Annotated in this window: 52 protein-coding genes and 1 tRNA gene (2 of these 53 cut by a window edge); 20 read left to right on the top strand and 33 right to left on the bottom strand. The window is 69.2% G+C overall.

All coding sequences use genetic code 11. The annotated features are described in order from the left end of the window. Positions 1-27, bottom strand: the start of a protein-coding gene (locus ELQ92_RS16265) for a hypothetical protein (RefSeq protein ID WP_166426739.1). It extends 150 nt beyond the left edge of the window; only the first 27 of its 177 coding nucleotides appear in the window; it begins with the start codon at positions 25-27; its stop codon lies off the left edge, out of view. Then, positions 24-653 (bottom strand): class I SAM-dependent methyltransferase, encoded by a 630-nt coding sequence (locus tag ELQ92_RS08010; RefSeq protein ID WP_128498451.1) that lies wholly within the window; start codon positions 651-653, stop codon positions 24-26. Before ELQ92_RS08010 ends, ELQ92_RS16265 begins: the two co-directional genes overlap by 4 nt. 94 nt (positions 654-747) lie before the next feature. Between ELQ92_RS08010 and ELQ92_RS08005 the strand changes: the two genes are divergently transcribed. Further along, complete coding sequence (locus ELQ92_RS08005; RefSeq protein ID WP_128498450.1) at positions 748-2,034, top strand: DNA recombination protein RmuC; 1,287 nt, start codon at positions 748-750, stop codon at positions 2,032-2,034. Between the two features lie 60 nt (positions 2,035-2,094). Here ELQ92_RS08005 and glpX read toward each other — a convergent pair whose 3' ends face one another. Then, complete coding sequence (gene glpX, locus ELQ92_RS08000; RefSeq protein WP_128498449.1) at positions 2,095-3,087, bottom strand: class II fructose-bisphosphatase; 993 nt, start codon at positions 3,085-3,087, stop codon at positions 2,095-2,097. Positions 3,088-3,215: 128 nt separating this feature from the next. On the opposite strand from glpX, the gene fbaA reads away from it, so the two are divergent. Then, positions 3,216-4,241 carry a class II fructose-bisphosphate aldolase gene (gene fbaA / locus ELQ92_RS07995; protein ID WP_128498448.1) on the top strand — a complete coding sequence of 342 codons (1,026 nt, stop codon included), beginning with the start codon at positions 3,216-3,218 and terminating at the stop codon, positions 4,239-4,241. Between the two features lie 123 nt (positions 4,242-4,364). Here fbaA and ELQ92_RS07990 read toward each other — a convergent pair whose 3' ends face one another. Both ELQ92_RS07990 and ELQ92_RS07985 read right to left on the bottom strand, forming a co-directional pair. Further along, positions 4,365-5,024 carry a DUF6264 family protein gene (locus ELQ92_RS07990; RefSeq protein ID WP_128498447.1) on the bottom strand — a complete coding sequence of 220 codons (660 nt, stop codon included), beginning with the start codon at positions 5,022-5,024 and terminating at the stop codon, positions 4,365-4,367. Then, positions 5,021-6,010, bottom strand: a complete 990-nt coding sequence (locus ELQ92_RS07985; protein WP_128498446.1) for a 4-hydroxy-3-methylbut-2-enyl diphosphate reductase — start codon at positions 6,008-6,010, stop codon at positions 5,021-5,023. The genes ELQ92_RS07990 and ELQ92_RS07985 overlap by 4 nt, the downstream gene beginning before the upstream one ends. Positions 6,011-6,135: 125 nt before the next feature. Between ELQ92_RS07985 and xseA the strand changes: the two genes are divergently transcribed. From xseA to ELQ92_RS07960, 5 genes are all read left to right on the top strand, one after another. Next, positions 6,136-7,407: an exodeoxyribonuclease VII large subunit gene (gene xseA, locus ELQ92_RS07980; RefSeq protein WP_128498445.1), complete on the top strand. Its 1,272-nt coding sequence runs from the start codon at positions 6,136-6,138 to the stop codon at positions 7,405-7,407. 1 nt (position 7,408) lies between these two features. Continuing rightward, the gene (locus tag ELQ92_RS07975) at positions 7,409-7,639 is read left to right on the top strand and encodes an exodeoxyribonuclease VII small subunit (RefSeq protein WP_128498444.1); all 231 of its coding nucleotides are present in this window, start codon (positions 7,409-7,411) and stop codon (positions 7,637-7,639) included. Then, positions 7,636-8,370 (top strand): DUF4245 domain-containing protein, encoded by a 735-nt coding sequence (locus tag ELQ92_RS07970; protein ID WP_128498443.1) that lies wholly within the window; start codon positions 7,636-7,638, stop codon positions 8,368-8,370. Before ELQ92_RS07975 ends, ELQ92_RS07970 begins: the two co-directional genes overlap by 4 nt. Then, positions 8,370-9,020 carry a carbonic anhydrase gene (locus ELQ92_RS07965; RefSeq protein ID WP_128498442.1) on the top strand — a complete coding sequence of 217 codons (651 nt, stop codon included), beginning with the start codon at positions 8,370-8,372 and terminating at the stop codon, positions 9,018-9,020. The genes ELQ92_RS07970 and ELQ92_RS07965 overlap by 1 nt, the downstream gene beginning before the upstream one ends. 74 nt (positions 9,021-9,094) lie before the next feature. Then, a complete protein-coding gene (locus ELQ92_RS07960; RefSeq protein ID WP_279432162.1) occupies positions 9,095-10,510 on the top strand; it encodes a class II fumarate hydratase in 1,416 nt (471 codons plus the stop codon). A gap of 70 nt (positions 10,511-10,580) precedes the next feature. Here ELQ92_RS07960 and ELQ92_RS07955 read toward each other — a convergent pair whose 3' ends face one another. From ELQ92_RS07955 to ELQ92_RS07935, 5 genes are all read right to left on the bottom strand, one after another. Further along, positions 10,581-11,321: an aminoglycoside 3'-phosphotransferase gene (locus ELQ92_RS07955; protein ID WP_128498441.1), complete on the bottom strand. Its 741-nt coding sequence runs from the start codon at positions 11,319-11,321 to the stop codon at positions 10,581-10,583. Positions 11,322-11,403: 82 nt separating this feature from the next. Next, the gene (locus ELQ92_RS07950; RefSeq protein WP_128498440.1) at positions 11,404-12,036 is read right to left on the bottom strand and encodes a prepilin peptidase; all 633 of its coding nucleotides are present in this window, start codon (positions 12,034-12,036) and stop codon (positions 11,404-11,406) included. Between the two features lie 173 nt (positions 12,037-12,209). Then, complete coding sequence (locus tag ELQ92_RS07945; RefSeq protein ID WP_128498562.1) at positions 12,210-13,589, bottom strand: RNA 5'-3' helicase PhoH2; 1,380 nt, start codon at positions 13,587-13,589, stop codon at positions 12,210-12,212. A gap of 228 nt (positions 13,590-13,817) precedes the next feature. Continuing rightward, positions 13,818-14,978 (bottom strand): aminotransferase class V-fold PLP-dependent enzyme, encoded by a 1,161-nt coding sequence (locus ELQ92_RS07940; RefSeq protein WP_243694924.1) that lies wholly within the window; start codon positions 14,976-14,978, stop codon positions 13,818-13,820. A 34-nt stretch (positions 14,979-15,012) separates the two neighbouring features. Beyond that, positions 15,013-15,798, bottom strand: a complete 786-nt coding sequence (locus ELQ92_RS07935; RefSeq protein ID WP_128498439.1) for an isoprenyl transferase — start codon at positions 15,796-15,798, stop codon at positions 15,013-15,015. A gap of 95 nt (positions 15,799-15,893) precedes the next feature. Here ELQ92_RS07935 and trhA point away from each other — a divergent pair, with 95 nt between their 5' ends. After that, positions 15,894-16,691, top strand: a complete 798-nt coding sequence (trhA, locus tag ELQ92_RS07930; protein ID WP_128498438.1) for a PAQR family membrane homeostasis protein TrhA — start codon at positions 15,894-15,896, stop codon at positions 16,689-16,691. A 71-nt stretch (positions 16,692-16,762) separates the two neighbouring features. Here the strand turns inward: trhA and ELQ92_RS07925 are convergent, their stop codons facing one another. Continuing rightward, on the bottom strand, positions 16,763-17,107 hold the full coding sequence (locus ELQ92_RS07925) for a hypothetical protein (protein WP_243694923.1): 345 nt from the start codon (positions 17,105-17,107) through the stop codon (positions 16,763-16,765). Further along, complete coding sequence (mca, locus tag ELQ92_RS07920; protein WP_128498437.1) at positions 17,104-17,970, bottom strand: mycothiol conjugate amidase Mca; 867 nt, start codon at positions 17,968-17,970, stop codon at positions 17,104-17,106. The genes ELQ92_RS07925 and mca overlap by 4 nt, the downstream gene beginning before the upstream one ends. 282 nt (positions 17,971-18,252) lie before the next feature. Between mca and ELQ92_RS07915 the strand changes: the two genes are divergently transcribed. Together ELQ92_RS07915 and greA are read left to right on the top strand one after the other, a co-directional pair. Further along, positions 18,253-18,675 carry a DUF4307 domain-containing protein gene (locus tag ELQ92_RS07915; RefSeq protein ID WP_128498436.1) on the top strand — a complete coding sequence of 141 codons (423 nt, stop codon included), beginning with the start codon at positions 18,253-18,255 and terminating at the stop codon, positions 18,673-18,675. 114 nt (positions 18,676-18,789) lie between these two features. Next, on the top strand, positions 18,790-19,281 hold the full coding sequence (greA, locus tag ELQ92_RS07910) for a transcription elongation factor GreA (RefSeq protein ID WP_128498435.1): 492 nt from the start codon (positions 18,790-18,792) through the stop codon (positions 19,279-19,281). A gap of 75 nt (positions 19,282-19,356) precedes the next feature. On the opposite strand, the gene ilvA is transcribed toward greA, so the two are convergent. Together ilvA and ELQ92_RS07900 are read right to left on the bottom strand one after the other, a co-directional pair. After that, positions 19,357-20,634, bottom strand: a complete 1,278-nt coding sequence (ilvA, locus tag ELQ92_RS07905; protein ID WP_128498434.1) for a threonine ammonia-lyase — start codon at positions 20,632-20,634, stop codon at positions 19,357-19,359. Next, complete coding sequence (locus ELQ92_RS07900) at positions 20,631-22,010, bottom strand: AI-2E family transporter (protein WP_341811106.1); 1,380 nt, start codon at positions 22,008-22,010, stop codon at positions 20,631-20,633. Before ELQ92_RS07900 ends, ilvA begins: the two co-directional genes overlap by 4 nt. Before the next feature lie 138 nt (positions 22,011-22,148). On the opposite strand from ELQ92_RS07900, the gene ELQ92_RS07895 reads away from it, so the two are divergent. Together ELQ92_RS07895 and ELQ92_RS07890 are read left to right on the top strand one after the other, a co-directional pair. Then, a complete protein-coding gene (locus ELQ92_RS07895; protein ID WP_128498432.1) occupies positions 22,149-23,411 on the top strand; it encodes a winged helix-turn-helix domain-containing protein in 1,263 nt (420 codons plus the stop codon). Positions 23,412-23,559: 148 nt separating this feature from the next. After that, the gene (locus tag ELQ92_RS07890) at positions 23,560-24,996 is read left to right on the top strand and encodes a zinc ribbon domain-containing protein (protein WP_128498431.1); all 1,437 of its coding nucleotides are present in this window, start codon (positions 23,560-23,562) and stop codon (positions 24,994-24,996) included. Between the two features lie 130 nt (positions 24,997-25,126). On the opposite strand, the gene ELQ92_RS07885 is transcribed toward ELQ92_RS07890, so the two are convergent. The 4 genes from ELQ92_RS07885 to ELQ92_RS07870 all read right to left on the bottom strand — a co-directional run bounded on the left by ELQ92_RS07885 (position 25,127) and on the right by ELQ92_RS07870 (position 29,401). After that, positions 25,127-26,011: a M48 family metalloprotease gene (locus ELQ92_RS07885; RefSeq protein WP_128498430.1), complete on the bottom strand. Its 885-nt coding sequence runs from the start codon at positions 26,009-26,011 to the stop codon at positions 25,127-25,129. 38 nt (positions 26,012-26,049) lie between these two features. After that, the gene (locus tag ELQ92_RS07880) at positions 26,050-26,616 is read right to left on the bottom strand and encodes a LemA family protein (protein WP_128498429.1); all 567 of its coding nucleotides are present in this window, start codon (positions 26,614-26,616) and stop codon (positions 26,050-26,052) included. A gap of 153 nt (positions 26,617-26,769) precedes the next feature. Further along, entirely contained in the window at positions 26,770-28,083 is a 1,314-nt protein-coding gene (locus ELQ92_RS07875) for a D-arabinono-1,4-lactone oxidase (RefSeq protein ID WP_128498428.1), read from the bottom strand. A gap of 55 nt (positions 28,084-28,138) precedes the next feature. Beyond that, positions 28,139-29,401 carry an alanine racemase gene (locus tag ELQ92_RS07870; protein ID WP_128498427.1) on the bottom strand — a complete coding sequence of 421 codons (1,263 nt, stop codon included), beginning with the start codon at positions 29,399-29,401 and terminating at the stop codon, positions 28,139-28,141. A gap of 104 nt (positions 29,402-29,505) precedes the next feature. Between ELQ92_RS07870 and ELQ92_RS07865 the strand changes: the two genes are divergently transcribed. Next, positions 29,506-31,758: a hypothetical protein gene (locus ELQ92_RS07865; RefSeq protein WP_128498426.1), complete on the top strand. Its 2,253-nt coding sequence runs from the start codon at positions 29,506-29,508 to the stop codon at positions 31,756-31,758. Positions 31,759-31,800: 42 nt separating this feature from the next. Here ELQ92_RS07865 and ELQ92_RS07860 read toward each other — a convergent pair. The 6 genes from ELQ92_RS07860 to hisS all read right to left on the bottom strand — a co-directional run bounded on the left by ELQ92_RS07860 (position 31,801) and on the right by hisS (position 37,823). Beyond that, positions 31,801-31,874, bottom strand: a tRNA-Leu gene (locus tag ELQ92_RS07860). 164 nt (positions 31,875-32,038) lie between these two features. Then, positions 32,039-33,598 (bottom strand): NAD(P)/FAD-dependent oxidoreductase, encoded by a 1,560-nt coding sequence (locus tag ELQ92_RS07855; RefSeq protein WP_128498425.1) that lies wholly within the window; start codon positions 33,596-33,598, stop codon positions 32,039-32,041. 168 nt (positions 33,599-33,766) lie between these two features. Continuing rightward, the gene (locus ELQ92_RS07850) at positions 33,767-34,306 is read right to left on the bottom strand and encodes a DUF501 domain-containing protein (protein ID WP_128498424.1); all 540 of its coding nucleotides are present in this window, start codon (positions 34,304-34,306) and stop codon (positions 33,767-33,769) included. 40 nt (positions 34,307-34,346) lie between these two features. Continuing rightward, positions 34,347-34,817, bottom strand: a complete 471-nt coding sequence (locus ELQ92_RS07845) for a septum formation initiator family protein (protein WP_128498423.1) — start codon at positions 34,815-34,817, stop codon at positions 34,347-34,349. Positions 34,818-35,016: 199 nt separating this feature from the next. Then, entirely contained in the window at positions 35,017-36,297 is a 1,281-nt protein-coding gene (gene eno, locus ELQ92_RS07840; RefSeq protein ID WP_128498422.1) for a phosphopyruvate hydratase, read from the bottom strand. A 176-nt stretch (positions 36,298-36,473) separates the two neighbouring features. Then, entirely contained in the window at positions 36,474-37,823 is a 1,350-nt protein-coding gene (gene hisS, locus ELQ92_RS07835) for a histidine--tRNA ligase (protein ID WP_128498421.1), read from the bottom strand. 165 nt (positions 37,824-37,988) lie between these two features. On the opposite strand from hisS, the gene ELQ92_RS07830 reads away from it, so the two are divergent. Next, positions 37,989-39,014, top strand: coding sequence for an ABC transporter ATP-binding protein (locus tag ELQ92_RS07830; protein WP_128498420.1), 1,026 nt, complete (start codon positions 37,989-37,991; stop codon positions 39,012-39,014). Continuing rightward, positions 39,011-40,084: an ABC transporter permease gene (locus ELQ92_RS07825; RefSeq protein ID WP_128498419.1), complete on the top strand. Its 1,074-nt coding sequence runs from the start codon at positions 39,011-39,013 to the stop codon at positions 40,082-40,084. The genes ELQ92_RS07830 and ELQ92_RS07825 overlap by 4 nt, the downstream gene beginning before the upstream one ends. 31 nt (positions 40,085-40,115) lie before the next feature. Here ELQ92_RS07825 and ELQ92_RS07820 read toward each other — a convergent pair whose 3' ends face one another. After that, a complete protein-coding gene (locus ELQ92_RS07820; protein WP_243694922.1) occupies positions 40,116-40,832 on the bottom strand; it encodes a MazG nucleotide pyrophosphohydrolase domain-containing protein in 717 nt (238 codons plus the stop codon). A 261-nt stretch (positions 40,833-41,093) separates the two neighbouring features. On the opposite strand from ELQ92_RS07820, the gene nhaA reads away from it, so the two are divergent. Then, entirely contained in the window at positions 41,094-42,458 is a 1,365-nt protein-coding gene (gene nhaA, locus ELQ92_RS07815; RefSeq protein WP_128498418.1) for a Na+/H+ antiporter NhaA, read from the top strand. A gap of 383 nt (positions 42,459-42,841) precedes the next feature. Next, positions 42,842-43,294, top strand: a complete 453-nt coding sequence (locus ELQ92_RS07810) for a bleomycin resistance protein (protein WP_128498417.1) — start codon at positions 42,842-42,844, stop codon at positions 43,292-43,294. Here the strand turns inward: ELQ92_RS07810 and mfd are convergent. From mfd to ELQ92_RS07795, 3 genes are all read right to left on the bottom strand, one after another. Continuing rightward, positions 43,291-46,923: a transcription-repair coupling factor gene (gene mfd, locus ELQ92_RS07805; protein ID WP_128498416.1), complete on the bottom strand. Its 3,633-nt coding sequence runs from the start codon at positions 46,921-46,923 to the stop codon at positions 43,291-43,293. The genes ELQ92_RS07810 and mfd overlap by 4 nt on opposite strands. Positions 46,924-47,015: 92 nt before the next feature. Continuing rightward, the gene (gene pth, locus ELQ92_RS07800; RefSeq protein WP_128498415.1) at positions 47,016-47,600 is read right to left on the bottom strand and encodes an aminoacyl-tRNA hydrolase; all 585 of its coding nucleotides are present in this window, start codon (positions 47,598-47,600) and stop codon (positions 47,016-47,018) included. Positions 47,601-47,624: 24 nt separating this feature from the next. After that, positions 47,625-48,233, bottom strand: coding sequence for a 50S ribosomal protein L25/general stress protein Ctc (locus tag ELQ92_RS07795; protein WP_128498414.1), 609 nt, complete (start codon positions 48,231-48,233; stop codon positions 47,625-47,627). A 260-nt stretch (positions 48,234-48,493) separates the two neighbouring features. Between ELQ92_RS07795 and ELQ92_RS07790 the strand changes: the two genes are divergently transcribed. After that, a complete protein-coding gene (locus tag ELQ92_RS07790) occupies positions 48,494-49,216 on the top strand; it encodes a FadR/GntR family transcriptional regulator (RefSeq protein WP_128498413.1) in 723 nt (240 codons plus the stop codon). Positions 49,217-49,329: 113 nt separating this feature from the next. On the opposite strand, the gene ELQ92_RS07785 is transcribed toward ELQ92_RS07790, so the two are convergent. From ELQ92_RS07785 to ELQ92_RS07770, 4 genes are read right to left on the bottom strand one after another with little or no spacing between them, the layout of a single operon-like run. Then, the gene (locus tag ELQ92_RS07785) at positions 49,330-50,379 is read right to left on the bottom strand and encodes a zinc-binding dehydrogenase (RefSeq protein ID WP_128498412.1); all 1,050 of its coding nucleotides are present in this window, start codon (positions 50,377-50,379) and stop codon (positions 49,330-49,332) included. Positions 50,380-50,425: 46 nt separating this feature from the next. Further along, on the bottom strand, positions 50,426-51,196 hold the full coding sequence (locus ELQ92_RS07780) for an SDR family oxidoreductase (protein ID WP_128498559.1): 771 nt from the start codon (positions 51,194-51,196) through the stop codon (positions 50,426-50,428). Positions 51,197-51,213: 17 nt separating this feature from the next. Continuing rightward, positions 51,214-52,653, bottom strand: a complete 1,440-nt coding sequence (locus ELQ92_RS07775) for a GntP family permease (protein WP_128498411.1) — start codon at positions 52,651-52,653, stop codon at positions 51,214-51,216. Positions 52,654-52,684: 31 nt separating this feature from the next. Next, entirely contained in the window at positions 52,685-53,209 is a 525-nt protein-coding gene (locus tag ELQ92_RS07770; protein WP_243694921.1) for a gluconokinase, read from the bottom strand. Positions 53,210-53,456: 247 nt separating this feature from the next. Here ELQ92_RS07770 and gndA point away from each other — a divergent pair, with 247 nt between their 5' ends. Next, entirely contained in the window at positions 53,457-54,914 is a 1,458-nt protein-coding gene (gndA, locus tag ELQ92_RS07765) for an NADP-dependent phosphogluconate dehydrogenase (RefSeq protein WP_128498410.1), read from the top strand. 55 nt (positions 54,915-54,969) lie between these two features. After that, positions 54,970-55,800: a CPBP family glutamic-type intramembrane protease gene (locus ELQ92_RS07760; protein ID WP_128498409.1), complete on the top strand. Its 831-nt coding sequence runs from the start codon at positions 54,970-54,972 to the stop codon at positions 55,798-55,800. A 73-nt stretch (positions 55,801-55,873) separates the two neighbouring features. Here the strand turns inward: ELQ92_RS07760 and ELQ92_RS07755 are convergent, their stop codons facing one another. Beyond that, positions 55,874-56,711 carry the 3' portion of an APC family permease gene (locus ELQ92_RS07755; RefSeq protein ID WP_128498557.1) on the bottom strand. Its footprint extends 485 nt past the window's final position, so 838 of the gene's 1,323 nt are visible here — the last part of the coding sequence; its start codon lies off the right edge, out of view; the stop codon is at positions 55,874-55,876.

Genomic DNA, 56,711 nt, shown 5'->3' with positions numbered 1-56,711 from the left:
GAGGTCCAGCACCTCCTCGAGCGTCATGAGCCGCGACCACTCGAAGCGGGCGCCCTCGAACGGCTCGAACAGCGGGCCGACGACGGGTTGCTCCCCGAGATCCGGTAGGAGCGCTCGGACCCGGCGATCTCCCCCAGTCGGCGGAGCCAGTCCACACGTTCGTCCCGGATGTTCCACACGAGCGCGAGCCGCCCGCCGGGAACCAGAACCCGGGCGGCCTCCGCTCCCGCACGTTCGGGGTCCACCCAATGCCACGCCTGGGCCGCCGTCACGGCATCGACGGACGCGTCCGCCACGGGGATCGCCTCCGCTTCACCGACGAGCGTCCGCGCCTCCGGCACCACGCGGTCGAGTACGGCGAGCATCTCCGCCGACGGGTCGACCGCCAGTACGTCGAGGCCCCGCGCCACGAGGGCGCTCGTGAGCTTGCCGGTCCCCGCCCCGAGGTCGAGGACGCGACGAGCGCTCGTCGGAACCATCCAGTCGACGGCTCCCTCCGGATAGCCGGGGCGCACCGAGTCGTAGAACTCGGCCGCCGCGGAGAACGAGCGCCCGGCGGCTCGGTGCGTGGAGGGCGCTGCCGCTCCGCCCGCATCGGACAGGCCCGCGCTCCCTCGAGAATCCGGCTGTTCGCGTGGCGGATCGGTGGCCATCGTGCATCCTCCTCCGTCGTCGGGCTCCGGCGCAGTCGCCGTCCTCCCGCGGGTCCGGCACGGCGGTGTCGGAGGTGTGCCGCACACTCGTCGTATGGACCCCATCCTCCTCCTCGTCGCGCTCCTCGCGCTCGTCGCCGGAGCGGCCTCGGGCTTCGGCATCGGCGCGGCGGTCGCGCGCCGCCGCGCGGCATCGATGCCGCCCTCCGCCGACGCCGCTGTCGCCGCGGCACGCGCCGACGCGGTCGTCGCGTCCGTCCGGGCGGAGGAGACCTCGCGCCGCTCGGTCCTCGAGGCGGAGCTCGCCGCCATGTCGGCGGCCCTCGACGGCGTTCGGGAGCAGCTCGACGCGGAACGTGCCGAGCGCGCGGCGCGCGACGAGCGCGAGCGCGACGAGCGGCGCGTGCTCGAGGCGCTCGCGCCCGTCCGCGAGACGCTCCAGACGATGCAGCGCACCGTCTCCGAACTCGAGCAGCAGCGCAGCGAGCAGTTCGGCTCCCTCGCCGAGCAGCTCGCCGCTTCCCGCCAGTCCGACGAGCACCTCCGAGCGACCACCGAATCACTCGCGAGCGCACTCCATTCCAACAGCACGCGCGGCGTCTGGGGCGAGACGCAGCTCAAGAGGGTCGTCGAAGTCGCGGGTCTCACGCAGTACGTCGACTTCGACCTGCAGCACTCCATCACGACCGATGGCGGATCCTTCCGTCCCGACATGGTGGTGCGCCTTCCCGGCGGCACCTCGGTGGCCGTCGACGCGAAGGTGCCGCTCGAGCACTTCCTCGAGGCCTCCGCGATCGCCACGACCGCCACCGGGGAGAACCGCGCCCGGCGAGCGGCCCTCGTCGATCGACATGTGAAGGCGGTCCGCGGGCACGTCGATGCGCTCGCGAAGAAGGCCTACTGGCAGGGCTTCACGTCGAGCCCCGAGTTCGTCATCGCCTTCGTGCCGAGCGAATCACTGCTGTCGTCGGCGCTCGAAGCCGATCCGAGCCTGCTCGACTACGCGTTCGGCAAGAGGGTCGCGCTCGCTTCGCCCGTCACCCTCTGGTCAGTCCTCAAGACCATCGCGTCGGCGTGGCAGCAGCAGACGGTGACCGACGAGGCCCGGAAGCTCTTCGAGCTGGGCTCCGGACTCTACGACCGGCTCGGTACGCTCGCCGGTCACGCCGACTCGCTCCGTCGCGCCCTCGAGCGCACCGTCGACAGCTACAACAGCTTCGCGAACTCGCTCGAATCCCGCGTTCTCGTCACGGCCCGGCAGTTCCCGGGCATCGACGAGACACGCCTCATCGAGGTGCAGAAGCCCATCACCGCCGCCCCACGCAAGCTCACGGCCGTCGAGTTCGAGCAGTCACCCGACGCCGCGGACCGGGCGAGCTAGGCTCGGAGCCGGCGCCGCGATTTCGGCCCCCGTCAGCGACGCTCCGAAGCCCCGCCCCTCTCAGCTCCAGCGCTCGCGCACGTGGTCCGCCTGGATGCGGCGCACCGTTCCCGAGTGGCTCCGGAAGATGATGCTCGAAGTGCTCACGATCGGGCCGTCCGTCGACACGCCCGCGACGAGTTCACCATCGGTGACGCCGGTCGCGACGAACAGCGTGTTGTCGCCCGCGACGAGTTCGTCCGCCGAGTACACGTGGTCGAACCGGAGACCAGCGGCGAGACCGCGCTCGCGCTCCCCGTCCGTCTGAGGGACGAGCCGACCCTGAATCAACCCGCCGAGCGCCTTGATGGCGCACGCTGTCGCCACACCCTCGGGACTCCCGCCTGTGCCGATGCACATGTCGACACGGTGGTCGTGCCGGGCCGCGTTGATGCCGCCGGCGACGTCGCCGTCGAGCATGAGCCGCGTGTGGGCGCCGGCCGCCCGGATCTCCTCGATGAGTCCCTCGTGCCGTGGCCGGTCGAGGACGGCGACACGGATGTCCGCGACGGGCTTGCCCTTGGCCCTCGCCAGTTCGCGGATGTTCTCTGCGACCGTCTGATCGAGGTGCACCACCCCGTGCCCTTCGGGGCCGGTCACGATCTTCTCCATGTAGAAGACGCTCGACGCGTCGAGCATCGTTCCCCGATCTGAGACCGCAATCATCGAGATGGCGTTGGGCCGCCCCGTCGCGGTGAGCGAGGTCCCGTCGATCGGGTCGACGGCGATGTCGCACCGGGGCCCGGAGCCGTTGCCGACGTGTTCCCCGTTGAAGAGCATGGGCGCCTCGTCCTTCTCGCCCTCGCCGATCACGACGACGCCGTCGAAGTTCACCGTCCCGAGGAACGTGCGCATCGCGTCGACGGCGGCTCCATCGGCGCCGAGCTTGTCGCCTCGACCGATGTACGGCACAGCGCGGATCGCCGCGGCCTCGGTCGCCCGGACGATCTCGAGAGCCAGGTTCCTGTCCGGGTTCGAGGCGTAGGACGGGGTGTCGTTGTGGACGGTGGTCATGGGTCCTCCCGGGGGCGCGAGTCGTCATCGATTAGTCGTAGCGGGCGGCGGGTACCCGCCATCGAGTTTAGTGCCGCCCCCTCGATAGACTCGACCCACAGCACCCGTTCGACCGCTAAGGAGCAGTCATGCCCATCGCCACCCCGGAGCAGTACGCCGAGATGCTCGACCGAGCGAAGTCCACGGGCTTCGCCTACCCGGCATTCAACGTGTCGAGCTCCCAGACGATCAACGCGGTGCTCCAGGGCCTCACGGAGGCCGGGTCCGACGGCATCATCCAGGTCACCACCGGCGGCGCCGACTACTTCGCCGGGCACACCGTGAAGAACCGGGCGGCGGGGGCCCTCGCGTTCGCCGCGTTCGCGCACGAGGTGGCGAAGAACTACCCCATCACGGTCGCCCTCCACACGGACCACTGCCCGAAGGACGCCCTCGACGGCTTCGTCATGCCGCTGCTCGCCGCCTCCGAGGAGCGCGTGAAGGACGGCGGCAACCCCATCTTCCAGTCGCACATGTGGGACGGCTCGGCCGTGCCTCTCGACGAGAACCTCGAGATCGCGAAGCAGATCCTCCCTCGAATGAAGGCCATCAACGCGATCCTCGAGGTCGAGATCGGCGTCGTCGGCGGCGAAGAGGACGGCGTGAGCCACGACATCAACGAGCACCTCTACACGACACTCGACGACGCCATCGCGACGGTCGAGGCGCTGGGTCTCGGTGACGAGGGCCGCTACATGGCCGCCCTGACGTTCGGGAACGTGCACGGCGTCTACAAGCCGGGCAACGTGAAGCTCAAGCCGGAACTCCTCGGCGAGATCCAGGCCGGTCTCGCCGCGAAGTACGGCACCTCGGACAAGCCGCTCGACCTCGTCTTCCACGGCGGCTCCGGTTCCACGGACGAGGAGATCTCGACGGCCGTCGCGAACGGCGTCGTCAAGATGAACATCGACACGGACACGCAGTACGCCTTCACGCGTGCCGTCGCCGGCCACATGTTCTCGAACTGGGACGGCGTACTCAAGATCGACGGGGAGGTCGGCAACAAGAAGACCTACGACCCGCGCGCTTGGGGCAAGGTCGCCGAGTCGGCGATGGCGGCCCGCGTCGTCGAGGCGACCCGTCAGCTCGGTTCGTTCGGCCACTCCCAGAGCTGAGCCTCGGGCGCATCGGCGCTGGAGAGACGACGAATGCCCGGCCTCGGCCGGGCATTCGTCGTCTCTCCAGCCCTCAGCGGCTTCTCTCCAGTGTTCCGCGGCTTCGCTCCAGCGCTCCGTGACTCATTGACTCGGGGGCGTGCCCGCCATCTCCTGAATGTACGTAGCGATCGACGGGTCGATCATCATCGCCGCCCCGACGCACACGAGGACGACGATGTTCCCGACCGCCCCGGCGATGAGCGGAATCCACCAGCTCGACCGACCGCGGGCGACCCGCCGCTGCACGAGCACGAGAGCGAGCACCCAGAGGCCCGCGTACACGACGAGCGCGACGAGTCCCAGGACGCGACCGGCACCCACGGGGCCGTACGAGTCGAGGTCCTCTGCGGCGAAGAAGTCGCCGATGGCCGCCGGGAGGTCGATGAGCGCCGCGGTCGACTGGAGGACGCTGAAGAGCCCCAACCCGAGCAGCCCCCAACTGATGAACCGGTCGATGGGAGCACGAGCGGTGTCACCGGCGGCGTTCGCGGTGCGGTCCTTCTGGGCGGATTCCCGCTCGCGCGCCGACGACGGCCTCTGCGACGAGGACGGCCTCTGCGACGACGGCCGGTCAGCCTCCACGGGCACCGGCTCGGGTGAGGAGACGGCGTCGGGAACAGCGATCGCGGCGCGCTGTTCCTCGGGCGTCGCGAGTTCGCCGAATTGCGGTCGCGGCCGACGGGGCTCGTCCGTCGCGGGCGGAACCGAGGCGCGGGGCGCTGGGGGCTGCTGTTCGCTCACGAGCTGCGCCGCCCGCCCATGGCGCGGGAGTCGCGCGCGCCGTGTCGATCCGTCCGCAATTCCTTGGGCAGCGAGAACACGAGATCCTCCTCCGCCGTCGTCACCTCTTCGACGTCGACGTACCCCGCCTCGGCGAGTTCGGTGAGCAGTTCCCGCACGAGCACCTCGGGAACCGACGCCCCACTTGTGACGCCCACAGTCCGGACCCCGCGGAACCACTCCGGCTGCACCTCGTGCGCGAAGTCGACCCGGTAGGCAGCCTTCGCTCCGTACTCGAGGGCGACTTCGACGAGCCGCACCGAGTTCGAGGAGTTCGCCGAGCCGACGACGATGACGAGGTCGGAAGCGGGGGCGATCTTCTTGACCGCGACCTGGCGGTTCTGGGTCGCGTAGCAGATGTCGTCGGACGGCGGGTCGGCGAGCGCTGGAAAACGCTCACGCAACCGCCGCACGGTATCCATCGTCTCGTCGACGCTCAACGTCGTCTGCGACAGCCACACGACACGCTCGGGATCGGAGACGACGACCGTGTCGGCGTGCTCCGGCGACGTCACGAGGGTGACGTGGTCGGGCGCCTCGCCCGCAGTGCCCTCGACCTCCTCGTGTCCCTCGTGACCGATGAGGAGGATCTGGTAGTCGTCGCGGGCGAACCGCGTCGCCTCCCGGTGCACCTTGGTGACGAGCGGGCAGGTCGCGTCGATCGCGTGCAGCCCCCGGTCGGCGGCGGCCGAGACGACGGCGGGTGAGACGCCGTGGGCGCTGAAGACGACGTGCGCACCCGTCGGGACGGTGTCGACCTCGTCGACGAAGACCGCGCCCTTCGACTCGAGCTCCTGCACGACGTGCACGTTGTGCACGATCTGCTTCCGCACGTAGACGGGGGCTCCGTAGCGCTCGAGCGCCTTCTCGACCGCGATCACCGCTCTGTCCACACCCGCGCAGTATCCCCGAGGAGCGGCGAGCAGCACCCGACCCGTGCCGGTCATCGCGGTATCCTTGAGCCGGCCCCGAGGGCCCGGCACACGGGGTGTCGGCAATCCGATAGTCGTCGCGGTCACCATTCGATTCTACGTGGGCGCGGTCGCGCGCCGGCTGAGAGAGGCGGTGCGCGATGAGCGATGCCCGGACACCGCGGTTCCCGGAACCGGAACGCGGACCGGCCACCGCGGAGTCGCCGTGGCCCGTCGCCCTCCTCGGTGCGAAGATCCGCGACTACATCGATCGCCTCGGCACCATCTGGGTCGAGGGCCAGATCACGCAGTGGGGCGTGTCGGGCGGGAACGTCTACGGCAAGCTCAAAGACCTCGAGGCCGACGCGACCGTGAGCTTCACGGTGTGGTCGTCGGTCCGCGCCAAGATCCCGGCCGACCTCAAGCAGGGCGACCACGTGGTCGTCCTCATGAAGGCGAATTACTGGGTCAAGGGTGGAAGCCTCACGATGCAGGTCATCGCCATGAAGCACGTGGGCCTCGGCGATCTCCTCGAGCGGCTCGAGAAACTCCGGGCATCCCTTGCAGCCGAGGGCCTCTTCGACGCCGCCCGCAAGAAGTCGTTGCCGTTCCTTCCTCATCGCATCGGCCTCATCACGGGCAAGGACTCCGACGCGGAGAAGGACGTGCTCCGCAACGCCCAGTTGCGGTGGCCGCACGTGGAGTTCCGGATCGTGCACGCCGCGGTTCAAGGCGATCGCACGGTCCCCGAGGTCGTCCGGGCCATCGAGCGTCTCGACGAAGACCCCGACGTCGATGTCATCATCGTCGCCCGCGGCGGCGGTGACTTCCAGAACCTCCTCGGATTCAGTGACGAGCGCGTCGTGCGCGCAGCCGCCGCCGCCGTGACCCCGATCGTCTCGGCCATCGGACATGAGGCCGACCGCCCCCTGCTCGACGACGTCGCCGACTTGCGTGCGTCGACGCCGACGGACGCTGCGAAGCGCGTGGTCCCGGACGTGAGTGAACAGTTCGCCATCGTCTCGCAACTGCGCAGCCGCATCACGGTGAGGCTGAGCTCGATCCTCGCGACCGAGATGCACCGGATGGAGGCGCTGCGCTCGCGGCCGGTACTCGCCAACGCGCACTGGATCGTCGATCAACGCGCCGAAGACCTGACGCGCTTCGTCGCCCGCGGCGTGGAGCTGACCGAGCGTGTGGTCCAGCACGAGGAACGTCTCGTTGCCGAGTCGACGGCGCGGTTGCGCGCCCTGTCGCCCCAGCGCACGCTCGCTCGCGGCTACGCGATCGCGCAGAAGGCCGACGGCTCGATCGTGCGCGCAGCGACCGAGGCGGCCGCCGGTGCCCGACTCGTCGTCACCACCGCCGACGGGGCCTTCGGAGCCGTCTCAAGCGGCCCTGAGGACGGATCCGACCGCGACAGCACTCGATAGAATGGACACCATGACACCGCCGAACGACGTCGCGACGCTGAGCTACGAAGAGGCGCGCGACGAACTCGTCCGTGTCGTGTCCGAACTCGAGCAAGGCGCCCCGACGCTCGAGCAGTCGCTCGCCCTGTGGGAGCACGGCGAAGCCCTTGCACGTCGCTGCGAAGAGTGGCTGATCGGAGCCAAGAAGCGCCTCGATGCCGCTCGCGCCGCGTCGTCGTCGGACACCGAATGAGCGCCCCGAGGGCCGGAGCGAGGCGGTCGGCGCGGCCGGGTCGAGTGGTCGCTGAGCTGGGCCGCCCGGAGACTCCCGAGGAGACGGCCGCCCGCAAGGCCGAGAACTCCCGCAACCACCGCGCCCGCCAGACCGTCAACAACCTCGTCTTCTCGCTCCTCGCCACCGTCGGCGTCGTCATCCTCATCGTGCTCGTCGTCCCCCGCTCGGATCAGCCCATGGACCGAGCGGTCGATTGGCGCAGCATCACGACAGAGGCCCAGCAGTCCCGGTCCGAGGCGCTCGTGAGCCCGGACCTCCCCGACTCCTGGACGAGCAACTACGCCGAGATCCGCTCCACCGGCACCGGCGGCGTCACGTCGTGGAACATCGGTTTCGTCACCCCGAGCAGGGAGTTCGTCGGCGTCATCCAGGGCTTCGACGCCGACCCCACCTGGCTCGCGGCACAGCTCAACCGGTCGATCGCGTCGTCCGTCACCACCATCGGCGGCCTCGAGTGGACGGTGTACGACAACCGCGAATCCACGGACGATGTCGGCAACGTGCACTACGCTCTCGCAACCGAGGCCGGGACGAGCACGATCGCGGTCTTCGGCACGGGGACGGTCGACGAGATCGAGACGGTGGCCGAGGCCATCGCACCGCAAGCGGCACACAACGTGACGAACGACGACGACGCCTCCGACGACGGCGCCCTTGACGAGAACACCGCATCGAACGGAGACGAGTGATGCCCACCAAGAGACCTGGAACCGCCTGGCGCGAGATGCAGCGCGGCAACGCCCGCTTCGTCGCGGGTGAACCCCGCCATCCGCGCCAGGACGTCGAGCGGCGGCACGAGCTCGCGCACCACCAGCTTCCCGACGCCGCGCTCTTCGGGTGCGCCGATTCGCGGCTGGCTGCCGAGATCATCTTCGACAAGGGACTCGGCGACCTCTTCGTCGTGCGGAACGCTGGCCAGGTCATCTCCGACTCGGTCGTCGGATCGCTCGAATACGCCGTGGGTGTCCTCAACGTCCCGCTCATCGTCGTGCTCGGACACGACGAGTGCGGCGCCGTGCGGGCCGCCATCGACTCACGAGCGGACGACGCGACGCCGCTCCCGCCGCACATCGACGGTCTGATCCAGCAGATCGTCCCCGCGGTCACACGCGTCGCCGGCACCGCGGTGGTCGACCCCTCGACCGTCGACGCGTCCCTCGTGGGCAAGGAGCACCTCCGCGACACCGTCTCGGAGCTCCTCGAGCGTTCTGTCATGATTGGTGAGGCGATCGCGGCGGGAACGCTTGCGATCGTCGGAGCCAACTACAAGCTCTTGGAGGGCACCGTCGTCCCCGACGTGATCGTGGGGAACGTCGGCGAACCCGAGCCGACGCCGTAGCCATCCGGGAGGGCTCGACTCCCCCGGTCACCACTCGACGCAGAGCAGCGTCACCCGCGCAACAAGGAGATCCCGTGTCAGTTTCGTCCCCCTCGCCCGCAGCCGGAGGATTCCGTATCGAGCACGACACGATGGGAGAGGTGAGGGTTCCCGCCGACGCGCTCTACGCGGCGCAGACGCAGCGTGCCGTCGAGAACTTCCCGATCTCGGGCACCGTCCTCGAATCCGCACAGATCGCCGCTCTCGCGCGCATCAAGAAGGCCGCGGCCGCCGCGAACGCCGAACTGGGTGTGCTGTCCCACGAGATCGCCGCGGCGATCGGCGCGGCCGCCGACGACGTCATCTCGGGCGCCCACGACGCGGAGTTCCCGATCGACGTCTACCAGACGGGGTCCGGGACCTCCTCGAATATGAACATGAACGAGGTGCTCGCGACGCTCGCGACGCGCCACCTCGGATCCCCCGTGCACCCGAATGACCATGTGAACTGCTCGCAGTCCTCGAACGACGTCTTCCCGACGTCCGTCCACATCGCGGTGACGAGCGCTCTCATCGACGACCTCATCCCGTCGCTCGACCACCTCGCCGTCTCCCTCGAGGCGAAGGCCGGCGAGTGGAAGGACGCCGTCAAGCCGGGTCGGACCCACCTCATGGACGCGACGCCCGTGACGCTCGGGCAGGAGTTCGGCGGCTACGCCCGCCAGATCCGGCTCGGCATCGAGCGCATCCGCACCGCCCTGCCCCGTGTCGCCGAGGTCCCCCTCGGAGGAACGGCCGTCGGCACGGGGATCAACACGCCCGCGGGCTTCCCCCAGCGTGTGATCGCGCTCCTGCAGGAGGACACGGAACTCCCCATCACCGAGGCGGCGGACCACTTCGAGGCTCAGGCCAACCGGGACGGCCTCGTCGAGGCGTCGGGAGCACTGCGCACGATCGCCGTGAGCCTCACCAAGATCTGCAACGACCTGCGCTGGATGGGATCGGGACCGAACACGGGTCTCGGCGAGCTCCACATCCCGGACTTGCAGCCGGGTTCGTCGATCATGCCCGGCAAGGTCAACCCGGTCATCCCGGAAGCCGTACTCCAGGTGTGCTCGCGCGTGATCGGCAACGACGCCGCCGTCGCGTGGGGCGGCGCGTCGGGGATGTTCGAGCTCAACGTGCAGATCCCCCTCATGGGGACCGCTCTGCTCGAGTCGATCCGCCTGCTCTCCAACGCGACGCGTGTGCTCGCCGACAAGACGATCGACGGACTCCGGGCCAACGTCGAACGTGCGGCCGCCCTCGCCGGCATGTCGCCGTCGATCGTGACGCCGCTCAACAAGGTCATCGGGTACGAGCAGGCGGCGAAGATCGCGAAGCACTCCGTCGCGAAGGGCATCACCGTCCGTGAAGCCGTCATCGACCTCGGGTACGTGGAGCGCGGCGAGGTCACCGAGGAGCAGCTCGACGCCGCCCTCGATCTCCTGTCGATGACGCACCCGGGCTGACCGCTCAGCGCAACAGGATCCGCTCGTGGTACCCGTCCGGCTTCGTCCCGGCGGGGACCATATGTTGCCGCTATGTGGAGTTCCAGAGTCGTCGGTAGTAGTCGACCAGCGCGTGGTCCGGCGTGATCCCGTAACCCTCGAAGAACAGATGCTCGACGCCGGGCCCGTAGTTCCACTCGATACTCATCGATCCGACCGCGATGTCGGCCCACCGATCGGCAAGGCCAAGCATGCCGAGGTCGACGTGAGCGACCGGAGCGCCGTCGGCGTCGAGAAGGGTGTTCGGCACGCACGGGTCGCCGTGGCACACGACGAGACGGTCGATCGGCGGGGGGTCGAGCACGTCGTCCGGAACACGGACGCCCCGGCCGATGGCCTCGTCGATGCGCGACGCCACGCTCCAGTCGAAAGGGCAGTCCCCAGCCGGGAGAGAATCGTGCAGCCGACGTAGTCCCGCTCCGCAGGCTCTCACCGCGATCTCAGGGCGAGCGATCCAGGACGGATCGACCGCCGACAGGGCCTCGATCGTCTCCGTGACGAGCACGACGCCGTCAGCGGGCTCTGACACGTCGAGCTCGAGAACCCGCGGGACGCGGATCCATTCCGACGCCCACTCCAGACGTCGGGCCTCCCGCTCGAAGAGGTCGCGGTAGTCGGGCGGGCCCCACTTGACGTGGCGGCCGCCGTGAGGCCCGTCGAGCCGGTAGGTCAGGCCGCCGTCGGCGTTCTCCCAGACCGGGGTGACCCGGGCGTCCCCGATATGGCGGAGGACCGCGTGCGGGACGGCGCCGCCGAGACGAGGGATGGTCACCGAATCAGTATGGTCGCTCGTCAGGCGGATCACGGGAGGTCGCGCGTCCCGCGTGCGTCATCGGATTTCCGCCGTACATCCGTCATGCGGCCAGTACGACGGCGACCCAGAAGCCGACGAGCAGGAAGGGCCCGAACGGGATGCTGCGTGCGCGGGTTCTCAGGAGCACCACGAGCCCGCCGACGCCTCCCGAACCGAAGGCGACGATCGCGGCGAGCGCCGCCGCATCCACCCGCACGAGGGCGAGTACCGTCGCGAGCACGACGGCGAGCTTCACGTCGCCCATCCCCATGCCACCGCCGGCGGACAGCAGTGCGAAGAAGACGCCCGCCAGCACCGAGGTCACGAGCACGGCCACGAGCCCCTCTCCCCCGTCGGCCACCGCGAGGGCGACGACGCAGAGCGCCAGAAGCGCGCACGGTGCGACGAGGATGTTGGGCAGTCGGCGGTGTATGATGTCCGCACGCCAGAGCACAGGCGTCACGACGGCGATGCCGAGAGTGGGAACGAGGGCGGGGACCGGCCCGAGAGCGACGGCCGCCAGCAGTGCGAGGAGGGTACCGACGATCGTGTCCTCGGGGTCGCGCCGCCAGTTCACCCATGCGCGCCATCCGCGGGGTTCGGAATCGGCCCCGTCGCCGCCGATTACGCGTGTCGCTGCCGAGCCCGTGGGGAGGAGACGGGGCGAGGAGGGAGGGACGGGCGGAGACGACATGCGCTGAGGCTAGCGACGCGAGAGCCGGCCGGCATCGACTCTCCACATGACGGCGCCCCTGAACCCGGTCCGCCCGGTCCGCCCGCGCCGTGCACACGCCGCACCCTGCATTCAGGCACGGAAGCGGCCCCACCCTGGAGCGGGACCGCTTCCGTGTGCTCCGGTTCAGTGGATCAGGCGAGTTCGTTCGACTCGAGGAGCTCCGCGACGAGACCGGCGATCGCGCTCCGCTCCGACCGCGTGAGCGTGATGTGACCGAACAGCCGGTGACCCTTGAGCGTCTCGATGACCGAGGCGACCCCGTCGTGGCGCCCCACTCGCAGATTGTCGCGCTGCGCCACGTCATGGGTCAGCACGACGCGTGAGTTCTGCCCGATCCGCGAGAGCACCGTCAAGAGGACGTTCCTCTCGAGGGACTGCGCCTCGTCGACGATCACGAACGCGTCGTGCAGGGAGCGGCCGCGGATGTGGGTCAGCGGCAGGACCTCGATGATCCCGCGCTCCACGACCTCGTCGAGCACGTTCTGCGACACGACCGAGCCGAGCGTGTCGAAGACCGCCTGCCCCCACGGGTTCATCTTCTCGCCCTGGTCGCCCGGAAGGTAGCCGAGCTCCTGGCCGCCCACCGCGTACAGCGGGCGGAACACCATGATCTTCCGGTGCTGGCGCCGTTCGAGAACCGCTTCGAGGCCCGCGCACAAGGCGAGTGCGGACTTCCCTGTCCCTGCTCGCCCCCCGAGGGACACGATCCCGATCTCGGGGTCGAGCAGCATGTCGATCGCGAGACGCTGTTCCGCCGAACGACCGTGGAGGCCGAAGACGTCACGGTCCCCGCGGATGATCGAGAACTCGCGCTTGCCGGTGACCCGTCCGAGCGCCGACCCGCGCTCGGAGTGAATGACGAGCCCCGTGTTGAGGGGCAGGCCCTCGACGTTCGACGACAGTCCCACCTCACTCTCGTAGAGGTCGGCCATCTCGTTCGCCGACACGTGGAGATCCGCCATGCCGGTCCATCCCGATTCGACGGCCTGCTCCGCCCGATACTCCTCGGCCGCGAGTCCGATCGACGCCGCCTTCACCCGCAGCGGCATGTCTTTCGAGACGACCGTGACGGCGAGGCCGTCGTTCGCGAGGTTGAGGGCGACCGCGAGGATGCGTGAGTCGTTGTCGCCCGACTGCAGGCCGCTCGGCAGCACGGACATGTTCGAGTGGTTCAGTTCCACGCGCACCGTGCCGCCCTCCGAGCCGGTCGGGACCGGGAAGTCGAGTCGCTCGTGCTCGATCCGCAAGTCGTCGAGAAGCCGCAGCGCCTGTCGCGCGAAGTAGCCGATCTCCGGGTCGTTCCGCTTGCCCTCGAGTTCGCCGATGACGACCACGGGGATCACCACCGAATGCTCGGCGAAGCGGAACAGCGCGCGCGGATCGGACAGGAGGACGGACGTGTCGAGGACGTACGTGCGCTCGGCCTGGTCGGGTGAGCGACCAGCCCCCGATCGCCCGCTCGTCCTGATCTCCGGAGTCCGTCCACCGGCTGTCGCGCTGAAGGTTTTCATCGTGGTCACGAGCACTCCCACCCCGAGCATCACTCGGAATCTCTCGACGAGCGGCCACGTAGTGGTAACGAGTCGAACTTATGTGGCCGGCTCGATCAGGCGCCATACCTGATATTCGGAAGGCTACGACCCACCGGAGACGGCCCGCGCCCGACACGCTGTCCCGGAGGTTTCGAGGACGTTAACAATCGGGACGCGTCGATGACCGGCGAGCAGCCGCGTGAGCCCTCAGACCGGGAGAGTCGAGTACGAGATGAGGGCGTCCCGCAGCATCCCGAGCGTCTCTGCGGTCGTTCCCGCGTGCACGCTCACGCGAACGCGGCCCTGACGGGTCGTCGTGGTGACGCCGTGGTTGTGCAGCGAGGCGGTCAGCACGCCGAGACGATCGGCATCGGGCTCGAGGACGACGAGGCCCGCTCGCTCGTGCTCCGCTCGCGGCGAGTGCACCGTGATCGCGAACTCGTCGGCCATGTCGATGACCGAGGCGGCGCGCTCCGCGATCGCCGAGGCGATCACCGGGACCCCCGTTGCGACGACCTCCTCGAGCGACGCGGACAGCCGGGCGAGTGCGACGAGGTCGGGGTTCGAGACCGAGAACGCCGAGACGTCATCCGCGGGCTCGGGCACGTCGTCCCACGGTTCCCGGGCCCCCGTACCCGTGAATCCCGAGAGCACCGGAGTGATGAGCTCGCGAGCGCGGTCGCCCAGCGCGAGATAACCCGTGCCCCATCCGGCGCGCAACCACTTCTGACCGCCGCCGGCGATCACATCGGCGACGTCGAACGGGGCGTCGACGACGCCGAAGCCCTGGATGCAATCGACGATGAGCAGCCGATCGCCGATGACGGATCGGATCCCCTCGAGGTCGGCGACATAACCGGTTCGTGGATCGACGAGACTCACGGCGACCGCGGAGACGTCGTCGTCGAGGTGAGCAGCCACGACATCGGGCGTCACCCGCCCGTCTGCCGTGTGGAGCCATCGGGGCGTCATCGTGGCCATCGCATCGGCGGCGCGACGCGCGGCCACCGGAAGACTCGGGAACTCCGCCGGCGACACGAGCAACGTCCCGCTCAACCCGAACATCACCTGCAGGAGTCCGTGGCTCGTCGCCGGCTGCGCGACGAACTGGTCGGGCCGGAATCCACTCACCGCACTGAGGCCTGCCCGCGCACGCTCACCGGCACCGGCGAGCGAATCGAACGCACCGAACCGGAAGCGGGAGAGCACGTCGAGTGCGGCGTTCGCCTCGGCGCGGACCGTCGCCGAGAGCGGCCCGACCTTCGCGTAGTCGAGATAGCCCGGATCCTCGGTGAACCCGGCGATGAACGCCTCCGAAGCGCCGCCGGCACCCGTCGATCCGGACGCCGCTGATGGGATCATGCTCATGCTGTCGTGCCTTTCGAGTCGGACGCGATCGCGCTCAACCGCCGAACCGACGGTTCCGGCGGGCGTAGTCGCGAAGGGCACGGAGAAAGTCGACCTCGCGCATGTCGGGGCCGAGCGCCTCCATGAAGTAGAACTCGCTGTGAGCGCTCTGCCAGAGCATGAAGTCGCTCAGACGCTGCTCCCCCGACGTCCGGATCACGAGGTCCGGGTCCGGTTGTCCCCCCGTGTAGAGGTGCTCGCCGATGAGGTCGGGCGTGAGCAGCTCAGCGAGTTCGTCGAGGCTGCCGCCGTCGAGGTGGTGATTCCGCACGATCGTCCGCATCGCGTCGACGATCTCGTGGCGCCCCCCGTAGCCCACGGCGAGATTCACGTGGAGGCCCGTCCGGTCGGACGTCCGTGCCTGCGCCGACGAGAGGGCCGCGGTGAGGGGGACCGGCAGGCGCGCGGCATCACCGACGTGCTGTACCCGCCAGTTCCGGAAGTGCGACACGTCCTCCGCGAGGTCGGCGATGATCTCGATGAGTTGACCGAGCTCGTCCGCCGGCCGGTTCGTCAGGTTGTCGCTCGAGAGCAGGTAGAGGGTCACGACGCCGATGCCCAGGTCGTCGCACCACGTCAGAAACTCCCTCATCTTCGCGGCCCCCGCGCGATGCCCGTGCGCGACGGTCTCGTAACCGGACTGGCGGGCCCACCGGCGGTTCCCGTCGATGATCATCGCGACGTGGTGCGGGAGGGCCTCCGGCGCCAGAGTCCGGCGGAGGCGCTTCTCGTAGAGTCGGTAGAGCACCCCGCGGCCCAACGGCTCCGTCCACCCAGTCACAGGGCTACGGTAGTCCACTTCGCGCCGAGGGACGGACAGACGCCGGACCGACGCGTCCGGTGTCGACGCTCAGCCCGAGCCGTTATTCTGACGGCATGGCCACGCATCAGCATGACGACGGATCCGGCGCGCTGAGGTCCGAGAGCGAGCGCGCCGCGCAGCGATCCGAGCAGGTCGTCGCCTCCGACGAGCTTCGCGGTCCGGAGCTCCCTTACATCCCGGTGATCGACGCTTCGGATGCGCACCCCGGCGACGTCCGCCCCACCTGGCGCGGCTGGATCCACGCCGGGACCTTCCCGGTCGCCGTCATCGCGGGCATCGTCCTCGTCACGCTCGCCGAGGGGCCGGTGGCCAAGTGGGCCTCGGCCGTCTTCGCGATGTCGTCGCTCCTGCTCTTCGGCATGTCGGCGCTCTACCACCGGTTCGACTGGTCACCGCGGGCGAAGGTCCTGCTCAAGCGCTTCGACCACTCCAACATCTTCCTGCTCATCGCCGGAAGCTATACACCGATCGCCCTACTCGCCCTCCCCCCGTCGAAGGGCGTCATCCTGCTGGTCTCGGTGTGGGCGGGTGCCCTCGTCGGCATCGGCTTCCGCGTCTTCTGGATCGGGGCGCCCCGCTGGCTCTACGTGGCCCTGTACATCGGACTCGGGTGGATCGCGATGATGTACATCGTCGACATCCTGAACGCGAACGCGCTCACCATGACGCTCGTGATCGTCGGCGGGCTCCTCTACACGGGGGGCGCGGTCATGTACGCGATGAAGCGGCCGAACCCGTGGCCGGGCCACTTCGGTTTCCACGAACTGTTCCACGTCTGCACCGTCATCGCCTTCCTCTGCCACTGGACGGCGATCTTCCTCCTCGCGACCGACCCCGTCTACAACGGCTGAAGGGCGCGGAGTCTCGGACGGCGGAGCCTCGGCCGCGGAGTCTCGGCCGCGGAGTCTCGCCCGCGCCCCGTTCAGCGCCGGTCGGGGTCGTCGAGGGGCGACGCCGGCGGTGCGAGCGGGGCGCGGCCGGCCGGCCCGGCATCCGCCTCCGCCTCGGCCTCCGCGAGCGCGCGCTCCTCCGCATCGAGCTCCTCGGCGATCTGGGCACGGTAGTTCACGCGGCGCACACGGCGCACCATATCCAGTACGAGCAGGATGACGAGGATCGCGAGCGCGAACGTCACCACGAACCCCACGACGCCGGGCGTCACCTGGTCGGTGTCGTACGACGCCGGGCTCGGTGTTGGCGTGACCTCGGCGAGGAGCGCGAGCCCCGATCCGATGACCGTGGAGGTGACGGTGGCGAGCGGAGTCATTCGGTGTCCTCGATCCCTTCGAACAAATCGTCTTCACGCTCACGCACGGGCACGACGCTGCGGGCGAGCTCGAAGTCCTCGAACGGCCAGGCGCGGCGCTGCAGGTCGTTCGACCAGAAGAAGAAGCGCGAGTCCGGGGCGACCTGGCACTCGTGCGCGCGCAATGCATCGTCGCGCTTCTCCAGGAAGTCGCCGACGGGCACGTGAGCCGTCGCACGGTCGGGGCGCCCCTCGACCCACGTCAACATCTCCGCGAGCTGCTCAGCGAGCGGCGAGTCCGGCGACTCCGCGAGCAGCATGTCGGCGTTCGCCTTGGTACGCGGGTAGTTGAAGATCTGGTCGTAGTAGACCTTCGAGACCTGCCACGGCTCCCCCGCGTCGGGGTAGGCGTCTCTCGACGCCGCCGCCTCGAACGCGAACATCGAGATGACATGGCATCGGATGTGGTCCGGGTGCGGATACCCGCCGTTCTCGTCGTACGTGGTCATGACGTGGGGCCGGAACTCGCGGATGACCCGCACCAGTGCTTCCGCCGAGATCTCAACGGGGATCGACGCGAACGAGTTCACGGGGAGGGAGCCGTCCTCCGACGGCATCCCGGAGTCGTAGTACCCGAGCCATCGGTGCTGCACGTCGAGCGCGGCTGCGGCGTCGGCCATCTCGAGGCGACGAAGACCCGGAAGGTCGCGCTCCGCCATCGCCATGCGGGTGAGGCCGGGGTTGAGGACCTCTCCGCGTTCACCGCCGGTGAGGCTCACGACCATGACCTCGACGCCGCGCGCGCGATACGCAGCGGTCGTCGCCGCCCCCTTCGACGATTCGTCGTCGGGGTGAGCGTGCACGGCGAGCAGTCTCAGCGTCATAACCGTCTCAGGATCACGGGGAATCACTGTCCTTCGAAGTGCGGGCGGGAGAAGGCGCGCTGCTGCTTTCAGGGCGTTGCGTGCGTTCAGGGTTGCATGCGTTCAGCGCGTTGCGTTGGTTTCAGGGCGTTGCGTTGGTTTCAGGGCGTTGCGTTGGTTTCAGGGCGTTGCGTTGGTTTCAGAGCATTGCGTGCGCTCAGGTCGGGCGACGGGCGAGCGACTACCCTGGTAATAAGAGTAAACGCTCCCGCCGACACGGACGGGACGACGGACGAGGACGAGATGACGGACACCGGGCAGCGCTCGACGAGCACTCGCGACCTCGACGCCCGCTACGGACGCGGTCAGAGATCCCGGCGCGTCGAGAAACGCATCCTGTGGGTGCTCGGCGGCGTCATCGTCGTCGTCTTCGCCGCGTGGGTGGTGCTCGTCGCCTTCGACGGTGACAACGCCTCGCTCGAGACGCGCGACGTCGCGCACACGATCGTCGACGAGCACGCCGTCGAGGTGTCCTTCTCGATCAACGTCGCCCCGGGAACTCCGACCGTGTGCGCGGTCCAGGCCCTCAACGAGGCACACGCCATCGTCGGCTGGAAGATCATCGAGGTTCCGGCATCGACCGAACGCAATCGCGTGATCACCGAGGTGGTCCGCACGAGCGAACAAAGCAACACGGGTTTGATTTCCCGTTGCTGGCTGCCTTAAGATTCTCTGAACACACGATCCCGCTGATCGTCCACCACGCTCTCATCCCGGTGATCGTCCATCACGCCCTGGCCCCGCGGTCAGGGCGTCTGTTTTCGTTCAGGAGCATTTCCCATGGTTGATTCGACGAACGTGTCCTTCCTCACCCAGGAGGCTTACGACCGTTTGGCCGCCGAGCTCGAGCACCTGTCGACGACGGGACGCGAGGAGATCGCCAAGCGCATCGAGATCGCTCGCGAGGAGGGCGACCTCAAGGAGAACGGCGGTTACCACGCTGCGAAGGACGAGCAAGGCAAGCAGGAGGCGCGCATCCGGACCTTGCAGAACATCCTCAAGGAGGCCAAGGTCGGCGAGGCCCCCGAGTCGAACGGCGTCGTCGTGCCTGGAACGGTCATCACGGCCGACGTCGCGGGCGGCGAAGAGGTCTTCCTCCTCGGCAGCCGCGAGATCGCGAGCGGCTCGGAGCTCGACGTCTACAGCGAGCAGAGCCCGCTCGGCGAGGCCATCCAGGGCCTCAAGGTGGGTGAGTCCACCTCCTACACCGCGCCGAACGGCAAGGAGATCACCGTGTCGATCAAGAACGTCGAGACCTACAACGGCCAGTGATCGGAACGCCGCATCGAACGGATGCGAACGCGGGCGGGCTCGGAGCATTCCGGGCCCGCCCGCGTGTATGCGCGGTTAGTCGATGACGCGCGGCTCGTAGCCTGCGCCCCGGAGGGTCTCGACGACGAGTTCGCGGTGCTCGGGGCCCCGGGTCTCGACACTGAACTCGAGAACGACGTCGTTGATCTGCATCCCGGGGGCCCGGCGGGTGTGGAGGACCTCGACGACGTTCGCGTTGACGCTCGCGACGAGCTCGGCGATGCGGGCGAGCTGTCCCGGACGGTCGGGCAGCGGGACGCGGATCGTCAAGTAGCGTGCCGCCGCGGCGAGACCGTGACTCACGACCCGCTGCATCAGCAGCGGATCGATGTTGCCGCCCGAGAGCACCGCGACGGTCGGGCCCGAGCTCGCGACGCGTCCCTCGAGGATCGCCGCGACCGCGACCGCGCCGGCGGGCTCGACGACGAGTTTCGCCCTCTCGAGCAGCACGACGAGCGCCTTCGCCGTCTCGTCGTCGGAGACGGTCACGACCTCGTCGACGAGTCGTTCGATGATCGCGAAGTTGCGCGTGCCCGGGCGGCTCACCGCGATGCCGTCGGCGATCGTCGGCTGGATCGGGACGTTGAGGGGTTCACCGGCGGTGAGTGACGGCGGGTACGCCGCCGCATTCGCGGCCTGCACGCCGATGACGCGGACGGTCCTGCCGTCCTCCGCCGCTCGTTGCTTGATGGCTGCGGCGATGCCGGAGATGAGTCCGCCGCCGCCGATGGGGACGACGACCGTCTCCACGTCGGGTCGCTCTCGGTAGATCTCGAGCCCGAGGGTTCCCTGCCCCACGATCACGTCGTGGTGGTCGAACGGTGGGATGAGGACGGCGCCGGTCTCCTCGGCGAACTGCGCGGCGGCCTCGAGCGGCTCGCTCACGGTGTGTCCGCGCAGGATCACGCGCGCCCCGTAGTCGCGCGTGGCCTGCAGCTTCGGCAGGGGGACCCCGACCGGCATGAAGATGGTCGACTGGATCCCGAGCTCGCGTGCCGCGAAGGCCACGCCCTGCGCATGGTTGCCGGCCGACGCCGCGACGACGCCCCGCGCCTTCTCCTCGTCCGTCAACTGCACGAGGCGGTTGTACGCTCCCCGGATCTTGTACGACCCGGTCCTCTGGAGGTTCTCGCACTTGAGGTAGACGGGCGCCCCCAGCAGATCGCCGAGGAATCGCGAGCTCTCGATCGGCGTCGGCTGGACGACGGCGGACACGGTGACGAGAGCCTGTTCGAACTCGGCCAGCGTCGGGACGACGTCCTCGCCGGTCGGCGAGCGGTGCGCTGCGGTGTCGGTGGTGGAAAGTTCGGTCACGTGCGGTCTCCCTGTCGGGGTCGAGGGGGGTCGGGGTCGAGAGGAGTCGCGCCGGCGGCGGAGCCCTCCACCGGGTCGATGCGCTGCGAACGGCGGGACCTCGGGGGCTGCCGGGGCACGGTTTGCCACAGCACGTCGCCGTGATAGCGGATCGGGTCGTCGGCGCTCCGCCAGGCTCCGCTCGCGACGTAGCCGATCATGACGTTCACGACGGCCGCGATCGGGACGGCGAAGAGCGCACCCGGGATACCCGCGAGCATGGAGCCCGCGGCGACGACGAGGACCACGGCGAGCGGATGGACTTTCACAGCGGCACCCATCAGGAGCGGCTGTAGGACGTGTCCCTCGAGCTGCTGGACACCGAGCACGACCGCGAGCATGGCGAGAGCGATCCCGGGGCCGTTGTAGACGAGGGCGATGAACACGGCGACGCTCCCCGTGACGACGGCGCCGACGATGGGGACGAAGGACCCCAGGAAGACGAGAACGGCGATCGGGATCGCGAGCGGCAGACCCAGCAGGAACGCACCCGCACCGATGCCGACGGCGTCGATCGTGGCCACGAGGATCTGCGTCCGTGCGTAGTTGACGAGCGTGTGCCAACCCGCCCGACCGGCGCCGTCGAACGCGGGACGGGCCCGACCGGGGAGGATGCGCACGACCCAGGACCAGATGCCCCGACCGTCGATCAGGATGAACAGGAGGCTGAACAGTGCGAGCAGCAGTCCCGTGACAACGTGTCCGAGCGTCGAGCCCACCGAGAGGGCACCGCTCCACAACGCCTGCCCATCCTCCTGCAGCGACGTCATGACCGAGCCGATGAAGTCGTTGAGCTGGTCGCTCGTGATGTGCAGAGGCGAGTCGAGGAGGAACGCGGTGAAGGTGCGGTACGAACCGATCGTCCGTTCCCGCACCGTCGGGAACTCCGAGGTGATCTGCTGCACGGCGAGCCAGAGGAGACCGGACACGACCCCGATGGCGACGATCATCGCGACCGCGATCGCGATGCCCTTCGGCCACCTCCGCCGGACGAGGAACGAGACGAAGGGGACGAGGAGAGCGGAGACGAGCACCGCGATGAGGACGGGGATGACAATCAGCCGGAGCTGGACGACGAGCACGACGGCGAGTCCCAGGGCCGCCGCGATCACGAGGAGCCGCCAGGACCACGCCGCGGCGATCCTCACACCGGGAGTGACGTCGGCCGACTCGGCGCCCGGCGCGATCTGGGCGGCGGTCTGTGCCGCTTCCGGAGCGGTCTGTGCGGCGGTGGCGACGGCTTCCGCGCGCGGAACGGGCGACCGTGTCGTCGTATCCACGCGCGCGTCACGGCGAGGACCCCGGGGCCAGAGGCGCGACCTCCGCTTCTCGTTCACCGGGCAAGTCTACGACCGGGGCCATCCGGTGTCCGGCATGCCGAAGCGGGCGGCCGAATGCAAGCAAGCGAGGGAGCCTGACACCGTCGGCGCGGAGCCGCCGTTCCCGTGTCGGGGGGCCTTGCTAGGGTGCTCAGGATGACCCAGACGATCTCGCTCGACGCCGCCCGGCGCATCGCCCTGGCGGCGCAAGGGTTCCACTCGGCGCGGGGACTCCCCGTCTCGGACGACGGCCCACCGACGGGAGCGGGCATCCGCTCGATCCGCGCCCTCATCGAGAAACTCGGTGTGCTGCAGATCGACTCCGTCAACGTGCTCGAACGCAGCCACTATCTGCCCGTGTTCGCCCGGCTCGGTCCATACCGCACGGCGGATCTCGATCGACTCACCCACCGGGCGTCGTCCGGTCTCATCGAGTACTGGGGGCACGAGGCCACCTTCATGCCCACCGATTCCTGGCCCCTCTGGCGCTGGAAGATGGTCGCTCGCCGAGAGAAGGCCGCGGCGGATCCCGAACACTGGTCGCACGGCAATCGTCCCCTGCTCGACTGGCTGCTCGACGACCTCGCCGCGAACGGGCCGCAGCCCGCGAGCGCGGTCGAGCACGAGGCCTCGGCCCGGCGCGGCCCGTGGTGGGGGTGGTCAGATGTCAAGCGAGGCCTCGAGGTCCTCTTCGCCTGGGGACTCGTCGTGTCCGCCGGTCGGACGAGCGGGTTCGAGCGCATCTACGCCCTGCCGGAGCAGGTCGTGCCCGCCGCGATCCTCGATGTCGAGGTGAGCCGGTCCGATGCCGTACGAGCGCTCGTGTCGCACGCCCTTCGCGCGACGGGCCTCGGCACGTCGTCGGACATCGCCGACTACTACCGCCTCCCTGTCGCCGAGACCCGGCAGGCGCTCCTCGATCTGGAGGACGAGGGAGAGGCGCTCCCCGTGGTCGTGCGTGACGCGCGCAGCACGGACCGTTGGCGCTCCCGGCCGGCGTGGATCCATCGGGATGCTCATCGCGCTCGTCGCATCCCTCGCGACGCGCTCCTGTCCCCCTTCGACCCTGTTGTCTGGACCCGTGGTCGGGCGGAGCGGCTCTTCGACTTCCGCTACCGCATCGAGATTTACACTCCCGCGCCGCGTCGCGTGTACGGGTACTACGTCCTCCCGGTCCTCCTCGACGGGCGCATCGCGGCGCGCGTCGACCTCAAGAGCGACCGACATGCTCGACGCCTGCTCGTCCAATCGTCCTGGCTCGAACCCGGCGCCCCGACGGAGGCGGCGCCCCGCCTCGCCGCGCTGCTCCGGAGCATCGCGTCGTGGCAGGGGCACGACAGCATCTCGGTCGGGACGCGGGGCGACTTCGTCGACGCGACCGCGGCCGAACTCGGCTCCGGTCGCCACGAATCCCCCTAGGACCGGAGAGACGCCATCCGCTTCAACCGTTCCGGCCGCGGATCAGCCATTATGCCCCCTCGATATGGGCACTTCTCCCCCGTGTTCCCGCGCAGCGCCGCTGATAGGTTTGCCCTGATCGCATTCGACCGAAGGGGAAGACACAAGCATGGTCGCCGACAACAACCCGCCGCAGACACCCGACAGCGGACAGCAGGGTCAGGGCTCCGCACCGCAGTGGGGCCCGCCTCCCGTGGGTGGCCAGCCGCAGCAGAACACCGGCGCGCACCAGCCGCAGCAGAACCCGGGCGCGCACCAGCCCCAGCAGAACACCGGCGCCTACCAACCCCAGCAGAACACCGGCGCCTACCAACCCCAGCAGAACACCGGCGCCTACCAACCCCAGCAGAACACCGGCGCCTACCAGCCCCAGCAGGGTGCGACTCCGCCGTCGGCGCCGCAGAGCGGCGGCGCGTATTCACCTCCCGTGAACGGTGGCTCCTACCCGGCCCAGCCGGTCGGCGGCACCTACCCGACGACGGGCGCGTATCCCGCGGGCGGCGGCGGCTATGGCGCGACGCCTCCGGGAGGTCCGAGTGGGCCGAAGCGTCCCGACAACCCCAACAAGAAGAAGATCATCCTCTTCAGTGCGCTCGCGGGCGCGCTCGTCCTCCTGCTCATCATCGGCGCCGTCGTCGTCAACGTCGTGAACAGCTCCGTGTACGGCCCGGACGCCACCGTCCGCTCCTATCTCTCCGCGATCGCGAATGGCGACGCGTCGGCCGCGAACAAGCTCGCCGACCCGGGCGTCGAGGACGAGCAGGCCGCGCTCCTCACGGACGATGTGTTCGGCGAGGCGAGCGCCTTCATCGAAAACCCCAAGGTGACGGGTTCGCGGGTCAGCGGGGACCTCGCGACCGTGCGTGTCTCCTACAACCTCGACGGGACCGCTTACGACGGCTCCATCGAACTCTCCAAGGCCGGCAAGCAGGGGCTCTTCTTCGACAGCTGGAAGATCGACTCGCCGCTCGTCGGCGATCTCCCCGTCTACGTCTCGGGCTCCAGCGCCGACACGACCGAAGCGGCCATCAACGGAACGACCGTGGCGTTCGGCGACGAGTACAGCCTGCCCGCCTACCCGGCCGTCTACACGGTGGGCGCTCCCGGCAACGACTTCTTCAGCGCTGAGGAGCAGTCCTACGCCGTCGCGACCGGATCACGCGCGAGCTACGACGGCGTGACCCTCGAGGTCGCTCCCACCGACGCGCTCACGGCGGCCGTGCAGGAGGCGGTCGACGCGCACCTCGACGAGTGCGCGACGTCGACGGAACTCAACCCCGAAGGCTGCAACCTGCGTCTCACGTGGTACAGCGACTTCAGCTCCGTCGACAAGGTCACCTACAAGATCACGACTTACCCGACGGTCGAGGTCGATGAGTACGGCAGCTACTTCGACGCCACGGGCGGTTCCTACACGGCCGACGTCACGGGCACGACCTACGAGGGAGCGAAGGGCACCCTTCCCTTCGGTCTCGAAGACGAGTGGGGAATCACGGGAAAGATCGTCATCGACGGCGACACCGTGACGATCGAGGACACTTACTGATCGGGATCCTGACGCTCGAAACGACGAGCTGACGGAGAAGGCGGGGGTCGACCGGAGGTCGGTCCCCGCCTTCGTCGTCGGTGCGGCGTCACGACTCGCCCCCCGGTCCGCGTGGCCGGACCCGTCGGCGTCAGAACCCGCCGCCGATGGCGCGCAGCCTCGCCACCCGGTCCGCGAGGGGCGGATGGGTACTGAAGAGACGATCGATCACGCCGGGCTTGAGGGGATCCGCGATCCAGAGGTGGGCCATCGACGAGTTCTGCCGTGCGAGGGGGCGACCGAAGGTCTCGAGCTTCTCGAGCGCACGCGCGAGGGCGTCCGGGTGGCGGGTGGTGAGTGCGCCCGTCGCGTCGGCGAGGTACTCCCGTTGCCTCGACACGGCGGCCTGGACGAGACTCGCGACGAGTGGGGCCACGAGCATCGCGACGAGTCCGAAGACCAGGAAGATCGGACTCCCTCCGCCGTTGCCGTTGCGGTTTCCTCCCCCGAAGAACGCGAGACGGAAGAAGAGGTCGGCGATGAACCCGACCGCGACGACGAGCCCGAAGACCATCATCGACACACGGATGTCGTAGTTGCGCACGTGCCCGAGCTCGTGCGCCATGACGCCCTCGAGCTCCGCATCGTCGAGGAGGGCCAGCAGTCCGCTCGTCGCGGCGACGGAGGCGTGCTCGGGGTCACGCCCCGTCGCGAAGGCGTTGGGCGCGGGATCGTCGACGATGTAGACGGCGGGCATCGGCGTGCCCGTCGTGATCGCGAGATTCTCGACGATCCGGTACAGGCGCGCGTCATCGGCCCTCGAGATCCGTCGGCCCCCGCTCAACGCCACAGCCTGTCGAGCGGCGAGGAAGTACTGCAGCGTCGCGTAGCCGACCGCGACCACGAAGGTCGTGACCACGATCGCGGGACTCTGGTAGACGAAGCCGGCGAGCACGGCGAGGCCGACGATGATGAGCAGGAAAACCACGATGATGACGACGGTGTTGACCTTGTTCCGTCGAATAGCCCGATACACGGTTGTTCAGCCGAGCCTGATCGATCGTCCGGACCGGGTCAGAACTGGACGCGCGGGGGCTCCGCGATGGCGGCGCCATCGGCGACCTCGAAGAAGTCACGCTCGGTGAAGCCGGCCTGACGAGCGAAGAGATTGTTCGGGAAGACCTTGATCTTGGTGTTGAGCTCGCGCACGCCGCCGTTGTAGAACCGCCGGGACGCCTGGATCTTGTCCTCCGTGTCGACGAGTTCGCTCTGCAGCTGGAGGTAGTTCTGGCTCGCCTGCAGTTGGGGGTACGCTTCGGCGACCGCGAAGATCGAGCGGAGCGCCTGCTGCATGTGGTTCTCCGCCGCCGAGGCCTCGGCGGGGCTCCCCGCCGAGAGCGTCTCGGCGCGCGCCTTCGTGACGTTCTCGAAGACGCCGCGTTCGTGTGCCGCGTAGCCCTTGACGGCCTCGATGATGTTGGGGATGAGGTCGGCCCGCCGTTTGAGCTGGACGGTGATGTCGCTCCAGGCTTCGTCGACGCGGACCGCGAGGGTCACGAGCGAGTTGTACGTCGCCCAGAAGTACACGGCGATGACCGCGACCACGGCGACGATGATCAGGACCGGAATCAGCCATTCCATGAGCGGCTTCCCCTCATTGTCGTGAGCCGCTCACTCTCCACGCGGCTGGTCCTTCAAGTCTACGTCGTGCTCCTCACGGTGCCCCGTGCGATGGGCGAGGGGTCGAGCTCACGGCTCACGGCTCACGGCTCATTTGGGCTCTGGACAGGCCGGTCACGGACCGAGGACCCGGTCGAGGTACGGGTTCGCGAAGAGCCGCTGGGGATCGAACTGCTCGCGGACGGCGAGGAACTCGTCGAAGCGCGGGTAGAGCGAGCGGATCTCCTGGGCGCCGAGGTAATGGATCTTGCCCCAGTGCGGTCGCCCCCCGTGGCGCCCTGCGATCTCGCCGACGGCACGGAAGTAGTCCTCATGGGCGTCGCGATAGTAGCGGTGCACGGCGATGTAGGCGGACTCCCGCCCCGACGCCGTGGAGAGCCACACGTCGTCCTCGGCGGCGAAGCGCACCTCGACCGGGAACGAGATCCGCCAACCCTCCGCGTCGATGAGGCGGCGGATCTCGTCGAGAACCGCGGCGAGCTCTCCCACCGGAACGGCGTACTCCATCTCGGCGAAGCGCACCGAGCGCGGAGTCGTGAAGACGCGGTGCGAATGATCGGTGAAGCGCCGGGAGCCGGTGAGCCGCGTCGCCGCCCTATTGAGGGGCGGGACCATGACCGGCACCACGGCACCGGTCGCACAGGCCGCTCGGTACAGACCGTTCGCCATCAGATCGTCGTCGACCCACCGGCGGACGCGCGGGAGGGGGGCCCGTCGGCTCGTCGACGGCAGCCGCGTGTTCGTCTTCGTCAGTGCGACGTCGGTGTGGGGGAACCAGTAGAACTCGAAGTGGTCACTCACCCGTGCGCGGGCCTCGGCGGCGTGAACGGTCTCCGCGTACGGCTCCGGGGTCTCGACCGCTCTCAGGACGAACGCGTCGACGCACTCGATCGTGATGTCGACGATGACTCCGAGGGCACCGAGGCCGAGCGCGATCGCGGGCAACAGCTCGGGCGAGTCCTCCTCCGAGATGTGCCGGAGTGACCCGTCACCCGTCACGACGGTCACGGCTCGGACGCGTCCAGCGAGTCCGGGGTAAGCGATCCCCGTGCCGTGGGTCCCCGTGGAGATCGCCCCCGCGATGGTCTGGCGGTCGATGTCTCCGAGGTTCTGCAGGGCCAGTCCGTGACCGGCGATCAACCGTGACACGTCCGACAGTCGGGTGCCGGCGAGGATCGTCGCGTACCGGCGGTCACGATCGACGGCGACGAGTCCCGACAGGTCGTCGAGTTCGAGGAGGACCCCGATCGCGACGGCGATGCCGGTGAAGCTGTGCCCGGCCCCCGCCGCCTTGATGGGCAGGCCCGACGCCGCGGCGGCCCGGACGGCCCGCTGGACCGCGCCGGCGCTCGACGGACGTTCCACCCGGATGGGTCGCGCGGTCTCCGTGCGCGCCCAGTTCCGCCACACCGCTCCGGTCGCCGTCATATGCTCTTCCCCCACGGCCCAAGACCCGCCCGACGTGTGGTCGGTCCGGACACCGTCATACGAAACTCCGCCCCTCGCCCCGATAGGTCGCGAGCTCGTCCACGACGCTCGCGGAACCGTCGGCGGCGGAGTCGACGACGAGGAATCGCTCGATCCGCTCGGACAGCTCACCCGATTTCGCATGACGGAACCAGACCCGGTCCCCGATGCGCAGAGACCGAGCGGCGTCGCCACGTAAGGGAGTCTGGACCTCCCCGGCCGATTCCCGAGGGATGAAACGCAGTCCGCTCGGGGACACCGGCAGAGGGAGCCTGTCGATGCCGGGGGGACCCGAGGCGACAAAACCACCCCCGAGGACGGTTGCGACGTCCGGCTCCGGTCGGCGCACGACCGTCAGCCCGAAACCCGCGGCGGGCGCCGGTGCGAAGTGTCCGTACCCGTCGAACAGGTGCCCGGCGAAGACGCCACTGCCCGCGGCGAGCTCTGTGACCGACTCGTCCCGCGTCGTTCGTTCGAGGGATCCTGTGCCGCCCGCGTTCACGAACTCGAGGTCGGCGAGACGACGGACGCGAGCGACGGCTGCTCCCCGCCGTTCGACGAGCTCGGCCATGGAGCGCCTCTGCATGAACGCGACCGTGCTGTTGTACGCTGCACGCCCGGCTCGGTCCGCGACGCCCGCGATTTGGGCCTCGTACGACATGACTCCGACGAGCACGAAGCCCGGGCGGTCCACGACGGCGCGTGCGACGCTCTCGAGTTCGTCGGGCCCGTGGAGCGGCGAGCGATGCACCCCCACCGTGCCGAGCGGGCCGCGCGAGCGCCAGGACGCGTCGAGCTCCACGCAGATCCGCACCGCCTCCCGGTCGCCCGGGCGGCGCACGGCGTCGATCAGGTCGAGGTGCTCCGCGCTGTCGATCATGAGTGTCACGCGTGACGCCGCCTCTGGCGACCGGACGAGCCGCTCGATCGCGCCTCGATCCGCCGTCGGGTAGCCGACGACGACATCGTCGATGCCCTCCGACAACCACAGCGCCTCGGCGAGCGTGTAGGCGAGGACCCCGGAGAAGCCGTCGAGCTCGAGAAGGGACTCGATCACGGCCCTGACCCGCAGAGACTTCGTCGCGATCCGGACCGGTTTCCCGGCCGCGCGACGCACGATGTCGTGCGCGTTGAACCGCAGGGCGTCGGCGTGGAGGACTCCGACCGGCGCGTCAGACTCGGCGGTCGCCGCACCGATCGCACTCCAGAAGGCTCCGGCGTCGCGCCACGGCGCACGAGCGATGGTCGCTCGACCGCTGATCTCGAGGGATATCGGCATACGTCCTCCGTCCCGCTCACCCTAGCGCCGCCGAGGTGAACAGTGCATCCCGATGCGGCGCGGGTCCTTGACCTCGCGGCACGGTCCGCCTAGACAGGACTGAGGTGGGAACGAGGGAAGCGGCGAAGCGCGATGCCGGGCGCACGGTGGGTACGTCGGTGGTGGCGCGAACCCCGCTCGGCCGCGCCTCCGTCCCGGTCTCCGCCCGGCGGGTGATGCTCGCGCTCGCGGGCCTCGTGGTCGCAGTCATGTCCGTCGGCGGCCCGCACGTGTCCGCCCCTGCATCCGCCGCCGCCGAGCGCGCCTCCGTCGATCCCGCGCCCACCCCCTCGGCGGAGCCGACACCGTCGGCGCCGCCGAGCGCGCCGCAGCCCGCCGCTCCCGCGATCACGTCGCCGCCCGACGGCTCAGCGGTGACCACAGCGCGGACGGTGGTGTCCGGAACGAAGCCCGCGGATTCCGGCGTGCGTCTCGAGACGAGCGACGGCACGAGGCTGTGCGTTGTCGACGCCGGTCCGGACACGAGCTTCTCCTGCGGAGGACTCACCCTGCCGATCGGCGGAGACGTCGCCCTCCGGGCCGTGGGAACCCTGGCCGACGGATCCGCCGCCGGAGTGGTGACAACGATCCACATCACGAGTGTCCCTCCGCCCGTCGTCTCCTCGAACGGCTCCCGCCCCGTCAACGGTCTCATCCGGGGCTCCGGCATCCCGGGGGCCGTCGTCTCCGTGATCTCGTCGTCGGGCGAGTCGTGCAGCCTCACGGCCGACGCCGGGGGTGCCTGGGCGTGCCTCCTCACGGGTTCCGCGCCCGACGGCGCCTACAGCCTCACGGCGACACAAGAGGCGCCGTTCGCTCCCGGAGTGCACTCGGACGCGTCCGCACCGATGCGTGTGGTGCTCGATCGCACGGCGCCCGCTCCGCCCGTCGTCACGGCTCCCACCGCGGGTTCCACACTGCCGGACCGTGACGTCCGCTTCGCGGGAACCGGAGAGGACGGCTCCACCGTGACGGTGTTCGTCGGTTCGGCCTCGGTCTGCCAGGCGATCGTCTCCGCCGCCCGTTGGTCCTGCGTCGCCACGGCCCTCGCGACCGGTGACGCCCGCGTCGTCGCGATCCAGAAGGACGCCGCCGGCAACTCGAGCTCGGGAAGCGACGCCGTCGCGCTCGTCGTGGCCGCTCCTCCCGGGTCGCCGACGCCGTCTCCCACGGCTCCCACTCGGACACTCCCTTCCACCCCCGGCGCGGCACCCTCCCCCGACGTGCCCGATGCACCCGACGACCTCGACGAGGGTGCATCCCCGGCTTCTCCCCCCGACCCGGGTGTCCCGCGCCCGACACCCCCCGCTCCCCCGGAGAACGATGCGTGGGACGCGACGACACCGTTCTCGACACCGCTGTCGTCCCTGCTCGCCTCGAGCCCCGGGATCGGCGGTCTCCGTGCGATCGTCCTCGCCGTGCTCATCGCGACGACGATCGCCCTCGGCGCCCTGCTGCACCTCCGCGGAACATCTGCCGCTCCGGTCGGGGCGCCCGCGCGGCGCGTCGTCCTGACGGGTCGTAACCGGGCGACGGCACCCATCGCCCGGTCGGATGGGGCAGCGGAATCCCCGACGTCCGCCTCGGCCACGACGGTGCTGTTCGCCCTCGTCGCCGTCGCCGGCATCCTGATCCTCTCGCGTCCCGTCGACGGGACGCCGGCGTACGCACGGCTGCTCTTCGCCTCTGTGACGGCGACGGCGGTCGTCGCGCTCGTATCGGTCGTGGTGCCGGCTCTCGTCGCGCGGTGGCTCGGCGGGGGCCGGCTTCACATCGCCGTCGATGCGCGCGGGTTCCTCATCGTCGCGGGAACGGCTGCCGCCTCGCGGATCTTCGACCTCGACCCGCCGGCTCTCTTCGCGCTCGTCGTGACGGCCTCGACGGCCGCCGCCGTCGGTCGAGCGACGGAAGGCCGCGTCGCCGCAGCCCGCATCGTCGGCCTCACGCTCCTCGGCGTTTTCGGCTGGGGAGCCGGCATCCTGCTGGCACCTGCCCTGCAACCGGGCTTCGCGTCGAGCCTCGTCGTCGAGACCCTCAACGTGTTGACGGCGGCGGCGCTCGGCTCCGCGACCATCATGCTCATCCCGCTCGGCACGTCGACGGGGCGGAGCCTCTGGGCCGCGTCCCGGATCGGGTGGCTCGCGCTCGCTGTGCTGGTCGTCGCGCTCGAGATCAGTCTCCTCGGGTCGCGCTCACCCGAGGCCGCCGACGCCGTCGCCGCAATCGGCGTCACGGGCGTCGTCGGCTGCTGCGCACTGTTCCTGTCGGTGTGGATCTGGCGTCGCGTCGTCGCACCGGAACTCACACGCGAAGACTGAATCCGGGCAGCCGCTCGATGCTCGTGCCATCGCTCACACTCGTGCCCCCGCTGGGATTCGAACCCAGACTGAGGCGATTTTAAGTCGCCTGCCTCTGCCGATTGGGCTACGGGGGCTGGCCCGGGCACACGTCCGCACGGCCTGCTCGGGATCCGGTGGTCTGCCGGCCGACTCCAGACTAGCGAGGAGCGTGCGACCGCGCGGGGAGACGACGACAGAACGCGCAAACGACGAGGGGACCGGGTCACAAAGACCCGGTCCCCTCGTCGTTCTCGAGTGACTACTTGTCGGCCGACACCGGCTTGGAGTCGGTTCCCTCGGCAGCGCCTCCGTAGGACTCGGCCGGGTCTGCACCCGACGGCTCGTCCGTCGGCGCCGGAGCCGCGGTGGGCTTCTTCGCCGGGGTCTTCCGGGCGGCGGGCTTCCGCGCGGGCTTCTTCTCCTCGGCGGCAGCAGCCGGGGCGGCGGGCTCGGCGGCGGGCTTCTTCTCCTCGACGACCGCGGGCGCCTCCGCTGCCGGCGGCTTCGGGCGGGCGGCGAACTGCTCGAACACCGCGCGGGGGTGCTCACGGGCCTCGATGCCGACGATGTCGCGTCCGAGCCAGAGGTTGTTCCACCAGCCCCACACGACACGGAACTTGCGCTCCCAGCTCGGCATCGCGAGACCGTGGTAGCCGCGGTGGGCGACCCAGGCGGGCAGGCCCTTGATCGCGATCTTGCCGGACTGGAAGACCCCGATACCGAGGCCGAGTCCCGCGACCGCTCCGAGATTCTTGTGCAGGTAGTTCTTCGGGTCCTCGCCGCGGAGCGTCGCGACGAGGTTCTTCGCGAGCAGCTTGCCCTGCCGGACGGCGTGCTGGGCGTTGGGGACGCAGTACCCGCCGACCCCTCCGCCGCTCAGGTCCTTGATCGCCGAGATGTCACCGGCGCCCCAGGCGTCGGGCACGATCGTGTCATCGTCACCGACGCGCAGATCGGTACGGACCTTGATGCGACCGCGCTCTTCGACCGGGAGGTCGCTGTTGCGCACGATCTGGGGGTTCGCCATGACACCGGCGGTCCAGATGATGAGGTCGGACTCGAAGCTCTCACCCGTCGACAGCTCGATCTTGCCGTCCACGGCCGACTGCAGCTGGGTGTCGAGGTGCACGAGCGCCCCGCGCTCGGCGAGGTTCTTGAGCACCCAGTGGCTCGTGGGAAGCGAGACCTCCGGCATGATCCGGCCCATCGCCTCGATCAGGTGGAAGTGCACGTCGTCGAAGGAGATCTGCGGGTACGACGAGAGCAGAGCGGACGCGAACGAGCGCAGCTCGGCGAACACCTCGATGCCCGCGAAACCGCCACCGACCACGACGACGGTGAGGAGCCGGTCGCGCTCGGGGCCGGCCGGAAGCGTCGCGGCACGATCGAAGTTCGCGAGGATACGGTCGCGGATCGCGACGGCCTCCTCGATCGTCTTGAGGCCGATCGCGTTCTCGGCGATGCCCGGGATCGGGAAGGTCCGCGAGACGGCACCGCCGGTGACGACGACGATGTCGTAGTCGAACTCCCACGCGTCACCGAGCTCTGGAGTGATCGTCGCCTTCTTCTCGGCGTGGTTGATCGCCGTGACCTTGGCGGTGATGACCTCGGTCTTCTTGAGGTGACGCCGCAGCGCGACGACCGCGTGGCGCCCCTCGATCGATCCGGCCGCGACCTCGGGGAGGAACGGCTGGTACGTCATGTACGGAAGGGGGTCGACGATCGTGACGTCGGCTTCACCGGGTCGAAGCTGCTTCTCCAGCTTCCATGCGGTGTAAAAACCGGCGTAGCCGCCGCCGACGATGAGGATCTTGGGCACGGTGAATGCTCTCCTACACGTGAGTGTTGTGTGTCTTGACTCGATCAGATGATGTACTTGCAGGCCGCCCGCGAGCAAGGCCGGGTGGCTCCGACGACACCGAGCGGATCGAGTCTATCAGCCGGATTCACAGCAGATTCACGCCGACCCGTGTCGTTCGTCGCTGCGTCAGTCCGCGTCGTCGACCACGCACTGGCAGCGCGTGGGGCTCCACGTCGATCGCTCCAGGGCCATGTCGCCGATCGGGTTGACGCCGTGACCCGCGGCGAGGGCGTGCGCCGCGAGGGCGTGAAGGCACTTGACGCGGGAGGGCATCCCTCCCGCAGAGAAGCCCGCGATCTCCGGGACGACATCGACGGACTCGCGATCGGCGAGGTACTGCTCGTGAGCGGCCGTGTACTGCGACGACACGGCGGGATCCTCGAGGAGTGCCGCGAGTTCGGGCATGACCTGCGTGGCCTCGAGCGCCGACATCGCCGCCGTCGCGGCGGGATGAGTGAGGTAGTAGAAGGTCGGGAACGGTGTGCCGTCCGGGAGGCGGGGCGCCGTCACGACGACGGTCGGACGGCCGCACACACACCGAGCGGCGATGCCGAGAACGCCGCGCGCGGGACGCCCGAGCTGGGAGCGCAGGACGCGGAGATCCTCGTCGCTCGCGGGTTCGCCGATGCCGAGGGGCCGGGAGCCGTCGGTCCTGCTGGAAGTCATCTCCCGATTATCCCGCAGTCGTCGACGGTCCGGTTCTCGCTCACTCGGGAGCGGTCACCTCGTCGGCGTACGCGGTGGTCACGAGGGAGGCGAGGAGGGCCAGGGTCCAGTCGGTGTCGGTCGTCGTGAGCTCGTCACTCACGGGCTCCTCCACGTCCGCGAGGACCGCCTCGTCGAGGTCGTTGATGATGAGGAAGCTCACCTCGCCGGGATTGACGTAGAAGAAGCGCTCGCGCGCTTGCGTCATGACGAAAGTCGAGTCGTCCCACCGCTCGCGTTCGCTCGTGAGGCGATCGACGGTCGCCTGGTCCTGGGAGAGCTGTGCGTTGAGATCGGCGATCTGCTGGCGCTGCTCGACGAAGGCGGTGATGTTGGGGGCGAGGACCACGACGCCGAGGACGAGCAGCCCCATCAGGAGGAGGGAGAAACCCGAGAACCGAATCCCCCGCAGCCACACCGCACCGGGCGAACTGCGCACCGGAACGCGCGGTTCCCTCGTGTCCTTGGCCATCCCCTCGCCTCCTTCGTCGTGCGTTGGTTCGTCGTGCGTTGGTTCGTCGTGCGCTGGTTCGTCGTGCGTTGGTTCGTCGTGCGCTGGTTCGTCGTGCGCTGGTTCGTCGTGCGCCGGTTCATCGTGCTGTGGGAAAAAGTGGGACTCCCCCGACGCCCGGAGGATTCCGGGCGATCGAGGGAGTCCGAAAACGACCGGATCAGGCCGTGTAGCGCGGGAACGCCGAGCGGCCGGCGTAGACGGCTGCGCCGCCGAGGAGCTCCTCGATCCTCAGAAGCTGATTGTACTTCGCGACCCGCTCGGACCGGGCAGGCGCACCGGTCTTGATCTGGCCGGCGTTCGTGGCGACCGCGAGGTCGGCGATCGTCGTGTCCTCGGTCTCGCCCGAACGGTGGGAGAGGATCGCCGTGTAGCCGGAGCGCTGGGCGAGGGAGACCGCGTCGAGCGTCTCGGTGAGCGTGCCGATCTGGTTGACCTTGACGAGCAGCGAGTTGGCGGCCCCGCGCTCGATGCCGTCGGCGAGGCGCTCGGGGTTCGTGACGAAGAGGTCGTCGCCGACGATCTGCACCTTCGAGCCGAGCGCCGGAGTGAGGTGGGCGTATCCGGCCCAGTCGTCCTCGGCGAGCGGGTCCTCGATCGTCACGAGCGGGTACGCGTCGACGAGCTCGGAGAAGTACGCGGTCATCTGCTCGCTCGAACGCGCCTGGCCCTCGAACTGGTAGGCGCCCTCGCGGAAGAACTCGCTCGACGCGACGTCGAGGCCGAGCGCGATGTCGGTGCCCGGCGTGAAGCCGGCCGTGCTGATGGCCTCGACGATGAGGTCGAGCGCCGCACGGTTGTTCTCGAGGTCCGGCGCGAAGCCGCCCTCGTCGCCGAGTCCCGTGGCGAATCCCTTCGCCTTGAGGATGCTCTTGAGGGCGTGGTACGTCTCGACACCCCAACGGAGACCCTCGGAGAACGTGGGGGCGCCGATCGGCAGCACCATGAACTCCTGGATGTCGACGCCCGTGTCGGCGTGCGCGCCGCCGTTGATGATGTTCATGAGTGGAACGGGCAGGACGTGCGCGTTCGGTCCACCGAGGTACTGGTAGAACGGGAGGTCCGCGGAGTCGGCGGCGGCCTTCGCGACCGCGAGGCTCACGCCGAGGATGGCGTTCGCGCCGACGCGCTTCTTGTTGTCGGTGCCGTCGACCTCGATGAGGGCCTGGTCCACGAGACGCTGGTCGATCGCGGGAAGACCCTCGATGGCCGGGCCGAGCTCGTCCTCGACGGCCTCGACCGCACGGCGCACGCCCTTGCCGAGGTAACGGGCGGAGTCGCCGTCGCGGAGCTCATAGGCCTCGAACGCGCCGGTGGACGCGCCGGACGGGACGGCCGCCCGTCCGACGGTGCCGTCCTCGAGCAGGACCTCCACCTCGACGGTCGGGTTGCCGCGCGAGTCCAGGATCTCGCGAGCTGCTACAGCCTCAATGAGTGCCACGGTGTATCTCCTCTGAATGTGGGGTTCGTGGGTGGGTTCGTGGGTGATCCGCACCCACCCGGTCAGTGTTCGTGAGGGCCCGGTCAGTGGTCGTGAGGGGCCCGATCAGGTTAACGAGGGGCGCGGTCAGTCTAGCGAGGAGGCCGGTGGCCACCCCACACGCGTTCAGCAGGTGTTCACGCGAGCGGACGGAACTCGAGCCGGTCTCCCGTCACCGCATCCCCGCCGTCACCCTCGCCCTCGCGCGGAACGATCGCGAAGCGCGAGAACCCGTCGGTGGCCACACGATCGAGCAGGGCGCGCAGGTTCTTGGCGCGACGCTCGAAACGAACCCGCGAGACCCCGCCCGCGATGAGCTCCGACTTGAGGCGCACGAGCACGGCAGGGTCGGCGTCGGCCTCGTGGACGAGCACGACGGCGTCGTCGTGCTCGTCCACGGTCGTCGCCGCGACGTCCACGATCCGCTCGAAACCGATCGAGAAGCCGGTCGCGGGAACGTCCTGCCCGAGGAAGCGGCCGATCATGCCGTCGTAACGACCACCACCGCCGAGCGAATACCCGAAGTCGGGGTGCTCGATCTCGAAGATGGGGCCGGTGTAGTACCCCATGCCGCGGACGAGGAACGGGTCGAAGACGACGAGGTCGCGGGCGAACCGGGGATCCCCGAGCGATGGTGCGTCGACGTGCGATTGGGCCGTCGCCGCGAGGCCGATCCCGGCGAGGTCCGCGACGACGCCGTCGTCGACCCCGTCCGGGAGCGCCTTGCGGATCTGGCGCTCACCGAAGGGCACGAACTCCATCGTCTGCGGACGTCGGAAGAAGGCCTCGAGGGCGTCGACCGCGGACGCGGTGACGCCGCGCCCCCGGAGTTCGGCGACGACGCCGTCGTGCCCGATCTTGTCCAGCTTGTCCACGGTGATGAGGACGCCCGGGTGCTCGTCCGCGGGGAAACCGAAGCGCTCGAGCATCCCGACGAGCAGCCGGCGGTCGTTGAGGCGGATCCGGAAACCGTCGATACCGAGGGCGCGCAGAGCCGCCGTCGTCGCCGACAGCAGTTCGACCTCGGCGAGCGGACCGGGCTCTCCGATGATGTCGATGTCGCACTGCACGAACTGGCGGTACCGCCCCTTCTGCGGTCGTTCGGCTCGCCAGACGGGCGCGACCTGCAGCGACCGGAAGACGGGGCCGAGCTCTGCCCGGTGGGTCGCATAGAAGCGGGCGAGGGGAACCGTGAGGTCGAAGCGGAGTCCGAGGTCGGCGAGCGACGCCACTCCCCCGCCGTCAGCTGCTGCGCGCAGCGCGTCCGCATCGAGCCCTCGCTTGAGGATCGAGTACGCGAGTTTCTCGTTGTCGCCGCCGAGCCCCGAGTGGAGCCGGGCGTGGTCCTCGACGACCGGCGTCTCGATCTCATCGAACCCGTGCGTGCGGTAGACGCGTCGGATCGTCGCGAGGGCGGCCTCCCGTCGCGCCTTCTCTGCCGGCAGGAAATCGCGCATTCCGCGCGGCGGGGAGATCGGTGAAGCCATGCCCCGATTGTGCCACGAGCCTCGACCCTCCCTCCGCGACACCGCCACGCGAGAACGCCGGGGGCCTCTCCGGAGCGCGCCCTGTGAGTCGTCCGCTCATCCATGACGCCCTCGCGCTACGCTTCCATCGTCTCCCCTCCCGGCGAGCGCGCCCTGGAGGTGCAGATGACCCAGACGCCATACGTGACAGCCCCGTCCCCCTCGGGAAGGGACGGCATCGTCGTGACCGGCCTCCGACGATCGTTCGGGGACGTGCATGCGGTCCGCGACATGACCTTCACGGCAAGACCCGGCCGGGTCACGGCCCTCATCGGGCCCAACGGCGCGGGCAAGACGACGTTGCTCCTCATGCTCGCGACACTCCTCGCACCGGACGCCGGCACCCTCTCCGTCGCCGGCCACGACCCCGTCACCTCCCCCGGGGCGGTGCGGCGTGCGACCGGCTGGATGCCCGACGTTCTGGGGTCGTGGAACGCGCTCTCGGTCCGCCGGGCGATCGAGACGACCGCGCTGCTCTACGGCATGACGGCCGAACGCGCTCGCGAACGTGCGGAGGAACTCATCACCCTCGTGTCGCTCGAGGACATCGCGTCTGCACAGACGCGGTCCCTCTCGCGGGGGCAGAAGCAGCGATTGTCGCTCGCGCGCGCGCTCGTCCACGACCCGTCGGTCCTGCTGCTCGACGAACCTGCGTCGGGACTCGACCCGGCCGCTCGCGTCGCGCTCCGCGAACTCGTCCGGGGACTCGCCCGGGACGGACGCACGGTCCTCGTCTCGAGCCACGTGCTCGCCGAGCTCGAGGAGCTCGCCGACGACGCCGTGTTCGTCGAGCAGGGCTCGACCGTGAGCGCCGAGAGGCTCGCGCGCGCCGCCTCCTCCGCCCGCCCCTGGCGCATCCGAACGACGGGATCCCCCGAACTGCTGCCGCAGGCCCTCGCGGACCTCCAGGTGCCCGCCGCCGCGGTCTCGACCGTCGGCGATTCCCTCCTCGTCGCCGTCTCCGGCGAAGACTCCGCGGCCGACCTGCTCGCGGGACTCGTTCATCGCGGCGTCCGTGTCTCCACATTCGCTCCCGCCGTCGGCGACTTCGAACGCACGTTCCTCGACCTCGATCGACACTCCGACCCGGCCGAGCGCTCCGGCCCCGGAGGAGACGGACCTCTCGACCCACACACAGGAGACGTGCGATGATCCCCTTCACGCGCGGCGTGCACATCATCGTCCGACTCGAACTCGCCCAGCGCGTGCGGGGAGTGGCCGTCTACGTCCTCCTGGGACTGTTCACGATCCTCGTCGCCGCCGTCACGTTGCTCCTCTGGGCGACGTCCTCGAACACGGGGATGAACGGAACGACGGGCTCCAGCGGCTGGCTGTTCTCGACGATCGTCTACTTCGTCCTCCTGCTCGGGACGCTCCTGGTGCCGGCGCTCGGCGGTGCCGCCGTCAACGGCGACCGCGATGCCGGCACCCTCGCGACGACCCAGGTGACCCTCGTCTCGACGACCCAGATCGTCATCGGCAAGTTCCTCGCCTCCTGGATCACCTCTCTCGCGTTTCTCGTCGTGTCCCTGCCCTTCCTCCTGTTCTCGTTCACACTCGGCGAGCTGCCGGTACGGACGGTCGTCGTCTCCCTGCTCGTCCTCGTCATCGAGCTCGCCGTAGTCTCGGCCGTCGCCGTCGGGCTGTCCGCGATCGTCGGACGCCCCCTGTTCTCAGTCGCGTCGACCTATCTCGTCGTCGCGGCGCTCTCCATCGGCACGCTCATCGCGTTCGGACTCGGGGGCCTCGCGGTGCAGACCGAGCAGCGGACGACATTCATCAACGTCGACGCGTCCTCCTACGACGACGAAGGCGCCGTGGAATGCCTCCCGCCCGAGGTCTACACCTCGCAGGTGCCGCGCTTCGATCTCGTCTGGGGATTCCTCGCGGCCAACCCGTACGTCGTCCTCGCCGACGCCAGCGCGGGCGAATTCGACGGAAGCGGATACCCCGTCGACCTCTTCGGATCCTTCGCACTCGGGGCACGAGCCGCGCAGATCCCTCCCGAGGCCGAGACAATCTACGACGAGTGCGGGGCTCTGCAGTCGGGACGCGGCTACGAGGACAGCCCGACGCCCGAGGAGATCTGGAACTCGACGACACCGTCGTGGTTCGTCGGACTCGCGGCGCACGTCCTCCTTGCGGCCGCCCTGCTCTTCTGGGGCATCAGACGCACGATCACGCCGGCACGGAGACTTCCCCGCGGGCAGCGCGTGGCGTGAGCGTGGCTCGGTCCGATCGTCGCACGTCCGGTCAGGCGGACGACGGGCCGCTCCGGTCGAGACCCGCGGTGTTCCCTTCGGCCGTTCGCACCGCCCGCTGAAGCCTCGTCGTCGCGCGTCGAAGGGCCCTCTCGGGGTCGAGTCCCGAGCGCGCCGCCGCGGTCGCGATCCCGAGCAGGATGCGGCCGAGCGCTTCCTCGTCGGCGGGGATCTCGACGGGCGATGTCGGGACGTCGACGACGACAGCGGCCCGGTCGATCCGGCCCGTCGTCTTCGCCGCGAGTGCGAGAGCGGGAAGAGCCCGGGGCAGACCGTCCATGATGCTCTCCCGCTCGAATTTCTCCGCGGCCTTCGCCGCACTCCACACTCGCAGGACGTCCTCGACCGTCGGCGCCTCGACACCCGCGAACACGTGCGGGTGCCGACGGATCATCTTGTCGGCGGCGTCTCGGGCGACGTCCTCGAGATCGAAGCCCTCGCCCGGATCGCGGGACGCGATCGCCGAGTGGAAGACGACCTGAAGGAGCACGTCGGCGAGCTCCTCGCGGATGTGATCGGACACTCCGGATTCGACCGCGTCGACGAGCTCGTAACTCTCCTCGACGAGATAGGTCAGTAAGGACTCGTGCGACATCGTGCGACTCCAGACGCACCGGTCGAGCACGTCCTCCATGGCTGCCCGGAGACGGGACAGCTCGGGGAGCGCGGAGAGCTCGGAAGCGTCGTCGCCTTCGATCACCCCGCTCACCGGTCCCCCGCCTCACGCCAGCCGGTCCTGGCGATCACGGCGACGGGTGTCGATCGCGCCCACCGGCGCACGTGGCGGATCGCGTGAGATCGCCGTGCGCCGCCGATCGGTGTCATGTCGTCCATCCCTCCATTCGTCTCGCCGTCGGCTCAGGATATGCCGATTCCGCCGCTAGGCTGGAAGCTGGAGAGCCGGGAAGTCTGGTCGGCCCGTCGTTCAACGCGGCGGAAGCGTACGATCGCGCCCACACGAAGGACTGCCATGACCGATACCCCTCCCAGCCCCGGAACGCCTCCCCTCGACCCCGCTCCCCCGGCCCGGCGACGTGTGTTCGGCCGCGGAAGCTACGGCGAGGCGCTGCGCATCAACGAGATCCTCCGCAAGGAGAGCGTCGGCGGAGCGCTCCTCCTCGTCGCCGCCGTCGCGGCGCTCATCTGGGCCAACTCCCCGGCCTCGAGCGCCTACTACGCGGTCCGCGATCTGACCATCGGCTACGAGCCGTGGCACCTCGACTTGAGCATCGGCCACTGGGCGTCCGATGGACTGCTCGCGATCTTCTTCTTCATCGTCGGTCTCGAGCTCAAACGCGAGTTCATCGCCGGCGACCTCAAGGATCCGAAGACCGCTGTCGTCCCCGTCCTCGCCGCCGTCGGCGGCGTCATCGTGCCGGCCGTGCTCTACGCCATCGTCAACGCGTCGGACCCGGAAACGGTACGTGGTTGGGCGATCCCGACCGCGACGGACATCGCGTTCGCCGTCGCGGTCCTCGCCATCATCGGATCGAAGCTTCCCTCTGCGCTCCGGATCTTCCTGCTGACCCTCGCGGTCGTGGACGACTTCATCGCGATCGGCATCATCGCGGTCGTGTTCACGAACGACATCGATCTCGTGGCGCTCGGGCTCGCGCTCATCCCGATCGCGTTGTTCGGCTTCCTCGTTCAGCGTTACCGTCGGTTCTTCGGCGGGAGGATCTGGACCGGGTGGGTCATCCTCGTACCCATCGCCTTCGTCGCCTGGGCGCTCGTCCACGCGTCGGGTGTGCACGCGACCATCGCGGGCGTCGCGCTCGCGTTCACCGTGCCCGTGATCCGGAGCGCCGCATCGGGCGGACCCGATGCGGGACCGGGACTCGCCGAGGTCTTCGAGCACCGTATCCGCCCACTGTCGGCGGGCGTCGCCGTCCCGATCTTCGCCTTCTTCGCCGCCGGGGTCACCGTCGTCGGGGACGAGTTCGGAGCAGCCCTCGCGGACCGCGTCACGATCGGGGTCGTCGTCGGCCTCGTCGTCGGCAAGGTGATCGGGATCGCCGGCACCACGTGGCTCGTCACGACGCTGACGAAAGCGAGCCTCGACGCCGCCGTCCGCTGGATCGACCTCATCGGGATCTCCCTGCTCGCCGGCATCGGGTTCACCGTCTCCTTGCTCGTCGCGGGCCTCACCTTCGGGGAAGGCAGCCCGCACGACGACCACGCGAAGGTCGGCATTCTGCTCGCCTCGCTCCTCGCCGCGGGGCTTGCGAGCATCGTGCTGGGACTGCGGAACCGGCATTACGCGCGGATCGCGGACGAAGAGGCCCAGGACGCCGACGCCGACGGCGTCCCCGACGTGTACCAGCACCGGGACTGAGGAGCGCGAGCGCGCCGCTTGGGTGTTCTCGCCTCGGCGCCTCTCCTCATTCGAGGTGGAGCTCGCGGGATGAGCATGAAGGCGTATCCGTCCTGCGCGATTCGACACCGTCTGCGTTCTCGCAGGTTCCCTGCGGTCATCTCCGAGCCCGCGGATCAGCACGGCCACCACAAAGGTCGCGGTGCCCGCGGCGATCGCCCGGCCGACTACCACCACGAGGACGACAAAGGTCGCAACGACGTCGAACGAGGGGTCAACGAGACCAATCAGTAGTGAGCCCTCGCGACTGATACGACAAGCTCGCCCTCACCGGCCGCGACGGTGCCGCACTGCGCGCCATCTCCTCCGGTTGCGCACGCTGCAAGGTCTGCCACGATGAACGAGTGAACTCCTCGACCGCTGGTCCCGCGCTCGTCCCCGAATTGCTGGTCAGTGATAGGTCGAAGAGCATCGAGTTCTGGTGCGGTCTCTGCGGATTCCAGATTGATTACGAGCGCCCAGGAGAAGGATTCGCATACGTCTCTCTCGGCTCAGCGCACATCATGCTCGAGGAACGAGGCGTCGGGCGAAACTGGGTCACCGGACCACTACAACCGCCCCTCGGGCGTGGCATCAACTTCCAGATCGGTGTGAAGAGCCTCGATCCGATTCTCATCGCGCTCGACGCTGCCAACTACTCACTGTTCATGGCGCCCGAGACGAAGTGGTATCGCATCGAGGAACACACCGAGGCCGGAGTGCGCCAATTCCTCGTCACGGACCCCGACGGGTACCTCATCCGGTTCCAAGCATCATTGGGCAGGAGAGCCATCAACGAACAGGGAGACACGCCCTAGGCGCTCCGCTCCGCGACCGTCGCCCTCTCCGTGTCCTTCGGGACCGGGACCATGGCGTCGAGGAACTGACGCACCCACACGATGAGGTCGTGGTCGGCGAGGGGTTCACCGTCGACGCGGGGCATCGGCACGACGAGCGCGTTCGTCTGCTTCATGAACTTGCCCTGCGGGTACATGCGTCGGAGACGCGCCTGGAGCGAATCGGGCAGCTCGACGGGTGCCGCGCGGAGGTTGCTGCCCATCGCGACGAGCTCTCCGAGGCCCGATCGCTGGGCTCGCTGACGGAGACGAGCGACCTCGACGAGTGTCGCGACGGCTGCCGGAGGCTCTCCGTACCGGTCGGTGAGCTCGTCGACGACGAGGTCGATCTGGTCGGTGGCCGCCGTCGGAGCGCTCGCGACCGAGAGCTTCTGATATGCCTCGAGTCGCAGCCGTTCGCTGTCGATGTAGTCCTCCGGGATGTGCGCATCGACGGGCAGCTCGAGCCGCAGCTCCGTCTGCCCCTCGGCGACGTCGCCCCGGAAGGTCGACACGGCCTCGCCGATCATGCGCAAGTAGAGGTCGAAGCCGACTCCCGCGATGTGGCCGGCCTGTTCCCCGCCGAGCAGGTTGCCCGCCCCGCGGATCTCGAGGTCCTTGAGCGCGACCTGCATGCCACTACCGAGCTCGTTGTTCGCGGCGATCGTCGACAGCCGGTCGTTCGCCGTCTCGGACAACGGCTTCGTCTCGTCGTAGAGGAAGTACGCGTAAGCCCGCTCCCGGCCTCGACCGACGCGACCTCGCAGCTGATGCAACTGACTGAGACCGTACTTGTCGGCACGGTCGATGATGATCGTGTTCGCGTTCTGGATGTCGAGACCGGTCTCGATGATGGTCGTGCAGACGAGGACGTCGAATCGGCGTTCCCAGAAGTCCACCACGACCTGCTCGAGCACATGCTCCGACAACTGACCGTGGGCGACCGCGATGCGGGCCTCCGGCACCAGCTCGGCGATCTGCGAGGCGATCCGGTTGATGCTCGACACCCGGTTGTGGACGAAGAACACCTGGCCCTCCCGCAACAGTTCGCGACGGATGGCCGCGGCGATCTGCTTGTCGCTGCGTGGTCCGACGAAGCTCAGAACGGGGTGGCGCTCCTCGGGTGGCGTCGCGAGTGTCGACATCTCCCGGATACCGGTGACCGCCATCTCGAGGGTCCGCGGGATCGGCGTCGCGCTCATCGCGAGAAGATCGACGTTCGTCTTGAGCTTCTTGAGCGCGTCCTTGTGCTCCACGCCGAATCGCTGCTCCTCGTCGATGATGACGAGTCCGAGATCCTTGAAGCGGATCCGGTCGGTCAAGATGCGATGCGTCCCGATGACGACGTCCACCGTGCCGCGCTCGAGGCCCTCGATGACCTCGCGCGCCTCCTTGTCCGTCTGGAACCGGCTGAGGGCGCGCAGATGCACGGGGAAACCCGCGAAACGCTCCTGGAAGGTCTCGAAGTGCTGCTTCACGAGCAACGTCGTCGGCACGAGGATCGCGACCTGCTTGCCGTCCTGCACGGCCTTGAATGCGGCACGCACCGCGACTTCGGTCTTGCCGAACCCGACGTCGCCCGAGAGCAGCCGGTCCATCGGGATGGGGCTCTCCATGTCGCGCTTGACCTCGTCGATGGTGGTCAGCTGGTCCGGTGTCTCGGCGAAGGGGAACGCCTCCTCGAGTTCGCGCTGCCACGGGGTGTCCGGGCCGAAGGCGTGCCCCCGGGATGCCATCCGCGCCGAGTACAGCTTGACGAGCTCGACGGCGATGTCCCGAACGGCTTTGCGCGCCTTGCCCTTCGCTTGCGCCCAATCGCTCCCGCCCATCTTGGACAGCTGCGGGGCCTCGCCGCCGACGTAGCGGGTGAGGAGATCGAGCTGGTCCGTCGGGACGAGCAGCCGGTCGCCCGGATACCCCCGCTTCGACGGCGCGTACTCGAGCACGAGGTACTCCCGCATCGTCTTCGTCGGGTTGCGACCGCCCGAGGAGACCTCGCGCTGGCTCAACTCGATGAACTTGCCGATGCCGTGGGTCTGGTGCACGACGAAATCGCCGGCCTGGAGCTGGAGGGGGTCTACGACGTTCTTGCGCCGAGAGGCGAGTTTCTTCACGGACCGGGAGTCGTACCCCGCCGTCCGCCCGTAGAACTCCGACTCGCCGATCACGGCGAGCTTGATCTCGGCGAGCTGGAAGCCGTTCTCGGCACTCGCCTGCACGAGGTGCGCGACGCCCGGTTCGGGGTCCTCCGGCAGGACGTCGACCATGCGAGCGGCGAGGCCGCGCTCGGAGAGCACGTCGCGCGCCCGTTCGACCAGGCCGGCGCCCTGTGCCGCGACGACGACCGACCACCCGTCGGCGAGCAGCGCCGCGACGTGACCGACCGCGCCCTCGACGTTGCCCGAGAAGCTCGGCACGGGATCGGCGTCTACGCGCACCGTGAGCATCTCGTCGACGTCGATCTCGACGGGGTCTCCGTTCGCGTCGACAGGCCGGTCCCCGGGTCCCGCCTGGAACGAGCTCACGGTCCACCAGGGCTCGCGCACGCCCTTCTGCTCGCGCGAGTCCTTGAGCGCGTTGAGGGAGAGGAACTCGCCGCTCTCGAGATCGATGGGCGCCTCGGCTCCCGCGGTCGCCGCGCTCCAGGCGGCGGCGAGGAATTCGCGGTTCGTCTCCGACAGACTGATCGCTCGCGATGCGACGCGCTCGGGCGCGACGACGGCGACGGCGGCTCCCACCGGTACGTAGTGCGTGACGGGCACGAGATGGTCGACGAGGGCTGGCGCGAGCGATTCCATGCCCTCGACGGGGATGCCGTTCGCGACCTTCTCGAGGATCGAGGACAGGCTCGGGAACTCGTGCACCATCTCCGCCGCGCGCTGACGCACGCCGTCGCCGAGGAGCAGCTCGCGGCTCGGCGGGAGCTCGACCGATTCGATCACGTCGGGCAGCGAGCGCTGGTCGGCGACGCTGAAGGCGCGCACGGTCTCGACCTCGTCTCCGAAGAACTCGACACGCAGCGGGTGCGAAGCGACGGGCGGGAAGACGTCGAGGATGCCGCCGCGGACGGCGAATTCGCCCCGGCGCGAGACCATGTCGACGCGGACGTACGCGAGTTCGACGAGGCGACGCGTGATCTCGCCGAGGTCCTCCCCGCGGGCACCGGCGTGCAGAACGACCGGCTCGATGTCGGTGAGGTTGTCGGCGATCGGTTGCAGTGCGGCCCGGACCGATGCGGTGACGACGAGCGGGTCGACCCCGTTCCACGTGCGCATGCGCCGGAGGGCGTGAATGCGCTTGCCGACGATCTCGGCGCTCGGGCTGAGGCGCTCGTGAGGAAGGGTCTCCCACGCCGGGAACTCGACGATCTCGGCCTGGGGCAACAGGCTCGCGAGGGCCGCGCGCAACGCTTCGGCCTCACGACCCGTCGGAGTGATCGCGAAAAGGGCCGCCGACTCGCCGCGCTGCCGTCGTGCCTCGACGAGGCTCGCGAGGAGAGGAGCGCGAAGGCCGTCGGGCGCAGAGAAGTCGGCGTCACGACCGGCGTAGCCGAGAGCCTTCTGGAAGCTGGAGGCGCGCGACAGCGCGGGAATCAGGCCCTGAAGAGTCACCGCACAAGTCTACGCGGGACCGCCGACAGCCGGTCCGGGTTGTGCGGGCGCGCTCCCCGCCCTGGGTAGTCACGAGAAAACCGCGGGGCCGACTAGGGACTCGGGGCGTGGAACCGCTGCTGCGCCGCCACCAGGCCGTCCTCGACGATCGCTTCGACGGCATCGGCAGCGTCCGCGATGAGCGACGGCAGCGACTGCTTCTCCGTCGACGAGAAGTCCTTGAGCACGAAATCGGCGGCGTCCTGGCGACCAGGAGGGCGTCCGATCCCGACGCGCACGCGCACGAACGGCGACGAGTCGGTCGCCTTGATGATGTCGCGGAGGCCGTTGTGGCCACCGTGTCCCCCACCGTTCTTGATGCGCACCGTGTCGAAGGGGATGTCGAGCTCGTCGTGCACGACGATGAGCCGGTCCGGCGCGATGGAGAGGTAGTCGAGGAGCGGCGCGACGGCGCGGCCCGACTCGTTCATATAGGTCGTCGGGGCGGCGAGCACGAGCTTCGCGGCCCCGGGCCGGATGCGTCCCTCCGCCACGAGGTTCGGCGTCTTGTGCCGGGAGAACCGCGCCCCGAGCCGGGACGCGAGTTCCGACAGCACCATCTGGCCCACGTTGTGACGGTTGGCCGCGTAGCCGGGCCCGGGATTCCCGAGCCCGGCTACGAGCCAGACGTCTGCCATGAGGCGGTTCTGCGGAGCGGTCGACTACTCGGAGTCGGCGTCCGCGCCCGCCTCGGCGGAAGCGGCATCGGCGGCCTCGTCATCGGCCGACGGTGCGGCCGGCGTCGAGATGGCGACGATGAGCGTCTCCGGGTCGCTCAGGAGAGCGGCGCCCGCGGGGAGAGTGAGGTCGGCGGCCGAGATCTGGGCGCCCTCCTCGAGGCCCTCGATCGAGACGGTGACTCGCTCGGGGATGTCGGTCGCGCTGACCTCGAGCGAGACCGAGGTCGCGTCGAGGTTCGCGATCGTGCCGGGGGCGGACTCGCCCTCGAGCTGCACGGGCACGTCGACGGTGACTTTCTCGCCCTTGCGGACGACGATGAGGTCGATGTGTTCGATGATCGAGAGCACGGGGTCGCGCTGGACATCCTTCACGAGCACGAGCTGGTCGGTGCCGTCGATGTCGAGCGTGATGATCTGGTTGGCCTTACGCACGATGAGCAGCATCTGGTGGCCCGGCAGCGTGACGTGCTGGGGGTCGGTTCCGTGGCCGTAAATGACCGCGGGGATCTTTCCGGCAGCGCGGATCTTGCGGGCAGCGCCCTTGCCGAAGGACGCGCGGGCTTCCGCGATGACCTTGTTGTCGTCGGACATGGTGTTCTCCTTGCGGACCGTCACGGCCCAGTTCGGTCGCTCGAGCCGGCGGAGCCGGTCCGGGCGGGACTGTTGAATCAACTCGAACGCATTGCGCGTGAGGAAAAGCCGTGAAGCCCGCTCACCGCGTCGATAACGGTTCCCGATGCCGCCGGAGGCGGTGACGGGTTCCCTCGCCGAAGTTCAGTGTGAGAGTCTACCCCACGCCGGCCGCACCGCTCGATCCGAGCGTCCCGTGGGCGTCGCGGTAGGGTCTGACCATGATGTCCAGCCTCCACGACCGTGTGCTCGACGATCTCGGATCGCGCATCGTCTCGGGTGAGCTGGCCGCCGGGTCGACGGTGCTCGCCGAGGCCCTCGCCGAACGGTACGACGTCTCGCGGTCGGTCGTCCGCGAGGTCCTCCGCGTCCTCGAGTCGCTCGGCCTCGTGAGATCCGTGCGTCGCGTCGGTGTGCGGGTCCGCTCCGTCGGCTCGTGGAACCTGATCGACCCGCTCGTCATCCGCTGGCGCCTCGCGGGAATGGGTCGCGGCGCGCAGTTCCGCTCGCTGACCGAACTCCGCAGCGCGCTCGAGCCCTACGCGGCCGAACTCGCGGCGCGGCACGCTCCCGACGACCTGGGTTCCGAGCTCCTCGCACTCGCCGCACGGATGCGCAGCGTGGGCCGAGAGGGGCGGCTCGACGAGTTCCTCGTGCTCGACACCGAGTTCCACTCGCTCGTCCTCCGCGCCAGCGGCAACGAGATGTTCGCCGGACTCTCGAGCGTCGTCTCCGAAGTGCTGAGCGGACGGACGGAGCAAGGCCTCATGCCGGAACGCCCGCACGACGAGGCGCTCCAACTGCACGTCGACGTCGCCGACGCGATCCACGGCGGGCGCGCCACCATGGCGCGCTCCGCGATGGAGAAGATCATGCGGCGCACGATGACCGAGGTCGAATCGATCTGGCAGGGGCAGCCGCGCGCCTTCGACCCGCGCGTCTGACGGAGGACGAAGCGCCCGCCCTCAGTGCGCTGCCGCCAGCGTCGCCGTTGTCAGCGTTGCCGTCGTCAGCGCTTCGCCGCCAGCCGCCGTCACCGCCGCCGTCGACAGCCGCCTCAGAAGGCGATGACGACCTTGCCGCTCGCCGCCGAGTCCTTCGCCATCGCGAACGCGGCGAGCGCGTCCTCCACGGGGAACTCGTGGGTCACGACGGCGCCAGCGTCGAGCGATCCGTCGGCGAGCGCACCGAGCACGTCGTCGATCTCGTCGGCGAAGCGGAACGAGCCGACGAGCTCGAGCTCGCGCGTGATCGCGAGGGAGATCAGGGCCGGCTGTTCCCCGCTAGGGAGGAGTCCCACCATCACCACTCGGCCGCCCCGCGCCGCCGCACGCACGGCGGACATGAGTCCGCGCGGACTGCCCGAGGACTCGAAGACGACGTCGGCGTCGAGTGCGGCGATCGCATCGGCATCCGAGGCGAGGAGCGTCCGGGTGGCGCCGAGCCGTGTCGCACGCTCGAGCGGTCCCGCGACCATGTCGACGGCGATGATGTCCGTCGCGCCAGCTCTCTTCAGCACCGCGACGATGAGCGCACCGATGGGACCGGCGCCGATGACGGCGACGCGCTTGCCCTCGACCCGTCCCGCGCGGGACACCGCGTGCCACGCGACGGCGGCGGGTTCGGCGACGACGGCGTCGCGGAGGGACAGCCCCGCCGGGAGGGCGCGCAACATCCGGGTCGGGAGCAGCGCACGAGTCGCGAAGGCCCCGTCCGTGTGGGGCACCCGTGCGGCGCTGCCGAGGTAGGTGCCGCCCGGTGACAGGTTGGGGCGATCGGAGGGGTAGCGCTCCCCCGTCTCGACGACGGTCGCGGGATGAACCGCCACGCGTGTCCCCTCCGCCGGACCCGAGCCGTCCGAGGCGGCCCGCTCGACGGTGCCCACGACCTCGTGCCCGAGGATCAGGGGTTCGCGGAGGATCGACTCCCCCGCGGCGCCGTGGGTCCAGTAGTGCAGATCCGAGCCGCACACGCCACCGAACGCGATGCGCACGATCGCCTCGTCGGCGTCCGGTTCGCGCAGCGGGATCTCGTCGACGCGGACGTCGTCGCGGCCATGCGCCACGACGGCAACGGTGGTCGCGGTGTCCCCGTTCGCGGCGTTCATTCGCTTGTTCTCCTTGGGGTGGGCGAGCTGCGGAGGCGTCGTCGCGTCAGACGACGACGGTCATACCGCCGTCGACGAAGACGACCTGACCGTTGACGAAATCGGAGCCGCGGGAGGACAGCCACACGACGGGGCCCGCGAGATCGGCCGGGGTCCCCCAACGCGCGGCCGGTGTCCGACCGACGATCCAGGAGTTGAACCGTTCGTCGTCGACGAGGTTCTGGGTCATCTCGGTGTGGATGTAGCCCGGAGCGACGGCGTTGACCTGAATCCCGTATCCCGCCCATTCGGCGGTCATGGCGCGCGTGAGGTTGCGCAGTCCCCCCTTGGCCGCGGTGTAGGGGCCGATCGTCGGTCGCGCGAGGTCCGTCTGGACCGAACAGATGTTGACGACCTTGCCCGCCCCACGCCCGATCATCCGCCGCGCGACCTCGCGCCCCACGAGGAAGGCACTCGTGAGATTCACGTCGAGCACCCTCTGCCAGTCGGCGAGGGCCACGTCGACGAGGGAGACGCGGTGCTGGATGCCGGCGTTGTTGACGAGGACGTCGATGGGACCGATCTCGCTCTCGATGTGCTCGACGGCCGCGGAGACCTGCGACTCGTCCGTCACGTCGAACGCGACGGCGAACACCCGCTCGGCACCGAAGCGGGTGGCGAATTCGGCTCGCGCGGACTCCAGGCGGTCCGCGTCGAGCCCGTTGAGCACGATGGTGGCGTCAGCGTCCGCGAGAGCCGTCGCGAGTTCTCGGCCGATTCCGCGGCTCGATCCCGTCACGAGAGCCACTCGGCCGCGCAGGCCGAAGAGCGTGTCGATCGTCACGGCGACCCCCTCTAGAACGCGCCGGCGATCAGGAAGATCGCGAGCGACAGAATGAACCCGCACACGCCGACGAGGGCTTGACCGACGGTCCACGTCTTGAGGGTGGTCTTCGTGTCCATGCCGAAGAACTTGCTCACGAGCCAGAAACCCGAGTCGTTGACGTGGCCGGCGAAGACCGAACCGGCGGCGAGGCTCAAAACGATCGCGGCGACCTCGATCGGGTTGAACGACGTCGAGTCGACGACGATCGGCTGTACGAGTGCCGCGGCCGTCGTGAGCGCGACCGTCGCCGAACCCTGGGCGATGCGGACGATCGCCGCGATGAGGAAGCCCGCGACGATGACGGGCAGACCGATCGCGTCGAGCGAGCCCGCGAGTGCCGTTCCGATTCCGCTCGAGCGCAGGACGCCGCCGAACATGCCACCGGCACCCGTGATGAGGATGATCGAACAGACCGGACCGAGGGCGCCGTCGACGACCGTCTCGACGAGAGTGCGCTCCTTGCGCGCACCCCAACCGAGCAGCCACATGCCGAGGACGACCGTGATGAGGAGGGCGACGGGCGTCTCGCCGAGGAGGCGCAGCGCCTGCACCCACACCTCGTCGAGGGAGACCCAGCCGGCCGTCGCGGCGAAGTTCAATCCGGTGTTGAGGAAGATGAGGACGAGCGGCAGCACGAGGAGGAAGACGATCGTGCGCAGCTTCGGGGACGAGGCGAAGGCGTTGTCCGAGGAGTCGGCCCGCCCGAGGATCTCGGGGACCGCGATGTCGTAGCGGCGTCCGACGAAGCGACCGAAGTGATACCCCACGACGTACCAGGTCGGGAGGGCGACCACGAGCCCGAGAAGGAGCACGATGCCGGGGTTCGCGCCGAGGAGACCGGAGGCGGCGACGGGGCCGGGGTGCGGAGGCACGAAGATGTGCATGACCGAGAACGCCGTGGCCGCGGGGAAGGCGTACAGCAGGAGGGAACCACCGAGGCGTCGGGCGACGGTGAAGATGATCGGCAGCATGACGACGAGTCCCGCGTCGAAGAAGATCGGGAAGCCCATCATGAGCGACGCCACGGAAAGGGCGAGGGGGGCTCGCTTCTCTCCGAAGCGACGGATGAGCGCGTCCGTCAGGACCTGCGCTCCCCCGCTCAGCTCGAGCATCCGGCCGAGCATCGCGCCGAGACCCACGAGGAGCGCGACCGTCGCGAGCGTCCCTCCGAAGCCCTGTGTGAGGACGGTGACGATCATCCCGACGGGGATGCCCGCCGCGATCGCCGTGAGCAGGCTCACGATGATGAGCGCGAGGAACGCGTGGATGCGGAACTGCATGATCAGCACGAGCAGCAATGCGATGGCCGCAGCGGCGATCACGAGGAGAGCGGCCGGTGGCAAGGTCCAGAGCAGGTCGAATTCGGCGCCGTTCGGCGTCGTCGCGGTCCGGAAGAGTGTCGGAGACATCGGTGTCCTTCGAGTGGGTGATCGGGAGAGGTCAGGCCGTCGTCACGGCGGGAAGCGCCGCGATGATCTGATCGGCGAGCTCGTCGGGGCTCGCCGTCACGTCGACGACGACGCCGCGCTCGTCGTCCTGGAGGGGTTCGAGGGTCGCGAGCTGCGAACCGAGCAACGTCGCGGGCATGTATTCGTGGTCGCGCGCACCCATGCGGTCGGCGATGAGTTCCGTCGATCCGCGCAAGTGGACGAAGACGGCGTCCGGGGCGTGCCGACGGATGAGGTCCCGGTAGCTCCTCTTGAGAGCCGAGCACGCCACGATCGTCGGGTGGCCCTCGACGAGGCCCGCGTCGATGAGCTCGCCGATGCGGTGGAGCCACGGCCACCGGTCGTCATCCTCGAGGGGGTACCCGGCACGCATCTTCTCGCGGTTCTCGTCCGGATGGAGGTCGTCGCCGTCGATGAACGGGATGTCGAGACGCGCGCCGAGCAGGGCGCCCATCGTGGACTTCCCGCTTCCCGAGACACCCATGACGACGATCGAGGGCAGTGAATGGGACGACATCGTTCCTCCATCGGTTTTCCGTCGGACGCTTCTTTACATCCGACTACTGCGACCGTGAAAGCCAATACGTCAGATTTATCAGAGACCGTAGCACGACGAGGCCCGCACGGTCCACCGACGATACCCACCGGCCGGGTGCCCGAACAGCCCGCGAAAGCCGCAGGGAATGCCGGTATCGTTGTCCTCGGCCCGAAGCGGCACCACGAAGCGCCGGGCTCACGAGAACTGAATCGACAGGAGCACGTCCATGGCGGAGAACGCGCACGGAACAGCCAACATCGGAGTCGTCGGACTGGCGGTGATGGGGTCCAACCTCGCCCGTAACCTCGCCAGCCGCGAGGGCAACACCGTCGCCGTGTTCAACAGGTCGTACGAGAAGACGGAGACGCTGCTCTCCGAACACCCCGAGGCGGGCTTCGTCGCTTCGAAGACGATCGAGGAGTTCGCCGCGAGCCTCTCCACACCACGCACCGCGATCATCATGGTCAAGGCCGGAGCGGGCACGGACGCCGTGATCGACCAGCTCACCCAGGTCTTCGAGCCCGGCGACATCATCGTCGACGGCGGCAACGCCCTCTTCACGGACACGATCCGTCGCGAGAAGGCCGTGCGTGAGACGGGCATCCACTTCGTGGGCGCCGGCATCTCCGGGGGCGAGGAGGGCGCACTCAACGGCCCGAGCATCATGCCGGGCGGCTCGGCGGAGTCCTACGAGACCCTCGGCCCGATCCTCTCCTCGATCGCCGCGGTCGCGGAGGGCGAGCCGTGCGTCACCCACGTCGGCACCGACGGCGCGGGGCACTTCGTCAAGATGATCCACAACGGCATCGAATACGCCGACATGCAGCTCATCGCGGAGGCCTACGACCTCATCCGTCGCGGTACCGGCAAGTCCCCCGCCGAGATCGCCGATGTCTTCGCCGAGTGGAACACCGGCGAGCTCGAGAGCTACCTCATCGAGATCACCGCAGAGGTGCTCCGGCAGGTCGACGCCGAGACCGGGCAGCCGCTCGTCGACGTCATCCTCGACCAGGCCGGCGCCAAGGGCACGGGGGCCTGGACGGTCCAGACCGCCCTCGATCTCGGGATCCCCGTCTCGGGCATCGCGGAAGCCGTCTTCGCCCGGTCGCTCTCCTCGAAGCCCGCTCAGCGTGCCGCGGCGACCGATCTGCCCGGTCCGAGCGACGCCTGGACCGTCGATGACCCTGAGACGTTCATCGAAGACGTGCGTCGCGCGCTCTACGCGTCGAAGATCATCGCCTACTCTCAGGGCTTCGACGAAATCGTCGCGGGCGCCGAGCAGTACGGCTGGAACATCCGGAAAGGCGAGATCGCGAAGATCTGGCGCGGCGGCTGCATCATCCGCGCCCAGTTCCTCAACCGGATCACCGAGGCGTACGTGGATGACGCCGGCCTCGTGGCCCTCGTCACGGCCCCGTATTTCCGGGACGCCGTCGCAGGCGCTCAGGACAGCTGGCGCCGGGTCGTGGCGACCGCGGCCCACGCCGGCATCCCCGCCCCGGCCTTCTCGTCGTCGCTGTCCTACTACGACGGACTGCGTGCCGACCGACTGCCGGCCGCACTCGTGCAGGGTCAACGCGACTTCTTCGGGGCACACACCTACAAGCGCGTCGACAAGGAGGGCACCTTCCACACACTGTGGTCGGGCGACCGCTCCGAGATCAGCGCCGTCGACACCCACTGAGCCGTATCGACGGGGCGGCAGGACGATCGGCGATGACGACGGGACGGCTGGCACGATGACGACGACGACCGTCCCTCACACCGGGAGCGGATCGACGACGAGGACGCTCGTGCACCTCGCTCCGGGCGTCCTCCTGTCCCTCTCGGGACTGCTCATGTTCGGCCTGCACTGGCGTCCCGGTGCCTACCTCGTGCTCGGCGCAGCGGTGGTGCTCGGCTTCGTCGTCGACCGCGCGCTCGGACGTGACCTCTCGCTCATCGCCTTCGGCGTCGTGGTCGTGAGCCTCGTCGAGGTGAGCACCAACATCGAGTGGGGTCACATGCTCGTCATGGGCGCCGCACTCGTGGCCGCGGTCCTCGGCCCCTACCTCGCGTCCCGGTTCTGGTTCCGCGACCACGCGGTGAGGTTCCCCGTGCTGACGGGCAAGCGTTGGACTCTGCGCGAGTACGGCTACCTCGTCGGCATCGTCGCCCTCGGCTACCTGATCCTGCCCGTCTACATGATCTCGACGGGGGTGTTCGAGAACTGGCCGGCCGCGACGGACGCCGGTTCCGTGTTCCGCCTCTTCCTCGGCACCAATGCGCTCGGCATCTGGGACGAGCTCTTCTTCATCTGCACGTGCTTCGCCCTCTTGCGGCGCCACTACCCGCTCTGGACGGCGAACGTCCTGCAGGCCGTGATCTTCACGTCGTTCCTCTGGGAACTCGGCTTCCACGCGTGGGGGCCGCTACTGATCTTCCCGTTCGCGCTCATCCAGGGGCTCACCTTCACGCTCACGAAGTCGCTGAGCTTCGTCGTCGCGGTGCACCTGCTCTTCGACTTCGTGCTCTTCCTCGTGCTCGTGCACGCCCACAGCCGCGACTGGTTCCCGATCTTCCTCTACTAGCGAAAGAGCTACACCCGCACGAGGGCGCCACCTACACGGAGCGCCCTCGGGACGGAATTGGCGCCGTCGATGATCATGAGCGCGAGCGCACTCGCAGCACGATGAGACGACCGAGGACCCCGACGGCGACCACTCCGAGCGCCGAAGCGGCCGCGAGCGGGGGAAGCGCGAGCACGAGCACGACGCAGCCGATGAGCCCGAGAACGGCCGTGCCGCGGAGCGCCCGCACCGATGGCACCCGCGCGGCCAGGCGGAACGCCGAGATGTTCGCGACCGCGTAGTAGACGAGCACACCCGCCGAGGAGAGCGTCACGGCGGTCGGCACGTCCACGAACAGCACGAGCAGGGCGACAAGGCAACCGAGCATGATCTCGGCCCGGACCGGGACGCGCGAGCGCGGGTGGACGCGCTCGAGGAACCGCGGAAGGTCGCCCTCCCGCGCCATCGCGAAGCTCGTCCGGCCGATGCCCGCCATGAGCCCGAGGAGGGCGCCAAGAGCCGCGAGCGCTGCACCCGCCTGCACGATCGGCACGGCGGCGGCCCAACCGGCGGCGCGGACGACGTCGGAGAGGGGTTCGCGGCTCGCGGCCAGACCGTCGACACCAAGAGTCACGAGGCAGACGAACGCGACGACGGTGTAGACGGCAAGCGCGACGAGGAACGAGATCGTCACGGCGCGGGGGATCGTCCGCTCGGGAGCCCGGACCTCCTCCCCCAGCGTCGCGATGCGCGCATACCCCGCGAACGCGAAGAACAGCAGGCCCGCGGCTTGAAGCACGCCGTAGGTCTCCCCGAGCGGGGTCGCCAGGGGCGAGACGGTCCTCGAGCCCGTCGGACTGTCGGTCGGGACGACGGCAGCACCGCCCGCGGCGATCCCCGCCACCACGACGACCACGAGGACCCAGAGGACG

Origin of the sequence: Labedella populi (assembly GCF_004078655.1) — a bacterium.
In the GTDB taxonomy this organism is placed as follows: Bacteria; Actinomycetota; Actinomycetes; order Actinomycetales; family Microbacteriaceae; genus Labedella; species Labedella populi.
The sequence above is the reverse complement of the archived record's forward strand: the minus strand, read 5'-3'. Positions and strand labels throughout refer to the sequence as shown.

Bases quoted from the DNA above. Each gene is read 5' to 3' on its own strand.
- ELQ92_RS08010 (WP_128498451.1), bottom strand. From the start codon at position 653: ATGGCCACCGATCCGCCACGCGAACAGCCGGATTCTCGAGGGAGCGCG.
- ELQ92_RS08005 (WP_128498450.1), top strand. From the start codon at position 748: ATGGACCCCATCCTCCTCCTCGTCGCGCTCCTCGCGCTCGTCGCCGGA.
- glpX (WP_128498449.1), bottom strand. From the start codon at position 3,087: ATGACCACCGTCCACAACGACACCCCGTCCTACGCCTCGAACCCGGAC.
- fbaA (WP_128498448.1), top strand. From the start codon at position 3,216: ATGCCCATCGCCACCCCGGAGCAGTACGCCGAGATGCTCGACCGAGCG.
- ELQ92_RS07985 (WP_128498446.1), bottom strand. From the start codon at position 6,010: ATGACCGGCACGGGTCGGGTGCTGCTCGCCGCTCCTCGGGGATACTGC.
- xseA (WP_128498445.1), top strand. From the start codon at position 6,136: ATGAGCGATGCCCGGACACCGCGGTTCCCGGAACCGGAACGCGGACCG.
- ELQ92_RS07975 (WP_128498444.1), top strand. From the start codon at position 7,409: ATGGACACCATGACACCGCCGAACGACGTCGCGACGCTGAGCTACGAA.
- ELQ92_RS07970 (WP_128498443.1), top strand. From the start codon at position 7,636: ATGAGCGCCCCGAGGGCCGGAGCGAGGCGGTCGGCGCGGCCGGGTCGA.
- ELQ92_RS07965 (WP_128498442.1), top strand. From the start codon at position 8,370: ATGCCCACCAAGAGACCTGGAACCGCCTGGCGCGAGATGCAGCGCGGC.
- ELQ92_RS07950 (WP_128498440.1), bottom strand. From the start codon at position 12,036: ATGTCGTCTCCGCCCGTCCCTCCCTCCTCGCCCCGTCTCCTCCCCACG.
- ELQ92_RS07945 (WP_128498562.1), bottom strand. From the start codon at position 13,589: ATGAAAACCTTCAGCGCGACAGCCGGTGGACGGACTCCGGAGATCAGG.
- ELQ92_RS07940 (WP_243694924.1), bottom strand. From the start codon at position 14,978: ATGAGCATGATCCCATCAGCGGCGTCCGGATCGACGGGTGCCGGCGGC.
- trhA (WP_128498438.1), top strand. From the start codon at position 15,894: ATGGCCACGCATCAGCATGACGACGGATCCGGCGCGCTGAGGTCCGAG.
- ELQ92_RS07925 (WP_243694923.1), bottom strand. From the start codon at position 17,107: ATGACTCCGCTCGCCACCGTCACCTCCACGGTCATCGGATCGGGGCTC.
- mca (WP_128498437.1), bottom strand. From the start codon at position 17,970: ATGACGCTGAGACTGCTCGCCGTGCACGCTCACCCCGACGACGAATCG.
- ELQ92_RS07915 (WP_128498436.1), top strand. From the start codon at position 18,253: ATGACGGACACCGGGCAGCGCTCGACGAGCACTCGCGACCTCGACGCC.
- greA (WP_128498435.1), top strand. From the start codon at position 18,790: ATGGTTGATTCGACGAACGTGTCCTTCCTCACCCAGGAGGCTTACGAC.
- ELQ92_RS07895 (WP_128498432.1), top strand. From the start codon at position 22,149: ATGACCCAGACGATCTCGCTCGACGCCGCCCGGCGCATCGCCCTGGCG.
- ELQ92_RS07890 (WP_128498431.1), top strand. From the start codon at position 23,560: ATGGTCGCCGACAACAACCCGCCGCAGACACCCGACAGCGGACAGCAG.
- ELQ92_RS07880 (WP_128498429.1), bottom strand. From the start codon at position 26,616: ATGGAATGGCTGATTCCGGTCCTGATCATCGTCGCCGTGGTCGCGGTC.
- ELQ92_RS07875 (WP_128498428.1), bottom strand. From the start codon at position 28,083: ATGACGGCGACCGGAGCGGTGTGGCGGAACTGGGCGCGCACGGAGACC.
- ELQ92_RS07870 (WP_128498427.1), bottom strand. From the start codon at position 29,401: ATGCCGATATCCCTCGAGATCAGCGGTCGAGCGACCATCGCTCGTGCG.
- ELQ92_RS07850 (WP_128498424.1), bottom strand. From the start codon at position 34,306: ATGACTTCCAGCAGGACCGACGGCTCCCGGCCCCTCGGCATCGGCGAA.
- ELQ92_RS07845 (WP_128498423.1), bottom strand. From the start codon at position 34,817: ATGGCCAAGGACACGAGGGAACCGCGCGTTCCGGTGCGCAGTTCGCCC.
- hisS (WP_128498421.1), bottom strand. From the start codon at position 37,823: ATGGCTTCACCGATCTCCCCGCCGCGCGGAATGCGCGATTTCCTGCCG.
- ELQ92_RS07830 (WP_128498420.1), top strand. From the start codon at position 37,989: ATGACCCAGACGCCATACGTGACAGCCCCGTCCCCCTCGGGAAGGGAC.
- ELQ92_RS07825 (WP_128498419.1), top strand. From the start codon at position 39,011: ATGATCCCCTTCACGCGCGGCGTGCACATCATCGTCCGACTCGAACTC.
- nhaA (WP_128498418.1), top strand. From the start codon at position 41,094: ATGACCGATACCCCTCCCAGCCCCGGAACGCCTCCCCTCGACCCCGCT.
- pth (WP_128498415.1), bottom strand. From the start codon at position 47,600: ATGGCAGACGTCTGGCTCGTAGCCGGGCTCGGGAATCCCGGGCCCGGC.
- ELQ92_RS07795 (WP_128498414.1), bottom strand. From the start codon at position 48,233: ATGTCCGACGACAACAAGGTCATCGCGGAAGCCCGCGCGTCCTTCGGC.
- ELQ92_RS07790 (WP_128498413.1), top strand. From the start codon at position 48,494: ATGATGTCCAGCCTCCACGACCGTGTGCTCGACGATCTCGGATCGCGC.
- ELQ92_RS07785 (WP_128498412.1), bottom strand. From the start codon at position 50,379: ATGAACGCCGCGAACGGGGACACCGCGACCACCGTTGCCGTCGTGGCG.
- ELQ92_RS07775 (WP_128498411.1), bottom strand. From the start codon at position 52,653: ATGTCTCCGACACTCTTCCGGACCGCGACGACGCCGAACGGCGCCGAA.
- ELQ92_RS07770 (WP_243694921.1), bottom strand. From the start codon at position 53,209: ATGTCGTCCCATTCACTGCCCTCGATCGTCGTCATGGGTGTCTCGGGA.
- gndA (WP_128498410.1), top strand. From the start codon at position 53,457: ATGGCGGAGAACGCGCACGGAACAGCCAACATCGGAGTCGTCGGACTG.
- ELQ92_RS07760 (WP_128498409.1), top strand. From the start codon at position 54,970: ATGACGACGACGACCGTCCCTCACACCGGGAGCGGATCGACGACGAGG.